Origin of the sequence: Nitrospira sp. SG-bin1, assembly GCA_002083365.1 — a bacterium.
Taxonomy (GTDB): domain Bacteria; phylum Nitrospirota; class Nitrospiria; order Nitrospirales; family Nitrospiraceae; genus Nitrospira_D.
In genome coordinates this window covers 1-57671 of sequence record LVWS01000019.1, presented here as the reverse complement: position 1 = coordinate 57671, position 57671 = coordinate 1, and the positions used below count along the sequence as shown (strand labels likewise).

Genomic DNA, 57671 nt, shown 5'->3' with positions numbered 1-57671 from the left:
TTGGCATCGAAACCATGGTGAGCCATGTGTCTCGGACCGGGTCATAGGCCTCGTTCTGATCGAATGTGCCGCCGGCCCCTTCGCCGCCGAATACGTAGACTTGTCCTTCGACTACAGCAGCCGTGATGCCGCTCCGAGCGGTCGGAAGTTCCGCGACGCGCGTCCAACGATCAGTCGATGGGTCATACCGTTCCATAACAGCGAGGTTCTGCGAATAGTCTCCATTCACCCGTCCGCCAATCGCATAAATCTTTCCGGCGACTGTCGCGGTCGCGAGGTGATCACGAGGGGTCGGTAGAGATGCAGCCGTTGTCCACTCGTTTCGCACGGGATCATACACTTCGACCTGCGCGTTGTTCGTCTTCCGATCATAACCTCCGATGGCGTAAAGTTTTCCATCTTGTTGCGTGACCGACAGTGCGCCGCGTGCCGTCGGCATCGGGGCACGTTCAGTCCAGCTGTCCCTAACTGGATCATAGGCATAGACAGTCGCCACAGGGTTCCAGACACTGAATGCTGATTTGCTGTATCCCCCAATAACATATAATTGCCCACCTACCACACCGATCCCGACATGATGTAGACCAACCGGCAGCGGCGCTTTGGAAGTCCATTGGTCCGTCGCGGGATCATAGACTTCGACGGATCGCGTGGTCGCGAAATTCAACACATTGCCCAAGCCGGGCTTTTCAAACCCGCCGACCACGTAAATCCTGCCATCCAGTGCCGCAGCCGCCACCTCCGTTCGCTTCGTCGGCATCGGAGCTGCTGTACGCCAATTGCCCCGATCTAGGTCCGCTTGCGCTGGATGACTGGAGACCGATAGCGTGAAGAACAAGAGTGCAGCAAAGACCGGAACCAACACAGACATCAGATTTACCAAGCGATAAGTGCGTCCCCTAATTGACGGAGTAAATAGTAGCAGTTTCAGGACCATTCACAAGCTAGGTGGGGCCCGAGCATGTGGGTGACACGTGAATACAGAGAGCAAGTGAGAAAAGGTGAACATCTGAGACAATTATCCGGCGCAGTCAATCAGGATACAGCGATAGAGAGAGGCGCCGGGTCAACCCAGGGAAATTGCCACGGGTGAGGTGAAGATACTCTCCGCCGGCCTCAATTACGAAAAAACGATACAGAGCCTAGGGATCGATAACATAACACTGGTGGGTTGAAGACTCTTTCTGGCGGCGTCAATGAGGGATGAGCCGCCGGTACGCAGGAAGTGCGGTATTAGAGCAAGAGACTGGAGGTATTTATCCGCGAGCGCCAATTCGATAAAACGAAAAAGAGTCCGCAGGTTACACAAAGGAATAGAAAATACTCGGGTGGTGATTATCCGCCCGCGATGAAGAGCGGGCGGCACGCGCAACGAGGTCTGGTGGAGGCGAGGGGAGTTGAACCCCTGTCCGAAGATCGTCAGTGCACTGTGTCTACATGTGTAGCCGACAATTTAAGGTTCGCAGCCATCCACGCCCGTCGGCAGGCTTAGAACAGCCGCTAGCCCAGAAAGATCTCGTCCTCAGCCGCTGAGCACCGGCCTGGGACCAGCCCGCTGCATCGCGCCATTCCACCCCCGCGGGCCTCAGATGGAACGACGTCACAGCTTAATTAAGCTGCGAGTGCCAGTTCTTGATTGGCAGTTGCATTTTCTCGGACTTTTACGAGTTCCCGAGAGCTCGACATGCGACAGTGACCTCAGTATCCCCGTCGAAACCGGTCGCCCCCTTTGTTCAGATTGTTGATAATGAAAGCCGGCTGCGTTCTCACGCTGCTCCGGCTCCCTTTGAGATACTCATGATACCCCACAGGTCAATGGGATGCCACTTATTGAGGATCACCAAATTCTTATCCCCCCTGGCCCATTACTCATCAAGGCTGGGACTGAGGAGATAACGCCCGTAGACGAGTGCGAAGAGGAAATAGGCGCTGCTCCATCCCACGGCCGATAGACCAAGCATCGCATAAGTCAGCCCCGTAGGGATATCCGGGCTCGGAGCAAAGATTCGCAAGAGAGCTCCCATATTGACCAGCAGATAGATGGCTACGGTAGGCCGATCGGCATGCCGTGGTCGTCCTGTGTGCCCGAGACTTGCTCGGGTCATCACCGCCAGTGTCATCGCTCCCATCGCTCCAGTGGTGAGGAGATGCACGGCGTTTTCGGGAGAAAAGCCCATCCCTAGAATCGAGGCTCCCAAGGCCACCAAAAAGAGGCCGACCCATCCATAGCCCACGTGCAGGATGAACACCAACGGTTCGCTCCACGTCCGCCACCCTCCCCAGCGCAGCAAACGAATCACGCTTGCCATGCCAGCCGCGACCAACATGACTCCCGCCCAGTGACTCTTCGGCCAAAGAGTCCAGGCGATGACTCCCACAAGGACAAGACCAATGGCGATACCATCCATGAAAGAAAACATTTCTGGTAACCGAGGCACATTCCTTTCGGCCAAGAACTCGCGGGTGAAGGTGGGCGTGAGGCGCCCGCCGATGACGGTCAACATCATGGTCATCACGGACAAGGCCATTCGCTCCGAAAAATCCGTCGGTCCATCGCGGAGTGCCGAGAGATGAAACAGAAGGTTTGTCACGGCATAGAGGCTCACCAATATGCCGATCGGAGCCCTGTCCCACGTCCGGGAGGCGACAATCTCCCGCCAAACGTACGCGGCCAGCAAGGCCAGAAAAGCTGCGTCGACAACCACGGCGGCGGAGACTCCCAATAAGGGAACTGTCATAAACAGCCGACCCGTCACCCATAGCAGAAAGAACGCCAGTAACGGCGTCCCTCTGAGCGGCATGCGGTCCGTCCAATTGGGCATGGCAGTCAGCAGAAATCCAGCGATCAACGCGGGAAGATATCCGAACAGCATCTCATGGACGTGCCAGTCACGAGGGGAATAGAGAAAGTTCGCTTGCGCCCGCCCCGCGTACAAAGCAATCCATAAAAGAATGGTCAGGCCGGCGAACAGCGCGGCACCCAGAAAAAACGGCCTGAACCCATAGGATAAGAACGCCGGGCCGGTGTAGCGAGGGAAGGTAGGTTCGTCGTCCTCGATCTGTGCGGCAATCGGCTGACGGGCCATGGGAAGCTTGGCTGACATGCTTGGGCGATTGTTGACGGTGAATTGAAGACTTGTCAAATGTGGGGATGTTCTAGGGATCTGGTCGGTACAGGCTGATAACCACCCGGCACGCATCTCGTGCCGGGTGGTTTCAGAATGACTAGATGCAAGACCCAGATGGTGGCGTCGGAGGCGCAGCTTGTTGCCTCATGCCGCTGATGAGAATATTTTTAGCAATCTCTCGACCGAGTGGCACCCCTCCGATCCTATCGGTAGCTTTGAGCATTTTGCTTACGTTCTCTCCACTCGTCCCATCAAAACGCCAGTGCACCCCCAGAAAGATGCGGCTCACCGAATTGTCGTACATCGCTTCCGCCATGCTATCGTACTTGCGGTGGAGATTTGTCCGAACCGAACCATCGTTGTCCGTGGTGCTACCGTTAAGCTCGTCTGAGACAAAGGTAAACCCAATCGAGTCTTCCGTCTTCATATTCGTGTGCCCGTAGAACAACCGCACCATCTCAAATGTTGCTGCTCCAAACGTCGCGTGCCCGCTCGGGTAGGCCGGAAATGGCGGTGTAAAGGCCGGTTTCAATTCATTGGAACGCGGTGCGCCCAGCGGCTTCCAGAAGGGGTCACACGGGGGTGTAATGGTTTTGTTCGGCATTGCGGCAGGACCGGTCGACTTGTCATCTTCTCGGATGCCGACCACGGGGCGCCATAAATCGTAACAATACTTCCAATACCATGCATGAATTCCCGAGTCGCCCATCGCGCAATTGATCAGGGCAAAGAGTCGTGCATTTTGTTCTGTGGTATTGCCTTTTACTTTGGCCACTTCTCGGACGACCTGATTATAGAGTCGCGGAGGTGTGCCGATCTGGCTCGCGCCATCATAGGCCCAATACAAACCGATGGCAGTTTCTTCTGAATTACGTATCGTCGTGTTAAGTTCCTGTGCACCACCCTTCTCGTATACCTCCTTGTAATCGTCACTATATCGCGTGCTGGTCTCCGCAGGCGGTGGGTCGAGCGCCTGCCAGGTAGTCACGGCAAAGGTTGGAGTTTTACCGTAGGCTACTCCAAGATAACCTTGAGTCGGATTACATGGATCTGGGCGGTGACGGAGACGACCAGGGGACGATGCATAGTCCTCATCCTTTGGCATCACCCCACCATCGTTCCTGCGGGTATCGAATACTGCCAGTGCAATACGTCGACCGAAACTGAAGGCCGCGTCATCCGTGCCATTCTTCCCGCTTATTTCCGCAAGTTTTGCTTCGAATGTGGTGCGCATCCGTGAGTAGAGCGTGCATAGCGCAGTGACAGCAGCTCCCGAGACAGCGGCACTCCGCTTGACGGCCGAGTTAGGACCAGGGGGCGGCGATGGCGGACTGATGAGATAGAGTTTCTTTGGTGTAGGCCCCGGCCCTGGAATCGAGCTGACCCCATTGACGCTGAAGAAGGCATCATGCATGGCCAGATGCACGATCGCAAGGGCACGAGAGCTGAGTGTCGGCCCACGCTGATGTTCGGCTTGCATACAATCACAATCTGCCGGGTTTGTAATGCAACAACCATCACTAGGCTTGATCTTCGCGACAGTGTGGTCCAATCGATTCGCTTCCAACGCGACTGCGTTCCAGAACAGTATGGGATCTATGAGATCCATGTAGACACTCCTCTCGCTGGTGGATGTGAAATGGCTTCTCTGACGACTAAGCACTGACCATGCCACGCCTGTATGCTCCATCGTCGGTGACCAGGATTGCCGCAATAAGAATCTCGAAACCGCTGAATTGTATTGTCAGTGTGCGATGCGATTCGCGTTACTTAGTGAGGAGAGGGATTGGTGGATCTAATTAGATCCTTTCGTATCTCGTCAGATACAGGCGTGATTGGAAATTTTCATAAGCGCGAAGTGTAGGAGAAGAATGCCTCGGATCCGTGAATTAAGAATTGCGACCACGACCCATCGCCGCTTTCTACGTACACGGCCCTGCATCGTTTTGTCTTTTACGGCGTATCATCTGAGATACGATTCACAATCCAACTGTTTGGAGCAGGCCCCAATCATCTAATCCCCGCCTGGTTTTCATCATGGCATCATCATTGCCTATAAGAATCGGTCATTACGAGCACGATTTCCGTGCTCGACCATCATCAAGGAGGATTTCTCATGAAGTGCACGAGATGCTGCGGACTCATGGTGGTGACTCATTTACTGGACATGCAGGAAAGTTACGTCCCGATGTGGATGCAGGGGTTGCGTTGCGTGACCTGCGGCAATATCGTGGACCCATTGATCCATTTTCACCGTACGGCTCAGCGTGCTCGCAGAACCAAGCAGTTGGCGTCACGGTTGACAAACCCAGTCATGCGCCCTGTTCAAGCGGCCTAGCTCTATGGTGTGTTCCGCAGCCTGAGCGCCGCGGCTCTGCGGTGTGGACGGTGGCGCCTAGCAAAGACACGCCCTCATCGGCCAATGTATGGGAGTTCCCCCCAAGGCATTCCCGTGAGTTGGCAGGAGAAGCGCCTCTCCGAGTATCGAGTATGATGAGCGACGTTTTCGCGAACTTACCTGGACGAGTCCCCCAACTTCAACGACAAGAGACGAGGTAATATACCTCACCATGAATGGATGCCCGAAGGTTCTACTACCTCGGGAGTCATTCTTATGTCATATCGGTAATCGTAATTCTTATTTTATTATGAGACACCGATGAAACGTTGCCTCCATCGGTGCGGGAGCAGCGAGCGATACCATGACAAGAATAACCATTTCTGAATCCAATTCGATACACAATTTGTATCCAATTCGATTCTTGTCCTCAATTGAATAGGACCAAGCAACGTATGCATAAATCATTGTCGTTCCAGCTCGCACCCGTCGGGGACAGGGAATTTTTCTGAGGCACGTAGTTTGCTCTATCTCCGAACAAGTTCGATGACTGGACAACATAGATACATCGGCATGAAACGGTTTGCATTAAGTTACAGTACCTAATTATTTGGTATTGACTAATTAGAATTATGGTCATTATAAACAACCCGTTTCATGACGATTGGGCGCTCTAGGGATACGCTTCTCTCCCCGCGCGTTCAGCTCAGTTGAAAGCAGTCAACGTTACGTTACACCATTTCATCACTCAAAGGAGGCTTCAATGAAGAGGTATGTTCACTTCGGGGCTGCTCTTTGCCTGGCGGCGGGAGTAGCCGGTTGTACAGGCGACGATCCCGCGCCGCCTGCTGCTGTAACCCCTGCAGCCGCCACGTTCGATGTGACGGACGAAGCGGGTCACTGGTTCGATACCGGCGCTCAAGTTGCAGGGACCCGTTCCCTCGCCATCGTCAAGCCAGGCGACAAAGTGGCATTTCTTCAAACCAAGTCAACGCATGGCCCGAATGGCGCAAATGGTCCGTCTCGTGTCGAGAGTTTCCACACCGTCACGAGCCTGATTTGGCCGGTTGATGCGACCCCCGCCGAGCGTATCGATCAGGATAAAGCGAACAAAGACGACCATGAAGTGACCTTGAATACCCCGGGTCTCTATGTGTTCGTGTGCAAGCTGCATCCCTACATGTTGGCCGGCGTGATCGTGGACGATCCGGCCACGACAAACCCGAACTCAACCCCACCAGGGGGAGCAGCCCTTGACATCGGTGAGAAACTCCATCTCTTTGGGGTCACCCATACGGCTGACGTGAGGCAAGCGGCAGACGCAACCAAGGCCTTCCCCAGCCTCTCAGACCTTGGACTCAGACTGTTGCGTGCGTTCTTTGTTGTTACCAGCCCCACCAACTGGAAGGACTACAGCCAACCGATTGGCACCCCCTATAAACCGGATTATCCAGACGTCAATGTCCGTGTTACGGGAGGTGCTGTCGCGAACCTCAAAACGGCACTCCAAGGGGCATTTGACATCAACGATACCATCCCAGCCCTGAAAACACCCGCTATCGACGGGATCGGCGAAGTGTGGGTGGACACACAGTATGAGGTGAGCCAGACGAAAGGGGCCGCCTATCCCAGCACCACGACCGTGGTCGATGTGGAAGGAACGGACAAATGGAAGGTAAAGCGCAAGATCGCGCTGCCGGCTCAGAAGATGAACAACGCCCATAACCTGTGGGCCAGCCATGATCAGAAGCAGATCTACAACACCGAGTGGCACGGCAAGAGCCTGTACGTCCATAACCAAGCGGATGGGACACTCTTGCAGGAAATCGAGCTCGGCAACGATCCCGCTCACGTCATGACCAGAGTCAATAACGAGCAGGTACACGTGGGACTGAACGGTGGAGATTCGGTCGTCGAATTGAACAAAGCCGCCAATGGGACCCTGAGCATCAACCGCAACATTCTGGTGCAAAATCCAGGGGACAAACAAGCCCAACCGCACGCCCATTGGATGGGCCATGACGGTAATTCAATGGTGACCCCGAACTCCAACACGAATGACTCCACATTCTGGGATTTCATCACCGATAAGATTAAATCCAAACCAGCCACCGGCACCCTGCCGATTGCCTCGGGAATCAACCCGGACTCGACGAAGTATTACGTGTCCAACTACCTGGGCCACAGTATTTCCGTCATCGACATGGCAACCGGGAATAAGATCAACGACATCAATTTGCTCCAAAACTATAATCCACTGACTGGGCCTACCGGTGGACCCATCGGCGGTCTACCGATTCAAACTCCGGTAAGTCCTGACGGCAAGTTCGTGATCACGGGGAATACCTTGACTGGAACGATCACGATCATTGACACAGCCGCAGATGGCGGGAAAGGTGCTCTTGTTGCGAGTGTGGTGTGCGATCCAGGCTGTCACGGCGTGAACTTCGGTGCCAAGAAGGGTGGCGGGTACTATGCCTATGTCACCAGCAAGTTCTCCAACCGGTTGATCGTGTTGGATTACGATGCGGACAACGATGGCATTGTGACGCAAACGGGAGCTGATGCACCGGTCATCGCCGGATGGGTAGTGTTGGCCGACGACGCTGCACCAACGGATGACCCGATCAGCGGAAACAAGGGCATGGGTGGACAGGGCTTGCTCCCTGTTCCCAATGTCTACAATGGGTGGGTGCAGAAGCTACCGTCAGGTGAAGGTGCCAATAGCTTCTGTGGACAATTGACGGCCGCGCAACGGAGTCCATTCGCGGGAACCGTCATCACCCCTTGCACGCCATAGTGGTTTGTTCAGGCCGCCGGAATCATTCCGGCACCTAACATAGCGACCAGCTAAGGCCCGGTGCGGTGGCACTCAACCACTGCGCCGGGCCTTTTCGTTTCATACAGTCATCGCATCAACCGATTCGTCGCCCTGTATCGTTTTATCCGTCAGCGTATCGCTCGGGATACGATCCTCCGCAAGCCTTATCCATCGTGGATGGGTTCCCAAACCCACCGAAGTACGTTCGACATCGCGCTCATCGCCATCGCTCTTGGAGGTCATTACCAGACTCCCTCGTGGCGCCATCGTTGCCTAAGCGCCTATGCCAAGGAGTGAGTTAGTTATACAGGTTGTGATGGCCGAGCGATTACCAAGGAGGAATTCCAATGACCTGTCCTAGATGCAACGGGCTCATGGTGGTGGACCATTTACTGGACATGCAGGAAAGTTACTTGCCGATGTGAATGCAGGCCATGCGATGTCCGACCTGCGGGATATTGTGGATCCCTTGATCCATTATCACCGCACGACCCGGCGTGCTCTCCGGGCCAAGCGACTCGCGTCACGTTTGACGAAACCTGCGCTTCGACGACCAGTTGAAGCAGCTTAGCCCCTGAATCCTACCGTACGACTTAAGCGCTTTGCGCTCCGCAGACGTTTCGCAAGGCGCCGGCGCGCCGTAGGGGAGAACTCGATTGCCGTCACAATCGTGATCCACTAAACCGTCCGGAATACAAGAACAGTCAGGCCGTCACATAGCGAAGCTGCAGCAAGGACGGGAAGTCAGATAATGGCCCTCGCGCAAGATGTACCTAGAAAGCGACTCAAACACCGATTCATCCGAACAATCTCGCCCAGGGGAACATTGATACCAGAGAAGCGATACTCGACTTCGTTCACACTCGCTGCCGCACCGCCTCAAACCCAATCAGAACCTTCGTCAGCCGGAAGAAATGGAGACGAGGACCCGACGCGTTCACTCCGGTCTAGGTAGCCCTATTGGGTCACACCGGGAATGGGTCCATAGACAGTCTGGCACTGACACATCAGTCCGGCGGCAGCCCTTGTTCCAAGTGGACAGCTCCCGTATTGAGTCGTGCAGTACGCCGCGCCCGCATTGGAAAAGGCGGCGGCGTTGGCAGGACCCGAACCGGCTGGATTGGATTGGTCTTTAGGGTTGGCCGCCATGGCCTTCATGACATCAGCCACAGCTTGGAAAGACTCCTCCTTGACCTTATAGGAGGTGCACATATTGTCGATGTCATCGACGCTGAACCCCTTCTCCTTCATGGCGATCATCTCTTGACTGGTGCAGGTTCGCTGCATCTCCACGCACCCAGTTGCATAGATCAAGAATCCGGCGACGACCATCGCCATATGTGAGCGTTTCATAAAGCACCTCCCATGCACACGGAGCCTCCTGCCACACCATCGACCGTTGGCTCTTGGAAAATCGATGGCTCATTCACTTCTGACCGGTTGTTTTTGCAAGGGGTGTGCGCGCATTACGCTATCTAATACCAAGTACATATGAACGGTAAATTGTGAGGAAAGATAATTACTTGCGAGGAACCGCCGCTTTGGCTCAATCGTCCGGACTAGACAAGGCGTTGAGTCGAATGGATTCGAATTGAATCGCTTCTGATTCAGTCGCCAATCGGCAAGACCGTCCTCGGGTAAGATCGCCCTTCCCAGAGTGCTTCCTTCGATTTATCGCTCGGCTTTCTTTCTGTCTATCGAACTTTTGGCGAGCGTAAGCGGATCAGAGAGGAGTCCAAAAGAGATCGGCGGAGAGCTACGGCAAAAAATGGTCAGGCAGCCAGTGAGTCGGTTTGGGCCGTTTCAGTTCGCATCGAATCAAGGTCGTCGAGCCCCGGCATCGTGGGCTGATACGCCGTCACCTTGCGCAGGATCAGGACCCTCAAGTCTGCATCATCGATATGGGCGAGCGCGTCTCGCATTCCTTCGATATCTCCGTCCTGCGCCAGATGCGCGGCGATGCCGATGAGAGGTAACACTCCGGCATTGCCCATCGCCTTGGCAATCTCGATGGCGCCGGACCGATCGCCGGCCTTGACGAAGAGCTGAGGCAGTTCCAAATAGAAATGACTCGCCAAGAGCGACGGATCGGGACATGAGACGATGGTGTCCTTCACGGACTGTACGTTCCCCCGCTCCGATTCGACGAACAGCATCATCTGCCAGGCCTCTCGCGAGTACCGTTTATCAACGATCTCACCTGCGGTTTGTCGCGCCCCAGTCAAATCCCCGACCAACGCTTGCCGGATCGCTTGGTCCTTCAATTGCTCATCCGTCGATGCTTGGGTTTGTATCATGTCGTGGCGCCTCCCGCTTTGGTCAAAGTATCGAATTGGAGAATCCCAGAACTTCTGTATCGAAATGTAGCCGTGATCGGAGATCTTGTCGATCTTTTCACGATAAATCGTCAGTGTCATCCACCATACCTCGGCGTGCAATCGAGACCGACCGTTACCCGTACACATCGAGCGTTTCATTTATCGAGGAGTCTAGTGCCGGCTTGTCTTACCGCCAAGCATGGCATCACTGATAACCTCCTGACCTGCCTTATCTTCATTCCCTCGAGCGCGCTTGTACGTTTTGATGCTTCGAGAATGATCTAGCCGTCAAAATACGATTACGATTGTGGGTTGCGTGGTGTCCTAATCAATGTAAAATTGTCCATCGTCCTGCTTAAGTTTTTTCTGAAAGCTCCCTTGCATTGTAGTTAACCGCAGGAAGGAGGAGTCCTTGATGCATTGATTAAGGGAGAACACGAGATAACTCATTGGCTTTTCTAACACTTTCCACAGGTCACGATCTCGTGTCGTTCATTTCCTCCCTTCACTTGCGCATCTGAAATGTCCAGCTATACTTTCGTGATGCATTCCACCAAATACATCATCGTGCAAGACGGAAACGGTTGGCGCGGCCATCTGGAGGGCTACCCGGAACACGAGACGTATGGGGACTCTTTCGAAGAACTGCAGTTCAAGCTGTGGCAACTGCACCAAGAGCTCATTGCTCAAGAAGCAGAAAGGAACCTCTACCAGTCCCACGGGGGCCAAGAGGATCAATACGGAAATGGAGAGCACGAGCGGTATCATAATTCTACGTCCACGCTCTCCCGTCACACACCCACGAGATCCCGTCCCATGTCCCGTGCCCAGATGAAGCGACGCGCCCGTGTGGAAGAACTCCTCTTCGCGATGATCAGTAATCGTTGAGGGCCTCATCTACTCCACCCCTGGCTGTTTCTTGCCACCCGCCTCGACGTCATGACAGAGCGCCGACATTCATCGCGACGGTCACACTATCCTTTTGGTACGCCACAGCCTTAGGTTTTGTAGATTCTTGACCGATGAAGAATCACATGTTGGAATGATCTCATACACCAGAAGAAGCCCGAACGGCCTTCTAGTGGTTCGTATCCCGATTTCAAACGAGGTACTTTATGCAGAAAATCAAATGCTACTACTTGGATGAAGAAAAGCAGTGGCTGGGTTATCTGCCTAACTTTCCCGAGCATTGGGCACAAGGAGAGACGTTTGAAGCCATGCAACTCAACCTATACCGCCTGAACTTCGACCTCACCCTGATGGAAGCTCTGCGAAAATTTTCTGAACTCAGCCTCCCCTAAGTGGTACCCCTCGCTTGGCAACACGAGACCACAGCAGCGCCCTCCGATTGGCCGCATCATCTGGTCTCGCGCTGAAAGACTCGTCCCTTCATATACTGGCCTTTTTCTCTTTCTCCGATTGCGCTTGGTCATAGGCTTACGTACCCAAGTACCTACCAGACAACCGAACACTTCAAAACCTCTGTAAGATTTTCGTCCGGCAACGGACTCTGAATTGGAAAGAATTGGATGTTCCATCCTCCCTGTTTTCGCCTACTCTAGGTGTTCCAATTGACTGGATAGGCGGAGTGTTGATACACATATTTCAGCTATCCTGACCATTCTGCGAGGCCGAACATGCCCATCGATGAAATCACGAAAAAAGTCAGCGAGCGTTATGCGAAAGCCGTCAGTACCGGCGAAGAGATGTGTTGCCCCACCAGTTACGACATGGGACACCTCAAAACCTTCATTCCCGAAGAAGTTTTGAGAATTTCCTATGGCTGCGGCACGCCGGCCGGCCTCAAGACCGTGCAGGTCGGCGAGACAGTGCTGGATATCGGGTCAGGCGGCGGCATCGATTGTTTTGAGGCCTCCCGGTTAGTGGGACTGACAGGCCATGTGGTCGGCATCGACATGACCGATACGATGTTGGAGATTGCGCGCAAGAACGCGGCTGTCGTAGCAGCGAACCTTGGCTACCCCGTCTCGAATGTGGAATTCCGGAAAGGCTTGGCCGATGCGATGCCGGTCGAGGATGGCACAATCGATCTGATCATTTCGAATTGTGTGATCAACCTGGCCCCGGACAAACGGAAGGTGTTTCGCGAAATGTATCGAGTCGCCAAGCCCGGCGGGCGGTTCACAATCTCCGATATCGTGTCGGATCAAGTCGTGCCGCAGTATCTCATCCATGACACCCAAAAATGGGGAGACTGTCTTTCCGGAGCTTTGACGCTCGCCGACTATATGACTGGCCTGACGACGGCCGGTTTTCTCGGGATCCATCTCGTCAAGTTTTCACCCTGGAGAGTCATCGATGGCATCCATTTCTTTTCAGTGACGTTGACGGGGTACAAACTGCCTCAGACGCCGACCGTCTCCTCGATCCGATACGCCACCTTGCGCGGTCCCTTCAGTCGGCTTGTCGATGAACGAAGCACGACGTACCAGCGCGGCATCCCGCAACCCATCAAGCCGGAGGATGAACTGTTGCTGAGCTACCCACCGTTCGCCGATCACTTTATCCTCACTGCCGACCCGATCCAGCTCGACCAGAATGACGCCCGATGGAGCGCCGTGTTTCCGGCAGAGGCTCCCTGTACCTGGCAGGGCCATTATGCATTATTAGCAGGTCCCTTCATCGAGGCGGCCGATGACGATCACCACGTCTATCGCCGAGGCCAGCCGCTGGAGATTTGCTCAAAGACCGTAGCGGTCCTTGAAGCCGATGGGTACCAGCCGCACTTCGCCATTCTGAACCGAGCGGGAGAACGTGTACGCGGCGAAGCCGTGACGTGCGTTCCCGAGGGAGGCTGCTGTTAGATGACCCTGACCTTGCTAGGCCGGAAGAATTCCCTCGCCTCAGCGGCAGAACAATGTCGCCTCCTCAAGCAGTCGGCCGGTTTCCCACCGTTTGACTGTCGCCTTGACCAAGTCGGTACGTTCCCTCTTCGCGCGACGGGCATCACCGTCTTTCAGATCAATGTGGGAAAACTCTGCAACCAGACTTGCCGGCACTGCCATGTGGATGCCGGTCCGGATCGTTCCGAGACGATGTCGTTCGAAACGGCGGAACAATGTATACATGCCCTCGCCAAGACCGACATTCCGACCGTCGATATCACCGGCGGCGCACCGGAACTCAATCCACATTTTCGCTGGCTGGTCGAACAGTCCCGGACACTCGGCCGACATGTGATGGATCGCTGTAACCTCTCCGTGCTGCTGTTGCCGTCGCAGGCCGATCTGGTCGAATTTTTGGCCCACCATCGAGTTGAAATTATCGCTTCACTCCCGTCGTATCGTGCCAGCCAGACCGACGCGCAGCGGGGCGAGGGAGTCTTTGAGAAATCCCTGGAGGCGCTCCGCCTGCTGAATCGATTCGGTTATGGCCGTTCGAAGACCGGGCTCGCGCTGAACTTGGTTTACAATCCCGTCGGCGCGTTCCTGCCTCCGAAGCAAGAAGCCATTGAAGCCCAATTCAAGAAGGAACTACGCAATAGGTACGGCATTGAGTTCAACCGGCTCTACACGATCACCAACATGCCGATCAGCCGCTTCCTTGAGTTTCTCGTTGAAAGCGGGAACTACGACCAGTACATGACGCGACTCTCCAATGCGTTCAACCCTGCCGCTGTCGCCGGCGTGATGTGCCGTCACACACTTTCGGTCGGATGGGATGGGCGGCTCTACGATTGCGACTTCAATCAAATGTTGGAACTCCCGGTGGACCATGGAGCTCCGTCCCACATCCGGGATTTCGATCCGGTACAGCTTCATCATCGACAGATCGTCACGCGCAACCATTGCTTCGGTTGTACGGCAGGCTCGGGTTCCTCGTGCAGCGGAGTGGTCACTTAACCTCTCGCCATGGAAATCCCCCTTCTCACGTTGTCGCTGGTCCTCGTCCTGGCCTTTGCCAACGGAACGAACGACGTGTCGAAAGCGATCGCCACACTGGTCGGCAGCGGGGTAACCAGCTATCGAGCGGCTATCGCGTGGGGAACCTTTTGGACCATGGTCGGAGCGGCCGCCGCCGCGTTCGTGGCTAGCGCGATGGTCAAGACCTTCAGCAGCGGCTTTATCGAGCCAGGCCTGGCCATCCCATCCGCCCTGGCCCCTTCCATCCTGAGCGGCACCGTCCTGTGGGTGCTTTTCGCGTCGAGAACCGGTCTTCCGGTCTCCACCACCCATGCGTTGACTGGCTCGCTCATGGGAGCCGGATTGATGGCGTTTGGAACCGAGGGCTTGATCTGGGACACGGTCTCGAAAAAGATCGCGCTTCCCCTGTTACTCAGCCCCTTCCTGTCGTTCGCTGTGTCGTGCTCCGTTCATCCGCTTCTACGAAGGATCGCGAACCGATGGGAAGGCCTTTGTGTGTGCGTCATGCCGAGCCATCGGGCACTCGTCACGATCGACGGAAATGGTTACACCCGTACGTTGTTTCAAGCCGGAGGTATCGGCGTGCCCGTGGCGTCGGTGCCATCGCAATGTGACCGCGCAGGCTTGTCCGGCCCAAGACTCGGTCTGGATTCCATCCACTGGCTGTCGAGCGGACTCACATCTCTGGCTCGCGGCACCAACGATGCACCGAAGATTGCCGCGATGCTTCTGCTCGGAAGCACTTTGGCTGCGTGGCCTAGTCCAGCCCTGCGGATACTCGCATTTGCCGGTGTGGCGATCGCCATGGGGGCCGGCAGCTACTGGGGTGGACACCGCGTCACCGAAGTGCTTGCCGAACGGGTCATCAAGATGAATCATGTGGAAGGATTATCCGCCAACCTGACGACGTCATCGCTGGTATTGCTTTCTGGATCGCTCGGCTTACCCGTCTCCACCACACACGTCAGCGGCTCAGCGATCATTGGCATCGGTCTGTTGAAAGGGACCGCCGCCGTACGATGGGGTACCGTGCGGGATATGATCTTCGCCTGGGTGGTCACGATTCCTATGGCCGCCATATTCGCATTCCTGGCATTCCTGGCTTTCACCTAGAGCCTGATAGATCTTGTTCCTACGTCAACACTCTGCTAAGGTGTCGATCCGTCTTCTACTGTCATTGGATATTTACCGTCGCGAATGGTCTGGGACCCAAAAGATCCGTGGGGCAAGAAGCCTGACCCGCTTGAAGAAGCCTTCAAGCAGGCCCAATCACAATTCAAAGACATCTTCCCTCCCGGCGGATTGAAAAGCCTGTTACCTTCGGGCGGCATGTGGAATCTCCTCATCGCCGCTTTGTTGATCTTTCTGGTCTGGCACAGTGTGTTTATCGTCGCCCCGGATGAAGAGGGAGTCGTGAAACGGTTCGGGGTTCCGGTCCGCGCTGTAGAACCAGGTCCTCACTTCAAGATTCCCATCGTTGAAACTGTTCTCCAGCCCAAGGTCGCAAAACTCTATCGGGTGGAAGTCGGTTTCCGCACCAATCAGCAAGGTCGCCAGCAGATGGTGCCCCAGGAAGCCTTGATGCTGACCGGTGATATGAACATCCTGGCGATCGAATTTATCGTCCAATACAAGATCAAGGAAGCTCGAAACTTCCTTTTCAACGTGGCGGATATCCATGAGACCATCGGCAAGGCAGCAGAAGCCTCCATGCGCGAGGTTGTCGGCAAGAGTAGGATCGACGAAGCCCTGACCACCGGAAAAGCGGTGATTCAGCAAGACACCCTGACGCTGCTTCAAACGATCCTCGACCAGTATCAATCAGGTGTGCAGATCGCTGCGGTGCAACTCCAAGACGTCGACCCCCCGGAAGCCGTCGCCGCCGCGTTCAAAGACGTGACGAACGCCAAAGAAGATCGGGAAAAACTGATCAACCAAGCGCAGGGCTACCGAAACGACATCATCCCGAGAGCGAAAGGTGAGGCAGCCGAACTGGTCAACCGGGCAAGGGGATTTGCGCAGGCACGAGTCAATCGCGCGCAAGGTGAGGCCAATCGATTCCTCGCCACTTTGAAAGAGTACAACCAAGCGAAAGACGTGATCAGCAAGCGGATCTATATCGAGACTTTGGAAGAAATCCTCCCAAATATGGAAAAGATCATCATCGACGGGAAAGGCGGAGATCGTGTGCTCCCATATCTTCCCTTGGACCGCCTCTCCAAGCCGACATCCACGACCGGGGCCAAAACCGTCCCCCAATCGGAAATTGAAGAGACTCGACCAGAACCATCCCCATCGTTCAAGTCGAGGGGGGCCCGACCATGACGAAACAGGGATTGGTGATCACACTCCTTGCCGTGATCGTTGCGTTGTTCGTGCTCGGAGCCTCTCCGCTTTTCGTCGTGGACGTAATTCAGACGGCCATCGTCGTGCAGCTCGGCAAGCCCGTTCGCAACATCACCGAACCAGGTCTGTATGTGAAAGTGCCGTTTGTCCAAGAAGTGACTTACTTCGAAAAACGTTTGTTGGATTACGACTCGAACGCGCAAGACGTCATTACCTCGGACAAAAAGACCCTGTTGCTGGATAACTTCGCGAAATGGCGCATTGTGGACCCGTTGAAGGTATACCAGAACTTTCAGAGTCAACGGGGCGCTCTCCAACGACTGCACGATATCATCTATTCTGAACTCCGGGTCGAGTTGGGTCGGCACGAGTTACTCGAGATCGTCTCAAGTACAAGAGCTGACATCATGAAGGTGGTCACCGAACGAGCGAACGAGAAGGCCTCGGCGTACGGCATCGAAATTCAGGATGTCCGAATCAAGCGTGCCGATTTGCCGGAACAGAATGAGAAAGCCGTCTTTGCGCGCATGCAAGCCGAACGGGAGCGACAGGCCAAACAATATCGCGCGGAAGGAGCTGAAGAAGCTCAAAAAATTCGGTCCGAAGCCGAAAAGGACCGGGAAATCATCCTGGCTCAAGCCTACAAAGAGTCTGAAGAACTTCGAGGCAGCGGAGATGCCAAAGCATTTCGGATCTACGCCGATGCTTACCGGCAGGATCAAAAGTTTTTCGAATTTACCCGTTCGATGGAAGCCTATAAGAGTGCCTTCAAAGACGGCTCGACGTTGGTGATGAGCCCGGATTCGGAATTCTTCCGCTATTTGAAGCAACGTTGATTCTTCAAGAAAGCCCAACGATTTTCCCGCTAGTGCGATCCAGACCGATGCGCTCACCGGCTGGCTTCTTAGGCAATCCCGGCATGAGCTGAATTCCTGAACAGACAGCTGTTACAAATCCGGCTCCGGCGAGAATTCGCAACTCTCGGATAGGTACCATAAAGCCGGTTGGTCTCCCCTTCAGGGAAGGATCATGTGACAACGAGAGCGGAGTTTTAGCCATGCAGACCGGTAAGCTGCCGTACCCCAGCGCCTCTGCCTTGTCGATTTGGCGTTCAGCCTCCGGTTCGAACGTGACTCCTGCCGCTCCATACATACGGGTAGCAATGGTTTCGATCTTTTTTTTGATCGGCCAAGACACTTCATATAGATAGTTGAAATGAGCCGGTCTCTCGGATGCCCTGAGGACTGCCCTAGCCAGCTGCTCGGCTCCTCTACCCCCGTCGGACCAGTGTGTTGATACAGCCGCGTCCGCCGCTCCCATTTTAAGTGACTGCTCTCGAACCCAGTCCAATTCATCTTGAGGATCGTCTTTGAAGGCGTTTACTGCAACCACCACCGGTACACCGTGCGCCAGCACATTGGCCACATGCTGTTCCAGATTTGCGATGCCTTTTGATAAAGCGTCTCGATTCGGTCCTGTCAAACTGGCAGGTAGCGATACACCCGCCTTGGCAACACCACCACCGCCATGGAGTTTCAGCGCCCGTAACGTTGCAACCACAACCGCCACCGTCGGGGAGAATCCTGAAGCACGACATTTAATGTTGAAAAACTTCTCCGCTCCCAGGTCGCTACCAAAACCTGCCTCGGTGACGACAAAGTCGGCACAGCGCAGGGCGATCGCATCGGATATGATCGAGCAATTGCCATGGGCGATGTTGCCAAAAGGGCCGGTATGAACAAAAGCAGGCGTCCCTTCGAGCGTTTGGACCAGATTTGGCATCAGGGCATCCTTGAGCAAGACGGCCATGGATCCCACACAGCCCAGCTTTTCAGCCAGGACTGGCGCACCTGATTGGGTCAACCCCACGACGATGCGACTAAGCCGGTTTAAGAGATCTCGCTGATCCTTTGCCAACGCCAGTACCGCCATGACTTCCGACGCCTCGGTAATGACAAATTGTCCTTTGCGACCACCTGTGCCTTCCCCCAGTACGACCGTCCGAAGCGCTCGATCATTGACATTTAATGTCCTCGGCCATGTAATCTGTTCGGTATCGATCGACAGGGAGTTTCCATGGAACAAATGGTTGTCCAGGAATGCTGAAAGCAAATTATGACTTGCCGCGACCGCGTGAGCATCCCCGGTCAGATGCAGATTAATATCTTCCATGGGAATGACTTGAGCATGTCCCCCGCCAGTCCCTCCGCCCTTTACCCCAAACACTGGCCCGAGCGAGGGTTGCCTTAGGGTAAGCGCAGCTCGATGTCCTAATCGAGAGAGGCCCATGGCCAGCCCTATTGACGTTGTCGTCTTTCCTTCTCCCAAGGGGGTGGGGTTGATCGCCGTAACAAGAACATATCGTCCCATCGGCGATGTTTTTAGACGCTCCAGTACCTGAATCGATATTTTTGCCTTATCCGATCCATAGCCGGTAAACTCTTCGGGAAGGATTCCAAGTTGTGAACTAATTTCGTGAATGGGTCGAGGAGTCACAGACTGAGCGATTTCGAGGTCGGTCATATGAATATCATTCTGATGTCACTAGATCACTACAGCTGCGGTACGGCTAGGCGATTGGCAAAGAAGAAGCCGCAGCAAGTGCTCGGAGCAGGTTGAGAAAAATCAAACTGTTGCGGGTCGCACAAACAGGTAGGTGGAACATCACGTATGATCTAATCTCGCCCTACTCCAAGATGTATTTGATCGGGTCCAGGGCTTGGCCATTCACTTTTACCATATAGTGTAGGTGCGGGCCGGTGGACAAGCCAGAACTCCCGACAAGCGCTATGACGTCGCCACGCTCGACCCTCTGGCCTTCCTTCACCAAAGCCTTCGCCAGGTGTCCGTAAAGGGTCTCGACCCCGAATCCATGATCGACACGGACCATGTTCCCAAGCTTCGGATCGTACCCTATTGACGTAATCCTTCCTTGGGCAGGAGCACGCACAGGAGTGTTGGGGGCAGCTCCGATATCCAACCCATCATGCCAGGCTGGCTTCTCCGTAAAAGGAGAAACACGGGGACCGAACCCGGATGTGATCCACCCTTTCACCGGCCAAATGGAGGGTGTCGAGGCCCATCGAGCCGAGCGCTGTTCGGCTGCCTGTGACAATTCTTCAAGAATGCGTTCTTGCGCTGTCGTTTGCTTTGAAAGCCATTCCAAGCCTTCTTTTACAGAAGCAATGGCTTGGAGGTTATCGGGAGAAGGCTCGAGGCCGACAGCATCATTGCGTTCTTGCTGGCTGTCGAACCCTAGCCTTGAGGCACCAGATGAGAGGCCCTGTTGATTGCCGCCCGGTATTGCGCCTCCTTCTTCGGGAATCGGCATCTCCTCTCCGCCTCTCCCATTTGCCATATCACCCGTCTTAGGTACCTCAATACCCAGCATGACTCTAAGCCTTTGATTGACCTCACTCATCGCGCCAAGGCGCTTCTTCAGATCATCAATGGCGGATGAGAAAGCGGCAGTCTGCTCTCGGGCACTCATGGCTTCGGCACGGAAAGCTGCCAGCTCCCATACCTCTCCAGTTCTGATGACATAATGAGAAACCACAAGAAGATCGGCAAGAACAACCACGCCCAAACATACTAATAATCGCCTGAGGAGTCTCTTCGAAAAGCTAAAGCGGATTGGCTTTGCAGTGGATCCTCTGAAAACCACCACGGTATAGGCATCGCCGTCTTGCATATTTGTCTGACCCATAACATTTTTCTCCCGTACCTAAGTGTATCAGGTAGGCTTTGAAGTCGACCCGCAACTTACCGATTTCGTCCCTTACTGGTCAACTCCCACGATAGTCTTTCGATAAGCCAGTTTCAACCACATCATCTAGGGCGTCTCTCGGTGCACCCACTCAAGATACGGTGGGAATCCATGGGTCACAGGAATTGCTATTATTTCTGGAACTTTATACGAATGGATCTTTCGTATGGCTTCTTGGATGGAGTCGAATTTGTCGGAAGTCGTCTTTATCAGCAGAAGTGCTTCCTGATCGTTCATCATCTTTCCTCCCCACCAGTACGTTGACCGTACGCTGGGTATCTCGGAAGCACAAGCAGCGAGACGAGACCGTACTACTTGGTCTGCAATCTTGGCCGCTTCCTCTTGGTTTGCAGTTGTAACCATGACAACTATGACACGGATCGGTTCAGCTCCCATAAGGCCGACAGAATACCCAACCGCCTTTCCACAATCAACCTGATCACTTTAACAGCTTAAGGGCGCGACTAGCTCCTTGTTCCATGAGTTGAGAGTCAGCAACATTCATGCCTTATCAACAAAGACAAGTAATGCAAATTTTTATAATTTTCAAATACTTATAATTTCAATGCACTTCCGGACCGTTTTGGATTAGCCGTTACATGGCAAACATGGTTGTCCTGGCAATTTTCGGATACCGGTGTTCAAAACTGACCTTTCCGAGCACACCGTTATCGGCCCAGATGTTGTCAAAGACCGCCCTGTTGCTTCCCCATCTTTACTAATTGTGAGAAGTACTGAACGAACGTCTTCATTCCCCCGGAGGCCTGCCCCCAATCATAATATTCGTTGGGAGCATGGTAGCCATGCTCTGGCAAGCTCAGGCCTATGAAGAGGATTGGGACCTTCCAGGCTTTCTGCATCGTGACCACCGCACCAATCGACCCACCTTCTCTCACAAACGCGGGGGCCTTGCCAAACCCTTCCATCACGGCACGCTTCACACAGTCCACATATGGCCCCACGAAGTGGCCTCTAAACGGATGGAGCATCCCCTCTCTCTTCACTTTCACATCAGGATTCACCTTCATCACATGCTTCTTCAACAGAGCAAACACTCTCTCAGGTGCCTGGCCCGGGACAAGCCGCATGCTGACCTTGAGCTCGGCATGACCAGGCACAACCGTTTTGACACCTGGTCCCTGGTATCCTCCACTAAGGCCATGGATCTCAAACGTCGGGGATGCCCAAATCCTGCGCATGACTTCTGCTGGGTCCTGTACTCGAAGCGATCGAAACCCGTACGCATGCCTAAAACGACCCACTTGAAAGCCTGATCTAAGGAAATTCTTAATTTCATTGGCGGTGGGCTGTATCACATCATCATAGAACCCCGGAATCTTTATCCTTCCAGTCCGCGCATCAAGGCAGGTATTCGCCACCTCCATCAGCTCAGCCAGTGGATTGCGAGCGGCGCCCCCAGTCACACCTGAATGCGCATCTTTTTCACCTGTCCGTAGGATCAGACGTGCGCAAAGCAGGCCGCGCAAACCATAGGGCACTGCAGGCCGTCCTTTGGCAATCCAGATTGTATCCGACACAACCACGGAATCTGGTCGCGGAATCGCCAGGTGTTTCTTGAGGCCTTCGGCAAAATGCGGGCTCCCGATTTCCTCTTCAAGTTCCCACAAGAATTGGATGTTTATCGGCCAACCTTGCTCGATCGCATATCGAGCCGCAAACATCGCCGTCAGAGCGGGGCCCTTGTCATCAGTCGTTCCTCGCCCCCGGTAGATCCCTCGTTCATTTTGAAAGGCAAACGGGGGCTGTTTCCATTCCGGCTCCTGCGCCGGCTGAACATCCAGATGGTTATAGATCGTAACTGTGGGGTACGTGGGCCCTGCTATCCATCCACCGGAGATGATAGGGTACCCACCAGTCTCCACCACATGAACCTTGGCCTTCATGTCGGCCAAGTACTCCTTCGCAAGTTCAGCCATGCGCCGCATATCACCCGTACGGGATGAATCCATACTGATCGATGGTATCTCCACCATCTGTCCCAAGATATCCTCAAACTTTCCCCGTGACTCCTTGACGAAGGTACTCAGTTGCCGCTCATTCACCATACAAATGATCCTCCTTGACCAAAGACGGGGAGATTATAGCGAGCATGTCTTGCAAGAGAAAGCAGCCTCTGATCCAAAGCGAAGAATGGTGGTAAGATGCTCTTCATCCACATGCTCACTTCAGCTCGAATCGTCGCTCCTCTTCTCGTCGTTTTGCTCACACTTATAGGAGCGAACACACCGATACGGGTATCGGCAGAAGAACCCACCAGCATTCAACAGATACTCGAAGAGCCGCGGGTTTATCATCTTCGGCATGTCACTTTGCGAGGCATCGTCCGCGATGTGCAATCACTCGCTCCCTACACAATTCCCAATGGTGACAACTGTTACGGCGCATATTTATTCCGTCTTGAGAATGATGAGTCGACCATCCCCGTCGCCGTGTTGGGTATTTGTGGTAGACCAATTGTCCGCGACCCAGAAGTCGAAGATGGAAATCATGTCGAAGTCAGTGCCACGATTCAGGCACCGAGTCACGGTGGGCACTACCTTAGTTTTAACGGATTGAAAGCGGTGACCGAACAAGAACGTGTTGTGCAAGCAGTGGCCGATCGCATTCTTCCGATTGAGGAGTAGGTTTCCATTCCGCCATAGACTCACCATCTCCGTAATGAAGTGGGAACTGGGGAATTGGCTCATATCGCAATGGCCATGTCCATTATTTTTGTCACGCAAAAGTAGGAAAACCCTCGAATGCCAAAATTTAGAACCCTCTGGTCACTGCTATTTCTTTTGGTAACGGGGTGCGCGAGCAGCCAAGGATTCGATCGGGCGGCAATGAGCGAAGTCCTTCATGTCGAGTCAAACTCAACCCCAGAAGGTCAATCCCTGGCGATCCAACGCGTTCATCTTTCCACACCCCTTCGGCTCGGTGTCTTTTTCGCAAGTCACAATTTTCCAAACAGTCCGTCCATCCGAAAGATGGAATGGCTAACCGGGGATAGAGATCAACTGCTCCGCGAGCTAGCACCGCTACAGGACGAGCATGTCCTCCAGGATACATTTGTGCTGATAGATGCCACTCTGCGAAGTGAGGATATCCTCGGAATCCGTCAGGCTGGTGCTCGACATGGAGCCGATATGGTCTTGATCGTCAACGGAGTTGCTGCGGTTGATCGGTACAACAACCGCTTTGCTTGGTTGTATCCGACCTTACTCGGCGCCTATCTCGCCCCCGGTACCGAAAGCAATGCGCTCGTCATGGTCACCGGCCACTTACGGGCTGTACACTCTGAATGGCACGCCCGTATGCAGACAGTTGAAGGAGCATCGAAGCTGGTCGGGTCAGCCGTCCTAGTCGAAGATGGCGCCGCTCTGCAGGAGGCAAAAAAACGCGCGCTTCAAACACTTGGCACGCGCATTGTCGACCAGCTCCAGCACTGGATGCAGAAGCTCCCATCTCCTGTCCCACACTCACGGGGAATCGAAGCTGATAAGAACTCCCAGCAAGAGTAGATGCTGCCCTTGCGCAAGACCTAGGACACCGGGACGGATCGTCCCGTTCTTGAAAAACCCGCCTCCCACCCCAGTTGAGTCATCATAACGATGTTCTACTCGCACCACCGCGTTGGTCCACTTGTACGGGAATTTGTACTCGACAGTAGACGTGATGGCTTTCACGAACTGCTCGGCTCCTGTCCAGCGCCCGTTCCGATCCCAATAGAACTCGGGGCGCAATGCCACCGACCAAGGACCAGTAATATGCCATCTCATAATCACATTGCCTCCCATCACAAAGGTTCGTGGGCAACCGGGCTGCCCGGCAATGCTTTCGGTCCCAATATCGAAGGACGCCGCGACTACTACGTCCTCCCCTCGCCACTCCAGGATGTGATTCCCATACAGCCGCCAAAACTCCAAAGAAGTATCCGTTTGTTCTGGTCCTGCGTAGAAAGTTTGTGTCAACGTGAGCCGTGGCATCGCCTTCCAGGCCCATCTCACCCCATAGCTTGGGACGTCATTCGGGTGCGCCAGATGATAGTAGCTATTCACGACGAAGGCGGCGGCTATGAAATCGTCGCTCACGGAATATTGCGCGTTCACTCCGAACATCATGTAGGGTGTATTGTCCGCAATCCATGATCTCGTATAGTTGGCATTGTCTTTTGCATAGAGGGATTCGTAGCCCATCAGACTGTTGAACAGGCCGGCGATGATGGTCAACCCTGTACCGATCGGTGCAAAGTACGACACGTTCGCGCGATGGATGTGCCTGAGCACATCCGAGCCGTCGACTCGTCTTTCACCCGCCAAAAACGCGAACTCTTCCGAATCCCGTCCCCCTTGAAAGCCGAGTTCCATCCCCAAGCGTGAGGACTCTGTTGCATTCTTGCGCACATAGGCCAACCCCATGTTTGGTGAAAGCTCATTATGATGGGATGCCGTAGCACGGCTGCGCCATAGATGGTTGTCGGGAAAGTTGAAATTCCCGATGTATGCGACATCCACATACGCACCGTAGTGCCAATCTCGGGTAGATGTCACTGGCTCCGGGGAAGCGACATAGGATCGGATACCGGGATCTTGACCGAACGTGGCTGAAGCAAGGACCGACGTCATGAAGAAACAGCACCACAATAGAGCGCTCACACGTGACATGATGTGCCGCCCCTCTAGTTACTTCACGACCATATGCTGTCCTTCGACCTACGTGCAGTCTCCGTTCGGTCGGACATCGTATGGGAGTTAGCACGGCCGTGCAAGGAGGGTTGTCATCGGGAAAGCCGGCGATAGTGCCGCAATAGGATGGTTCCTCCCCAGAGAAAAGAGCCGAGCATGAGAAGAATACCGACGCTGTAGATAAAGTGAGCCAGCCGGTGATCCCATTCCAGCAAATCCAGCATCGTCAGAATATTGTTCCAGTCGTGTCCATCGGTTTCTTTCCCGGTCACTCCGCCGATGAGCATGAGGTCGAGGGCGCGCGCATCGTTGATGTACGGGGCGATATCCATCAGGCTCTCCGCCGTCCACCACAAGGCCACCGAGGCGCCGAACGGATCACGAGTCTTCACAAGGAACGTCCCGAGGCAAATCATCGGCATGAGAATCTGGCCGAGCGTTCCTCCGAGGATTGTCATGAAGCGCCCAAACGGCATGAAGATGACATGTCCGGCTTCATGAAAGGGCAGATTGATGAGATGGAGAAACGACTCGCCGGTATAGTTCGTTTCAAGCGGCGTGGTGATAAACATCCACCCCCACCAAACCATGGCCACAAACACGGCTGCCCGACCATAGAACGTCATCGAATCGGTCGTGGCGTCAGATACAAGTAGCCATTGCTTGGCTGACAGGAACCATTCAGACTGTACAGGTATTGGTTTGGTTACTGAACAGCGCGACTTCGCCGTAAGTGGTTTGTATTTAGCAAAGATTATCCCGCATCGGGCACACTCTTCCTCACCATCAGACCGTTGCGCCTGGCATTTGGGACAGTGTGCCGCGTGTGTGTCGGCCGTGAACATTTTTCTACTCTAGGGTCGTACGTACAATCGGACAAGAAAATCAGAAGAACGATACAGGTGAGGAGAAGCGACTGGAAGCGTCTAGTGGAAGGAGAACGGCACCGGTGCAAAGGTCACGACAAACACGGCCAAAGCAATCCAGCCGACAATCGTCCGGTTGCGACCCAACGGCACGTGAGGATCGATGACAGGGGGATGGCCGACCCCCCACAGTCCCGCCATGAAGGCCCACAGAAACCAGCCCGCCCAGCCGACGAATCCCAAGATCAACAAAATTGGGAGAGAGGCGAGCGCCATCGTCCGCTGTCGCCTGCCCCACAGGGCATAGGCAACATGGCCGCCATCGAGCTGGCCGATAGGAAGGAGATTGAGAGAAGTCACAAAGAGTCCGAACCAGGCCGCAAAACCGATCGGGTGCAGCACGACATCAGCCTCCGGCGGTAACGGCCCGATTACTAGCCACGACATAACCTGTAGCAGTAGAGGCTCGCCCAGGTGTAATCCATACGTCACCGTTCGATCCACGACCGTCGACAGATTGAGCCCGACGATCAGCGCGACAACCGCAACGACGAAACCCGCCAAGGGGCCGGCGACACCGATATCGAACAAGGCCCGACGACTCAGGATCGGACCCCGCATGCGTATGATGGCGCCGAACGTCCCGATGAAATGAGGCGGACCTGGGATAAACAGCGGCAAGGAGGCGGGCACCCGATGAATCTTCGACAACACATAATGCCCGAACTCGTGCGTGGTGAGGATAAAGAGCAGGGCACCGGCGAAGGGAATGCCTTGCCAGAGTGCCTCAGGAGAGGCCAGCAGAAAATTTAACGGGCCGCGCACCGGGCCATTGTAAACCTGGTAGGCCCCCGCCCACAGGGTGGTAAACACCGTGAAGAAAAAGAGAACAATCGGCAAGGCCCATTTGGAAAACAATGACGGCTCGATGTCGTCGCTCTCGGTCTGATCCATGGACGGTGGAGCCGGCTCTGCCGGGACCTCAACGGCGAGACCGCCACTGAGTTCTCGATGTTCATTCCGCCCGAACCCATCCATGAATCTGGCCTATATGATCGTCGCGAACGGATTGTGATCGAGTTCTTCTTCAACGGTCGTGGCGGGACCATGCCCGGGGAAAAGCCGATAGTCCGGCGAAAGAGCCAGCACACTGTGAGTGACTGAGTTCAGATGGGTTGCATACAACTCCTTGGGATTGGATCGACCGATCGATCCGGCAAAGAGCGTGTCGCCGACGAAACACACCGGCAGCTGCGGGTCATCTACACGATAACAGATACCGCCCGGTGTATGTCCCGGCGTGGTCACACAGTGAATGGTACGACGTCCGACCTTGATCGACAAGCCGTCTGTCGGCGCAACCAGCACGTCGGGCCGTGGCTGCCAACTCAGCAGGCTGATATCTTCAGGTCCCAGGTACACCGGGACTTCGTGATGGTTGAGAATCTGTTCAATCCCCTCGGCATGGTCCGCATGGCCATGTGTCAAACAAATGCCGAGGAGCCGCAACCCACGTCGCCGAAGCCGGTCCAGCATGGCTGGGGCATTGTACCCCGTATCCACCAGTAGCGCCTCATTCCCGTCAATGAGGATATACCCCTGTACGCCGTACCCATTAATGGAACCTTGCACCATCTCCACCCACGGTGGCATCCGCTGCGCTACGGGTTCCCACTTATCGACGGCGATTTGTTCAAGCGGCGCAGCCCGCAGACCCAAAGCTGTTGCCAGGGCGCGCACCTCTGCCCGGTCTCGCGGGGGATCACCACGTTCCAGCGCCGTAATATCGCCTCCGGGCAATCCCGTCGTCCGGGCGACATCGCCGACGGACAATCCTCGTCCGGTCCGCGCTTTTTTGAGGATGTCTGAAAAGTCGTCTTCTAACGGCATGACGCCTTACAGCACAAAAGAATTCCCGAGGAGAGAAGTATCTTTACATTGCGATTACTTCATGATTACGTCCCATCATCCTTCGGGACTCAGCTTGATTTCTTTCACGTCTCCAAATATCGCGAGGGCCTTCGGCAACGCCTCTCCTGATCCGACGGCAACAATTTTCAATCGATCCGGGCGCAAATGCTTTTTGGCCGCCGCCAAGACGTCTTCCTTGGTCAGGCCCACGACCTTGGCACGGAGTTGTTGCAGAAAATCCTTCGGCAATCCATCGTACTCCAACTCAACCAATCGGCTCACGATCGCCGACGGGCTGGAGAAGGAAAATACGAACGAATTCACATACGCTTCCTTCGCTTCCGCCAGTTCTGCATCGGTCACCGGCTCGGCGCGCATTCGTTCGATATTCGCCACAAACCGCTCGATCACTTCCTGCGTGGAAATCAACTTGGTTTCCGCTCGCATCAGCCACACCCCTTGATCATGCATCCCCGTGTTGAGGCGGCTACCGACGGAATAGGCCAGTCCGCGTTTCGTTCGCACATCGTTGAACAGGCGGCTGCGAAACGAACTCCCACCTAAAATATCGTTCGCGATGGCCAAGGCGACGTAGTCGGGATCATTCTCCTTGATCGAGAGATGCCCCACCCGAAGATGGGTCTGCGAGGTATCTTTGCCGACGAACTGGACAACCGGTCTGGTGAGCTCCGTCTGCGGTACGTCGGGAATTCTCAGCTCCGGCACGGTACCCTTTTGCCAATCTCCGAATACCTTGCGCAGAGAGGCCACCATCTCCTCTCGGTTGAAGTCACCGGTCACACCGAGAATCGTCCCGTTCGGGTGAATCGTGGTGCGATGGAACGCGACGAGATCATCCCTGGTGATGCGCTTGACTGAATCCAGCGAGCTTTCGCGCGCGCTTGGATGAGCCGCCCCATAGAGCATCTTGGCAAATTCCCGGCTGACGATGGAGCCGGGGTTGTCCTGACGGCGACGGATTCCCTCAATGGCTTGCAGCCTGGCCAACTCGAGGCGAGCAGGATCGAACGCGGGGGTCCGAATGAGACCGGCGAAGATCTCCAACCCCCGATTCACATCCTTCCTCAGGACATCGAGCGATGCCGACCCTGATTGTCGTCCGATCCCAATACTCACATCGGCCGCGAATTGCTCCAGTTCGGCATCCACTTGTTCTGCGGACAGACCGCCACCGCCACCGGTTCGCATCACCGCCCCGGTCATGGCCGCCAAACCGATTTTATCGGTTGGATCAAGCCAACTCCCGGTTCGCATCGTCGCCGTGATCGTCACCAACGGTAACTCGTGGTCTTCCAGCAGATAGAGGACCATCCCGTTGTCCAACACAACCCGTTCCGGATCCGGTGGGGAAAATTCCACCGGCTTGAACGCCATGGTTCGAGGATCGCCCAGCATCAGATCAGCCGAATAAGTTGTCATCACGGATGCCAGGAGGATCGCCAGCGTGCCGAGCACAGTCCTGACCTGGCTGACGCTCCTCCATCCCCATCTGTATCTCTTCGTCGGTCTCATGGCTTCACCTCGCCGGCTGGAATCGCTGCAACGGTTTTATCCGCGCCTTTCTTCACCAAGACCGCGACCGTACGATTCGACTTGGTAAAATACTGCGTCGCCACTCGCTGGATATCTTCAACCGTCACCGCGGCAACCTTATCTCGAGACCTCAAGATATAGCGCCAATCTCCGGCCACCGCTTGATACAAGGACAGCTGAGAGGCCAGCCCGCTGTTCGACCTGAGACCCCGCACTAAGTCCGCATCCAGGTTGTTGAGCACCTTTTCGAGCTCTGCGGACGAGACCGGTTCCTGCTTCAACCGCTCGAGCTCCTCATAGATGGCCGCTTCGACCTCAGCGGTGGTATGGGGAGCCAACGGCGTCGCCGTCACTATGAAGAGATTCGGCGCGCGCACCCCAGGATGATTCGCGTCCGATCCAATTGAGGCGGCCAGCCGTTTCTCACGAACTAACTTTTGATGCAAACGAGAAGTGAGTCCGTCGCTGAGCACCGCATCGATGACGTCGAATACATCATCATCCGGATGCCCCAAACCCGGCTTGTGGTATCCGATCACGATAGCCGGTTCCGCATCGAACTCCACTTCCACTCGTCGCTCCCCACGCTGTTCCGGCTCAACCGTCACCAGAGGCGGTGGCGGCGATGCGGCTGGAATCTTCCCAAACGTCTGTTCGATCAACGCAATCGTTTCTTGTGGATGAATATCGCCTACGAGGGCGATCGTGGCTTGATCCGGACCATAGTGGGTCTTGAAGAAGGCTTCCGCCGCAGCCGGTGTTAAGGACAGAATATCGGACCCCCATCCAATGGTTGGGATCCCATAACCATGGGCACGAAACGCCGCGGATGTGAACGTCTCAAACAAGAGCCCATTGGGACTATCGTCGTTCCGTAGACGCCGTTCTTCCATCACGACGCCGCGCTCTTTATAGAACTCACGCAACACGGGATTCGCCATCCGATCTGACTCGATGGCCGCCCACAAGGGCAGTCGATTGGACGGCAGACTGATCATGTAGCGCGTCACATCTTTACCCGTCGATGCATTGAGCCCCACACCACCGTGTCGCTGGTACAACAGAGCCATTTCATTCCCGACGACGTACTGTGCGGCCTGATTCTGTAGCGCTACGAAACGGTTCTGGAGTGATTCCATCATGATTCGCTCGTCAGCCGTTGCACCAGCCCCTTTGACGGTCAGGTCTCGCTGACGTTGGTCGAGCTCGGTCCCAACCCGCGCAAGTTCGTCCAATATCGGCTTCTCTGTCTCATAGTTAGTCGTGCCGACCAACCGTGTGCCTTTAAAGGCCATATGCTCATAGAGATGGGCGAGCCCCGTTTGGCCCACCTGTTCATTGATGCCGCCCACTGCGAAAGTGATGTTGATGGAGACGACCGGCGTCTGATGCCGTTCGACCATGAGCACGGTCAAGCCGTTTGCCAGCCGATGTTCGATCACCCGCTCCGCGATATTCGGCGTGGCAGCGTGGAGAAGGTCAAGGCTGAAGGCAAGGATCAGAGTGAGGCTCAAATAAAAAATCATGAGCCTGTCTGGTTTGTGAACACCATCCTTTCTCGGCCTCGTCCTTAACCGTGACCTCTGTTTCATAGGAAAATCTCCATGAGTTGTTCCGGCTTTTCAATGAACCAATCGGGCTGACAGGCTTCCATCTTCGCTCGATTTCCCATCCCATATCCGACGGCACAGACCCGGATGCCGGCGTTATGCCCTCCATTGATGTCGTTCGTACTGTCCCCGACGAGAACCGTCCGTTCTTTCGGCACGCCCATTTTCTCCATGATGTGCAACAACATGCCGGGTTCCGGCTTAAGACCAAAGCCGTTGTCCCCGCCGATCATATAGCGGAAATGCTGCGCCCCCAAGCCATTCAGAATCACGCGCGTATATTCGATGGACTTGTTGGTTGCAATCGCTTTGTTCTTGTGGGCGAAATGTTGCAGCATCGGTTCGATGCCGGGGTAAAAGACGGTCCGATCCAAACAATGTTCGAGATAATGGCCGCGAAAGACGTTCAACGCTTCTTCGAACCTGGTCTGATTGTTTTCCCCGACGGCAAGACGCAGCAATCGTTTGACGCCGTCGCCGACAAAACCAAAAATCTCTTCAATGGGGCGTTCGGGCAATCCCAGTTTGACCAGTGTGAAATTGACAGAGTGTGCGATATCCCACTTCGATTCGATGAGTGTCCCGTCCAAATCAAAAATGATGAGATCCACCGATCTTTTAACCATTACTCAACCTTTCGCAAGGAGTCAATGAGCATACCAAGCACGCTGCGTTGTGCGTCATCTGGTTCCCGGGCTTCCGCCTCTCGTGCGAAACTCACCATCCGTTTCAGTCCGACGTGCGGAGGGATGACCGGCGAAACGATGCGCCAAAAGCTTCCCACAACTTTCACATGAAAACGAACCTCTTCCGTCGTTTCCTCGGGCACGAAGGTCGCGGTTTCCAGATAAACCGCCCCCCGCACATGAAAGGTAACCGGAATGATCACTTCAAGATTGTTGAGAATCTCCCATTGCCGATAGTCCTCCGGAACGGTTGTCTCTTGGACGACGACGATACGGCCCCATGCCGGTTCTTCTCTCCAGTCAATGTAGGGAACCACGGTGTCGAACGACGGAGCGTCCAAACGAGCCCCTTTCCGATCCAAAAGAACATACCGCTTCACGACTTCCACCGGAGACCGTCTCATCGAACCGCTCGGATTCAGTTGTGCGTTCGAGGGGACGGTCGAAGCGAGGACAGTCAGCGCGATGCCGTAATGAACCAGGCGCGTAAGTAACGGAGTCACATGTCCGACCGGATGGATTTCACACATAGCCTCCAGATTCCCGCGATGCCTCAGTGAAGATACGTCCTGAACCGGCACTCGTCGGGTCTGGACTTTAGCCGCTCTATTCTAGCAAACCGCATGAGAGACATCCAGGTAACGAGGTGATCGCTCGTGCATTGTTTGACCTTTCTAAAAAGAGGATGCTACGGTCGCACCGCAGTTCAACGTCTTGCCAAGGATGAAGCGCCGGTGCTCACCCCTCGACGGAGATGGATTACGCTTGTCGGTTTTCTTCTCAATCTGCTATGCGCATTCGGCCTTGCGTCCCCGATCCTGATCGCTGCCGACCTCGGCGACGGTCCGCGGAATGCGAACCCTATTCTCAGCTCACCCGATCAAACCGAGCGATGGCCTTCGCTCGCGACAGCGCCTCGGAAAGCATATGATCTGCTTCATCGGCTCCAAGAACGAGACGGGATACCGCTCCCTGGCTACATCGGAGGACGTGACTTCCAAAACAGAGAACGACGTCTTCCACGAGGCTCCTATCGAGAGTATGATGTCAATCCCAAGATACGAGGGCGTGGTCGGGATGCCGAACGCATTATCATCGAGCAGCGGACCGGGAAAGCTTATTACACCGGCGATCATTACCGGACGTTTGTCCCGCTTAACTAGCTCACGCACATGCCACTCGAACACGATTTGCTATGACTAAAAAGTCTAGCTTGCAGACTCATCTGAGCAGCCCCACACCTCCATGGTCTGCTCTTCTCATCGTCCCTCGAGGAACCGCCGCCTCGGCGTTGATAAAGACGCCACCGGGATTCGCCATGCGTACCATTCAGGGCAAACGCTGTCGGACTCCATCCGGTCTATTTGGCGAATTTGCACGGGCACTCGCCTTCCCGGATTACTTCGGACATAACTGGGACGCTCTTGAAGAATGTCTGGCCGATTTGGAGTGGCTTCCAGGCAAAGGGTACATTTTGCTCATTACCGACACCGAAGCCGTGCTTCCTGATGATGAAGAAGAGTACGAAACACTGCTGGAAGTCCTCGACGACGCCGGTGAAGCCTGGAGCAAGGGGCACACCACCGGCGGCCAGCGTGCTCCATTCCATGTCGTGTTTGTCATCACCCAGCCGAATAAATCGAAGCGGAAGCACTGGGATCTGAAAGAATTCTCCGCGACTGATCCGGAGACACTGAAGGCTAAACCACGCACGAAACCGTCAGCCAAACACTCTAGAAAATAAAACCATCTACGGCGAAAATGACACGCCACATCCTTCAAGAAAAGTTAGAGGCGATTCTTGGTGGATAGACCTTTCAGACCCGAATATAACCGCACGACTGATCGTATCACCAGCGAAATGCAAGGGGTACGATCCTGCGTGTCGCCCCTGGACGTTGTATGAGTTCCACCTAGGCTTCCTCGACAAGCGACCCACCGCGCTCGCACTGCCTGCTCATGCTCCATACAGATACTATGCGTCTCACGGCGATCTTCAAGCGGAGGTTTTTCTCCGACAAGTCCGAGTCGACCTTCTCTACGACACCATGAACAGATGACCTGCATATTCGCCTCTCCACTGATTACCGATTTGCAGCAAGAATCGGGCCTCCTCCCCAGAGTGAGATGAAAACAAAACAGAATTCTGACCTTCGGGCAAACTCCACGTCCGTTCGGAGTATCTGTATCGATAGAACGGTATATCTTTCGACATTTTTTGCCTCTGACGATGTCCTCTAGATCGAACGCCATAAGACAAGGCATTGGTTGACCGGATCTCACGCTGCGTGATAGGGTGCGCACCCGTTATGAAGACATCCCGGTCCGCCAAACTCTTCTCCGAGGCACAGCAACTCATTCCCGGCGGCGTGAACAGTCCTGTTCGGGCCTTCCGTTCGGTCGGTGGGCAACCGCGATTCATCGCGCGAGCCAAAGGGCCTCGGCTCTACGATGTCGACCGCAACGTCTATATCGACTATGTGTTGTCTTGGGGGCCGATGATTTTAGGCCATGCCCCTTCAGCAGTGATCGCCGCAATCAAGAGTGCAGCTGGACGAGGCACCAGTTACGGAGCGCCGACCGAGGCAGAGGTCGTGCTGGCTCGAGAAATACGGAACGCTTTCCCGTCCATGGAAAAGGTCAGGCTTGTCAGCTCCGGGACCGAAGCCGTCATGAGCGCCATCCGAGTCGCACGTGGGTTCACCAAGCGGACCGGTGTCATGAAGTTCGAAGGCTGCTACCATGGACACGGTGATTACCTGCTGGCCAAAGCCGGGTCAGGACTGGCAACGCTAGGTATTCCGGATTCACCTGGAGTACCGGATGACTTCGCCAAACATACTCTGACCGCTTCCTATAACGATATCCGCACAGTCCAGCAATTAATCAAGGTCAACCGGGATCAACTAGCCTGCATCATCGTGGAACCGATCGCAGGAAATATGGGAGTCGTGCCGCCTGCTCCTGAGTTTCTGTCGGCACTGCGGCAGCTGGCCACCGAACACAATATTCTCTTGATTTTCGACGAGGTGATCTCAGGATTTCGCGTTGATTATGGAGGGGCGCAGTCACTCTATGGCATCACACCGGACCTTACGGTGCTGGGAAAGATCATCGGTGGTGGACTGCCGGTCGGTGCCTACGGTGGCCGGAAAGAGATCATGGATCTTATCGCACCGGTTGGGCCGGTGTATCAGGCCGGCACACTGTCCGGTAATCCGTTGGCCGTTTCCGCAGGATTGGCAACACTCAAACAGTTGCGGGTGAAGGGAGTTTACAAAAAACTCGAGGAGCGGTCAGCGATTCTTGCTAAAGGAATCGGCGAGGCTGCGAAGAAGGCCGGAATTCCCGTGACCCAAACGCGAGTCGGATCGATGCTCACGACCTTCTTTACCCCTGGTCCTGTTGTGGATTGGAACACGGCGAAACAGTGCGACACGAAGCGGTACGGCCAATTTTTTCACCACATGTTGGAACAGGGTATCTATCTCGCTCCATCCCAATTCGAAGCCGCCTTCCTATCTACGGCCCATGGCTCACAGGACCTCGAAAAGACCATCCGAGCTGCTCACATCGCCTTCAAAAAACTCTAAAGAAGCGTTTAAGGTATCGATATCTGTATCCTGTAAGATACGAATGGTATCGGTTAAGATACAGGGACAGCCATGGAGGGTGTCGCGTTTCACGGATGTGCGTACATTCGTGAACCAATTCAACGGATTGTCCAGTGAGGCCGCCACGAGCGAAAGGCTGAGCTAAACTCACAGGACGTTGAAGCCTTGAGAGATGCGAGCACAACGTTGACGGACGCTTCCCCTTTGTGTCCTATTCGTCGTCCTCGTCTTCTGCTTCGAGGGCCTCCTGCCGCTTCTGCTCTTCCATCGCGTTATGAAGCAGCATGCGTATAAACATTGAATAGAGCGACCCTTTTTCCAATGTTCCACCAGGCGGAATCGCGATTTTACCTTCTTTGATCATACGATCCATCCACGCCTTTTGATCCGGGGCAATCAAGACAGGAATTTCAACCAGCCCCACACGTCCCATCATATCCATAACCACTAACCCTCCATTTCTTATCCCTCTACGAAGCTTTGGAGAACACTACGGCCGTTCACTTTATGACAAACCGCAAGCCATTCCAGCATGCCGTTTTGGGCATTGTCAATTAAGCGAAACCTGGCACGACACCTGCGTAGGCGACAGGCCATGAACCGTTATCCAATACACCTAATAACTTGGTTGACCATAGGTTGGATGTGGCTCGTCTCGTTACCACTCGGCGCCTCAGGGGAACCACTGCAGAAATCCAACCTTGGATCCACTCTAAACCAACAGTGTGATCTCTGCTGGTATCCGACGCCAAATGAACAAGACTCTGGTCGCCTGCCCTCATACACGCAACGTCGCCCCCGGCGCCCGCCGGACAGCCGACCTCAGCGTTATCCTAAAGGACGGTATAAGTTGGGTCCTGCCCATAAACCATCCCGGCTCTCCACACTTCGAGCCCGGTCGAGGCACGAGATGAAGTTACTGAGTACGTTACAAGTGCAGGCAGTAGATGGTGATACGATCCGTGTTGGAGGTGAGCGCATCAGATTGCACGGGATCGACACGCCCGAACTGAGTGAGTTCGAAGGCCCGGCGGCGAAGCGGCGGCTGGAGGAGTTATTGCGCAGTGGATCGATCCGGATCGTGCCCCACGGCCGGGACGTATACAATCGGCTCGTGGCCGACGTGTTCGTCGGCGAACAGAATGTCGCTGACATTCTTCGGAGTGAAGGATTTTCGAAAGCAGGATAGCCCGGTATGGGCATAGTTCAATTGTTCACTCGTTTGCGAGTTCGCGGTAAGACCGAGCCTCTCGTCCAGGAGCACTCAGATGAAATCCATCATTCGCGGCAGGGAGATTTCACGCGTTGAAGTCACCAACATCTCCAAACATGGACTCTGGCTACTTACCAGCGACAGCGAGCTTTTTATGTCGTTTAAAACGTTTCCCCAATTCCTGGACACTTCCGTATCAAAGATCATGAACGTTGAACTGCTTCATTCCGGCCATCTGCATTGGCCGGATCTCAATATCGATGTTGCGGTAGCATCCGTACGATGCTTTCCACTTGCGTCCAATACACATCGCCCAATCACACGTTCTGGCCGATAAGCATACAGAAGACAGAGCCCACTCCCATCAACTCACACTTCATTGCATCTCGATTCGCCATAACCGGCACGGCCACGGCAACATGGCCGGGACAGCCGGTTCATCAGATGGAATATTGGAAAATCGGCTTCGCCCCGATCGCTTGAGCCAGAACACCGCGCTGTTTCAATTCGTCGAGGATGCGAGCGGTCGCTGCGTCGAAATCCGTAGGGCCGCTGAGCACGACATCGGTATTCTGGGGAGGCTCTTCTGCAGTTTTGCTCATGTGCACGGCGATGACTGGAACCGGATGCACCAGGGTTCTGATCGCTTGCGAGGCCTCGCGATAAGCAGGCCCGAACGGGTTGGTGGTGGAGACGACGATTAGGCCGGTATCGGTAAGAAGGCGCGCGACCTCGCCATACCGCCTCGCCATTTCGGTCGTCTGTCCCCGCTCTTCTTCGCTGAGATCAGCATCGAGACCCCGACGCAGGTTTTCCCCGTCCAACAAGTACGCATGGCGCCCGTCCGCCACGAGGCGTGCCTCAAGTTTTCGCGCCAAGAAGGATTTGCCGGTGTGTCGTCCGCCGGTAATCAGAACGACTGCCGCTCGATGGCCGTACTGTTGAGCCCGGTCCTCGACCGTGACTTCACCCTTGATCCAGGCGAAGTCACGCCGCCGGGCTTCTTCACGGAGAAACTCTTGGTCGTCATGAACCAGTTCGGTGATGATGCCGCCGCCGGCGATATCGTATTCATCCACCAGGACAAAGCGGCCTGTGGCTTCGAACGATGCTGAGAGATCGAACGCGACCGGGACTTTCGTGCGCAAGGTCAATTCAGCCACTTGGTTCTTACTGACGGTATTGCTGCCCTGTTGCTGAGCCAAATCCATCGTATCGATGATCCGATGGATCGAAGCGATCTCGCAGTCGACTTCTTTGGTGGCTACCCGCAGGAGATATTTGCGGCCTTTCTCCAATGGTCTCTTCCCGAGCCAAAACAGATTGGCACGGAAAGCGGTCGACACCAGCGGGAGATGGTCCTGATGCGAGGCGATCTCTCCACGCTCGACAAAGATCTGCTCGTCCAGTGTTAGCCCGATCGATTGTCCGGCTTGACCGTCGGTCGGTTGCGGCTCGATGTTGAAGGCCTCGACCGTTCGAATATTGGCCCGCTTATTGGAGGGCGAAAAGACCAAATGGTCGCCCACTTTGAGACGCCCAGCGGCGATACGCCCCGTGATGATTCGACGTGCATCGAACTTGTAGACATCCTGCACCGGCAATCGCAGCGGCTGCTCCGATCGAGCCGTTTCCTTGTGGAACGCACCGAGTGTTTCCAGGACCGTGGGGCCGCTGTACCACGACATGTGCTCGCTGCGGTTGGCAATGTTGTCGCCAAGTTTGGCGCTGACCGGAATGAACTGCGACGGCACGGCTTTGAACTGCCCGAGAAATTCTCGATATTCTTTTTCGATCCCGTCGAATACATCCTGGCGGTAGCCGACCAGATCCATCTTGTTGACCACCACGGCAAACTGGCGGACGCCCAGTAGGGATAGCAGATACCCGTGCTTTTTCGATTGTTCTTTGACTCCCTCCAGCGCATCGATGAGGAGGAGCGCGGCTTCAGCTCGTGCAGCGCCTGAAATCATATTTTTGAGGAACTCTTTGTGCCCCGGCGCATCGATGATGATGTATTGACGGCCCTTCCACATGAAAAACGTGCGGGCCGTATCGATCGTGATTCCCTGTTCTTGCTCTTCAAGAAAGGCATCAAAGAGAAAAGCATATTCGAATTCCTTCCCCTGCTGCTTGCAAATGGCCTGCACCTTTTCCAACTTCCCGTCGGGAAGCGAACCGGTGTCGGCATAGAGGCGGCCCAGCAATGTGGACTTGCCGTGATCCACATGCCCGACAATCACGATATTGAGATTTTCTGAGGGCTTCGTTGATTGCGTCGTCATGATTCCTGAAACTCCTTCACCGATGCGCAAAATGATCGTTCAGCAAGGGGCCGCAGGGAGCGAGGGTCCGGATGCGTACGTCGTGAGTACGTTGACGGAGCCGATCGACCGGGAATAACGCTGACGATCACTTTCAGCATCGGGTTTCACATGTAGCCGTCTTTTCGCAGCAATTCCATACCGCGGCCTTCGTCCTGTGCTCGGCCTGATCGCTCGGCCACGGTGGTGTGGCGCAACTCTTCGATGATGTCGTCCACGGTCTTGGCCGTCGATTTGATCGGCGTGGTGCAGGGTGCACAACCCAGACTTCGGTAGCGTGTCCCGTCTCCCTTATCAAGATACAAATCAATGAAGGGAATATTCTCAAGCTTGATGTATTCCCAGATATTGATCTCAGTCCAGTCCAGGAGCGGATGGATACGGATATGCGTCCCCGGCGGGAACGTGGTTTTATACTGATCCCACAACTCCGGCGGTTGATCGCGAAAATCCCAATCGCCGTGTTTGTCTCGCGGGGAAAAATAGCGTTCTTTGGCCCTCGTTCCCTCTTCGTCGGCGCGGACGCCAAGGATAACACCGGTGTAGCCCTTGCTCTCCAACAGTTGCTTGAGGCCGTTCGTCTTCAATGCCGTGCAACAGACTACTCGGCCCATCGTATGATTCATTCCCGCCGCCAAGGCTTCCTTGTTTTGACCGACCACCAAATTTAATCGCCACTCCCGCGCAAGCCGATCGCGGTACTCGATCATTGCCGGAATCTTGTAACTGGTATCGACATGGAGAAGCGGAAACGGCACATGCCCGAAGAAGGCCTTGCGGGCCAGCCACAGAAGCACGGTGGAATCCTTCCCCATCGACCAGAGCATGGCAAGATTGTCGAAATGCTTATAGGCCTCTCTCAGAATATAGACGCTTTGATCTTCAAGTTGCCGAAGGTGTTTCATGGCTCCTTGTCCCTCTGCTGTTCATCCTAGGCCGCAACCGGCTTTCGTACCAATTCGTCAAGCTTGCGCGATGCCGCTCCTCCCTCAAGCGTCGCACGCACAGCGGGATAGCAGGCAGATAACGACGCCCCTTTGCCCACCGCGTAGAGCAACATCGCGGCATTCATGAGGACCCACTCTTTGGGTCCGCCCTGCACCTGATTCTGAAGAATCCTTCGGAGCAGATCCGCCTCCTTATCACGCTGAGCAGTAGGAAACCCCGCCATTTCTCGCGAGGGAACAAACGCCAGGCCGAAATCTTTCGGAGCCACGCCCAGCGGCGTGATGCGTTCATCCCGCAATTCCAGCACTCTGGTCACCATCGACGCGGACAGCTCAGGATCGCCTTCGACACCCCGAATCACCAATGCACGTGGACACCCTAGGATGCGCAAGGCTTCGGCGGTCTTCTCAAAATGCGGAGGGTGAGACAAACCGACCACCTGCACCGCGGCCCGAGCCGGGTTGAGTAATCGAGCAATCGGATGGAAGACGTTCCGGACGCCGAGCTCCTGACGCATTTCCAAAAATCGATAGATCGGCGGATGGTACAGTCCGATATCCAGGTAGGCAAAACCTTTCCCGTTCAGTTCTTCAGTGACCTGTTTTGGATCGGCATCAATGGGGATGCCCATGGCTTTCAGCACTCCTGCATTGCCTGGCCGTCCAGGAATGCCATCGTAGCCGTGCATCAAGACCGCAGCCCCAGATGCCGCGGCAACGATGGAGGCTGCAATGATCGCGTGAAACGTGTCTTGCTTTCCGGCATAGGTCGGCACATCCGCCAGGGCCAGGGTCCGTGCGACTGTCAGAGGAGGCACATAGTGTCGAGCGGCGGCCGTCAAGGCGGCCAATTCCGTCACCGACTCTGTCTTGAACCGCATGGCAATGAGAAAGGCGCCGACTTGCGCCGGCGTGGCCTCACCTTCAATCAACGCTTTCATGGCCTGTTTACACTCGTCCCACGTGAGGTCCTTCGAAGCCTTTGGGCCCTGGGCAATCTTGGCGAGGATGTCCTGAATCGGCATGTTACGACTTGTGTAGACCGCACTCGGTTTTGGCAAAATTCTTCCAACGGCCAGCCCGAGGATCATCGCCCGGTGCGACTGGGGCGGTGCAGAAGGTGCACCCGATACTGGGATAATCTTGATCGTGCAGCGGGTTGTACGGCACTTCGTAGAGCTTGATGTAGGCCCACACATCCGCCCATGTCCATCGCGCAAGCGGGTTGACTTTGACCAGGTTAAATTTTTGATCCCACTCAATCAACCCGGCATTCGCGCGGCTTGGGGCTTGATCGCGTCTGATTCCGGTGATCCATGCCTCATACCCTCGCAACACGCGAGTCAACGGTTCAACCTTCCGTAATTGGCAACACTGATCCGGATTGCTGGTCCATAGCGCATCACCGTAGTCTTCCGCCTGTTTTTCCGGACTTAGTAAGGATTTGACTTGGATAACCTGCGTCGATTTGAGACCATACCGTTCGATGACGTGATCTCTCGTCGCATAGGTCTCCGGGAACAAAAAATCGGTATCGAGATAGAACAACGGCACCGAGGGATTGATGCGATGCACCATATCGACAAGCACGACATCCTCCGCTCCAAAGCTGCAGGCCAGAACGATCCGCTCATATCGTTCGATGGTGGCTGCCAGCACATCTTGCGGCGGCTTCGTCTCGAGCGAAGCGCTCCATGCCTGGAGCTCTGCCATGGGTCCACATTGGTCATTGACTGTCATAGCGAATCAGATCCTACCCTTCGACTTTCTCGACTAGTATCCGATAATGTGACGCTTCCGGTTCCAGCGCCTCCTGGATCAATACTTTATGGCCGTCATTCTTGAGACTCATGGGCACATTCTTAATCGGTTCCCCCGCATCCAACCACACTTCCAACTGTTCGCCTGCATCCATCATTTCCAGCTTCAACTTGGTCTTCACATAATTCATTGGACAGGCCACGCCACGGAGATCGTAGACCGGAGCGCCGGTCGGAACAGGAGCAGTTGGCTTCGTTTCGACTAGTGCAGGTGCCACCAGAGGCCTCTCTTCTTTCACAGCTGAGAGCTTAAGGTCTTTCCCCATGTGATCCGTTGCCGTACGGCATGCATCGACAAAGCCTTTGGCGAATGCGATCTTTTCCCGGGCCGATTCAGCCGACGTTTCTTTGGGACCCAAGTCGCCCACCTTTTTATTGAGGTCTCGATAGATGGGCGGCACAACTCCCTTTTGGGCGATCCTGCCGTCAAACTCAGTGAATGTTTCGGCGTCGGTCGATGGTTCCAGTCCTTCGGTGACCAACAGGGCCTTGGCCGCCGCCAGCACGGCTCGATAGGACTTATTCACCGACACAGCATACTGATGTTTTTCAATAAGCAGCCTCGCTTGGTAGAGTTCTTGATCGGCTTCAAGGATGCCGTTTTCAATCATCTCCAGCGCGCCACCGGCGCACTCTCCTGGACCAAGATCCTCCAGGATAAATTCTTCTTCCCCTTCCCAGTCGTAATAAAACGTGGAATCCTCTTGGTAGGACGGCACGATCGTGTAAGGGATCAACTCGTCCTTCAGCTTGCTTTTCCCGACACGGGCGATGAACGTCGATAGATTCTCGTTCGTGTGGCGGTCACGACGGTACACGTCAATCAAATGCGCAATCGCCGCCGGGACCGCTTTCGCCGGCAACTTCACGGTCATCTGGCCGATCTTGGCCGTCCCATTCACCGAGCCACCGAGATGCAATTCATAGTGTGGCGCCACATGGTCCCCGATTCGTTTGCCGACTCCATGCAGCCCGATCGTGGAAATGTGGTGCTGAGCGCACGAATTATGGCAGCCGCTGATTTTTACGCTCACATCCTGAAGGTCTTCTGGAACACGACCTGCCGGAAATACCTCGGCCAGCGCGCGCGCAAGACCCTTGGACGACGTGATTCCCAGACCGCAGGTATCTGTGCCGGGACAAGCGATAATGTCTTCGACAAGCTCGGCCCCTGGATCAGCTAATCCATGAGACGCCAAATCCTCGTAGAGGTGTCGGGTCTGATCGGCAGGAACCCAACGAATCACCATGTTCTGATTGATGGTTGTGCGGAGATTGCCGTTCGAATAACGCTCCGCCAGGTCGGCGACGAACAGCATCTGTTCAGCCGTAATGTCTCCCATGAACAGCTTGATGGCGGCCGTGACATACCCATCCTGCTTCTGCTTCACCACGTTGGTTCGGTTCCACATCTCAAACGGTGTTTCAGTGCTTACAGCATGGATCCCCTGACCGTTACCATTCCCGTTTCCGTTCACGGCGCCATTTCTCGTCGGCATGATGAGAGAGGGAGGTTCGTCCTGATGCTGCAGCAGAGCCAAGGACCCGTTCTTGGGAAGCGCATGCCCCATGGCAACGTAGGCTGCTTCCCAGCGACGTTTGAATTCTTCAAAACCCAGCTTGTCGATGACGAATTTCATGCGGGCCTTGTTGCGGTTTTTTCGGTTCCCGAGGGTATCGAAGACCTTAATGACGGCCTCGATACTGGGTATCAGCTCCTCCATCGGGGTGAACTCACGGAGGAGTTGTGCGACCCGTGGAGCCGAGCCCAAGCCTCCGCCTGCCACCATTCGAAAGCCGATCACTCCGTCGGCTCGTTTGACGGCCAACAACCCAATATCATGGATGGGTGTCAGGGCACAGTCATGCTTGCAGCCGGAAAACGCGATCTTGAATTTCCGCGGCAAACTTTGGTTCAAGGGATTCCGCAACAAATGATAGGCGACGGTCTTCGCATAGGGCGTCACATCGAATACTTCACCCTGACAGACGCCGGCCAGGTGACAGGCCGTCACATTTCTCACGGTATTGGCGCAGGCCTCTCGAGTGGTGAGTCCGACTTCGGCCAATCCCCGCATGATGGTCGGCACATCCTTCAGCTCGACAAAGTGCATCTGAATGTCTTGTCTCGTCGTGACGTGTCCGACCCCGGTCGCATAGCGGTCGGCGAGTTCGGCCAGGCGGCGAAGCTGATTCGCTGTAATGCCGCCGAAGGGAATCTTGACCCGAACCATCTGGACGCCAGATTGACGTTGGCCGTAAATGCCATATTGAAGGCGGAATGGTTTGAAGAGATCGGTGGAAATTTCTCCGGCCGATGTTCGCAGGGCTTCAGTCTCGAAGGTTTCTATTTCTTCCAAGATCGTGGAGGGAATCGGCTTCGTCTCAATCTTCGGGATGGTGAACGATTGGATCTGATTCATATCTGTCTCCTTGTCCACTGGCGGGAAGAAGTCTTCTTTATCGTCAGATGTGGTACATCGGGGTACGCTGGGCATCGATCGTCCGTAGACGCATCGCCAGGTGTTCGACTGTAATGTTTTCGAGCACTTTTCGTTCCGCCTGTTGTACCTGTTCCCAGACATCACCTAGCAGCAAGTCCGGCTTGGTTGCATGACGATCGCGTGTGCGCTGACCGACAAATGGCCGATGAAAGACCGGGCCTTCCAACGCCTCGAATATATCGGCGACCGAAAGAGCCGCCGGTTCTTGCGTAAGGAGGTACCCTCCTTGAGCGCCTCGTTGACTTTCTACTAAGCCGGCCTTTTTCATTGCATGGAGAACTTGTTCAAGGAAACGGACGGGAATCCCATGACGCCGCGCGATAGAACGCGCTTGAATCGGGGCTTCTTGTGCATGTACCGCAAGGTCGACTGCTACCATAATCCCGTATGTGGCACGCTTCGATACCTTCATTCTTTATTATTCCGGTAGGAATTCACTTCATGTATACCCTTTCACTCTGCGATCTGTCAAGACACGGGAAACTTCATCGGTAGTGATGCGTATATATACTAATAATGTACTGTCGAAAATCGTAGGTCGAGACAAACAGAAGCTCTTTACTTTGCGAGCGATTTCCTTCCGACAAAGCCGTACGGGAAGCCAATCGGAACCGCCGGTGCGTCCAGAAAATCTGATTGACATCCCCTACGCCCTAGGCAATAATCCGCCCTCCTCTTCGGGTGGTGCCTTCATGTCTGTGTTGTCAGCTTCATTTACTATTCTATTATTCACCAATGACACGGCCGTACAAGCTCTGGTGAGGCAGGTATTCAAGGACGCTACCGTTACGATCGCTCGCGACCATTCGGCCTTTCTGAGGGAATTACCCAGACATCGTTTCGACGCCGTTGTGATGGAGTCGCCAAGCGGACAGGACCAGAATGATTCGCTTACGGATCACCTTGATTCCTCTCGCACCCTTTGCATCAAGGGGTCGAAGGCGGTCCTGAAAAAGGCGCTGAAAACGATTCACCTTATGAATCAGCCGAGTAACTCGCAGCAGCCGAAAACTCGCGACACCTCTCTGGAGAGCTATCTGGAAGTCAAAATGGGGGAATTCGTGAAGGGGATGAGAAACGGATCCGCTAAGAATCTTCACCCGATTCTGATCTCTGCCGTGGAACGTCCTCTCATCACCTCAGCGTTGCGCGAGACAGGGGGCAATCAAATACAAGCTGCGGAACTTCTCGGACTCAATCGGAACACGTTGCGGAAAAAAATCGTGAATCTTCACATCCCGTTGAAGCAGACGAAATCGAAGGCAAGTCATAGTGCCTGAACATGATTTTTATAGGTGCGCTGTTGGGTTCGCTCCCATAACCATCTCTCAAAACCCATGAAGGAGGGACACCATGACAAAGGAAGAGTTAATCGCAAAGATGGCCGCTTCAGCAGGGATCACAAAGGTAGCGGCCGGAACCGCTCTTGAAGCATTCACCGGAGCCGTGACTTCCTCGCTAAAAAAAGGACACCGTGTCTCCCTCGTCAATTTTGGCACCTTCACGATTTCAAAGAGAAAAGCACGAATGGGAAGAAATCCACGGACAGGTGAATCACTCCGTATTCCCGCGACCAAGGTCCCAAAGTTTTCAGCCGGGAAAGAGCTTCGCTCCGCCGTCAGGTAACCCTCTAAGGGTGTCTGACCCAAAGCTCTTAGAAACACGTCGCGCATTCCTCCACTAGATTGAAAAGGAATGCGGCCTTCTCTTTCGCTTTCTTGACAGTGTCAACAAGGCTATATTAGCATGCCTCCTTTGTCGATAGGCGCGTAGCTCAGGGGGAGAGCGCTACCTTGACACGGTAGAGGTCGACGGTTCAAGACCGTCCGCGCCTACCATCAGCTGGGGGTTGGTTTGCCTCGCGGAGGAGGCTCCGTCCTGTGTTGTCTCTTGTACCGCGATCATGATCTGGAAGTTATGAAAGTATCGGTAAGAGACGGTCCAAGCGCTGATATTCAGCCGGGAAAGTCGGTAGGTGCGGCTCTGTCTGAATTGGGACTCGAGGGCCGTGACATTCTGGCGGCCAAGATCGACGGTGCAGTAGTTGATCTGTCGCGACCTGTCAGTGCAAGCTCGGTAGTCGAACCGCTGCGATTCGACAGCGCAGAGGGACGTGAAGTGTACCGCCACAGCAGTACTCATGTCATGGCCCAAGCCGTCAAAGAACTCTTCCCATCGGCGCAGCTGACCATCGGCCCTGCCCTGGAAGACAGTTTCTACTATGACTTTGCCTTCGAACGCCCATTTACGCCCGATGACCTGAAAAGAATCGAAGAGCGCGCCGCCGATATCATACGACGTAACCTGACGATCACGAGGCGGGAGTTTTCCAAGCAGGACGCGATAGACTTTTTCAGAGCCCGTGGAGAACACTACAAAGTCGAGCTCATTCAAGGTTTCCCCGACGGAGAACCAATCACCGCATACACACAAGGCGACTTCGTCGACCTCTGTCGTGGCCCTCATCTTCCTAGCACTGGCTCCATTGGGGCCATAAAATTGCTCAACACGGCCGGGGCGTATTGGCGTGGCGATGAACGCAATCCGATGTTACAGCGGATCTACGGGACGTCTTTCCCTACCAAAACGGAAGTAGATGCCTACCTGGCCCGCCTGGAAGAAATTAAGCGACGCGACCATCGAAAAGTCGGGAAAGAGCTGGATCTCATCAGTATTCAGGATGAGATCGGACCGGGGCTGGTACTCTGGCATCCAAAAGGGGCAGCCGTCCGCCTGTTGATTGAAAACTTTTGGCGGGAACAACATATTCGGGACGGATATCAATTGGTCTACTCCCCTCATACTGCACGTCTTGATCTCTGGAAGACGAGCGGGCACCTCGATTACTACAGGGAAAACATGTTCCCATCGATGAAGCTGGAAGGCAGTGAGTACCAGCTGAAACCGATGAATTGCCCATACCATATCATGATCTATCAGTCTCATCTGCGGAGCTATCGGGACCTCCCCATCCGTTACGGGGAACTCGGAACCGTGTACCGCTATGAACGAACGGGAGTCCTGCACGGACTCATGCGTGTGCGTGGATTCACACAAGACGATGCACATCTCTTCTGCCGGCCGGATCAGATGGAACACGAAGTCAGCCGGGTGCTGGACTTTACATTCTTCGTATTGCAGACATTCGGATTCGCGGAGTTTGAGGTATTTTTGTCCACACGACCCAAAGAATCCGTGGGTGGTGATGAACATTGGGCCTTGGCCACCAGCGCATTGGAAGCGGCGCTGAAGAGTCGCAATATTTCCTTTCATCTTGATCCCGGCGGAGGGGCATTTTACGGGCCGAAGATCGACATTAAGATCAAGGATGCGTTGGGCCGTTCGTGGCAATGCTCCACGGTCCAGGTGGATTTCAACAATCCAGAGCGGTTTGACCTGAGTTACATCGGAGAAGACGGCAAAGCCCATCGTCCGATCATGATCCATCGCGCCTTGATGGGATCCATCGAGCGTTTTTTCGGCATTCTGATCGAGCATTACGGGGGCGCGTTCCCCACCTGGCTCGCTCCGGTGCAGGCGGTGGTCATGAACATCACCGATCATCAGCAAGACTACGCCGCAGCCGTGGCGGCACAGTTACGGGCGGCCGGCTTCCGAGCCGAAGCGGACCTTCGAAATGAAAAAATCGGCTTCAAGATTCGTGAAGCGGAAAAGTCGAAAGTTCCGTTCATGTTGGTGGCGGGGAATCGAGAAATGCAAGATGGAACCCTTTCGGTACGTGGCCGAAGCGGGTCCAATGTAGGCAATAAGACCGTTGCTGAGGTGTTGGACCTTCTGAAAGCAGAAGTCACACACACACAGCGAGAGCTTCAACACACACATTAAAAAAGAGGTGGCCTATCGTTCCCAAATTGCGTGTGAATCGTGAGATCCGAGTCCGAGAAGTTCGCGTCATTGGTCCGGAGGGAGAACAACTCGGCATCCTTCCGACGCCCGATGCTTTTCGTCAGGCTCAAGAAAGCGGCTATGACTTGGTTGAAGTCGCCCCCAACTCCGTCCCTCCCGTCTGCAGGATTATGGACTACGGGAAGTATAAGTATGAGTTGAGCAAAAAAGATCATCAAAGTCGGCGTCATCAAAAGTCCACGCAAGTGAAGGAAATCAAGTTGCGCCCGCGGACCGATAAGCATGATCTTGAAATTAAAGTCCGACAGATGAAAGCGTTCTTAGAGGAGGGTAACAAGACCAAGGTCACCCTCACCTATCGTGGACGGGAAATGGCCAACCAAGAGATGGGACGCGCGGTGATGAATTCCGTCATTGAACAGTTGGCCCAAGCCGGCACCATTGAGTATGCTCCTCGTATGGAGGGACGGAGCTTGATCATGATCGTCGCTCCGAAACATTGACACGCAGCTCGCTGATCGCTCAACCAAAGGAATCTTTTCATGAAAATGAAGACGCATAAAGGGACGAGTAAGCGTTTTACAAAGACCGGGAGTGGTAAAATCGTTCGCCGCAAGGCGGGCAAGCGGCACATACTGACCAGCAAACGGCACGACCGGAAGCGCCGCCTGAGCGGAACAGCAGTGGTGGATTCCACGGTAGTGTCTACATTGGATCGACTTCTGCCGTATACATAGACGGTGATCGTTTAGTGTTGTGAATTTCAGGACCCAAAAGGAGTAATGAATCATGCCTCGCGCAAAGGGTGGACCAAAAACGAGAGCTCGGCGAAAGAAGCGGATTAAGCTGGCGTCAGGTCAGTACGGCGGGAAAAGCCGCCTCTTTCGGTCAGCGACGGAAAGCGTTGATAAGGGATTGACTTACGCATACACGGGTCGCAAGAACCGAAAGCGGGACTTCCGGCAACTCTGGATTGCTCGTATTAGTGCAGCTGTCCGGACTCAGGGTATAACCTACGGCCGGTTCATCAATGCCCTCAAGAAGGCCAATGTTGCCCTCGATCGCAAGGTCCTTTCGGACATGGCGATCAAAGACACTGCGGGGTTTGCGCAGCTCGTAGGACTTGCTAAGCAACATCTCACGCCTGCGACAGCCTAACTCGCAAAGCGTCTGTAACGCATCCGACCAAAGGGGACGCGACACCGTGTCGTGTCCCCTTTGGTTATTTTGTGACGAAGTCGGCACTCACTCCGCAGACTGAACCAGCTTCGATAGATTCACATCGAACGCGACGACCGGCATGGCAATCTGCCACCGTTCGAGGACTTCCGGATGGACTTCACCGATGATGCCGACAGGCTTACCCTCGACGAGAATGCGACCGACGCGGCCTTCGAGAAACGATGGATGCTGAACTGATTCCAAGCTGTATTCCTTCCCGAGGTAGTAAAACAGCACATCGAGACAAGAATGGATTTCTGAAAAATGGGTGGCGGCGTGAGAAATCACAACGCCCAAGACGGTTTCCGTTCGGGATCCCATTTCGTGGGTATCATCGGGAATCGCTACGTCCCCGGCTTCGAAAAGCCGATGGGGATAGAACGCGCGGCTCGACGCTGCCTCAATACGCAGCAATGACGGGAGCATCCATTGTCGGAGGCAGGAGAAGCTCAATGACATGACATTGTCCACCTCGACCGTCCGTCCCCAGTCCGTGCCGTCAAGCCGCATCAAACCCGAATAGTGCTCCGGGGAACCGAGAATGTTGGAGATAATTTCCTGAAAGCCCAGCCCCACCATCAATTCTCGGGATCGATCGGACATCTGTTCAATCTCGGATACCCCCCCGACTGTAAACTGCGCTGGCATAACCGGGGTAAACTCGGCATACCCACGACTCATGGCAACGTCTTCAACCACGTCCATCGTATGCATCAGATCCTGCCGATATGGCGGAAGTTTCGCCTTCACAGATCCTTTTTCCGCCGACACGTCGTATCCATAAGTCTCAAGCGCTTGTTTGACGACGGTCTCATCCAGATCCTGACCGAGTGCCTGGGCTATCGCTTTCATCCGAATGGTTTTGAGCTTTCCAAGATCTTGCGGTGTCTTGACCCGTTTGCCTAATTTCGTGCTTGTTGGATACTGGATGTCCACCGGCTCGATGTTTGCGCCACGGTCTGCCAAATTCGCCGCGAAGATGTTCAGCGAAATCATCACCATGGAAAGGTCCGTCCCGGTCACTTCAACGAAGAGCTCATCGTCACCCACCCGTACTTCTCCGATTTCCCGGCTATTAATAATCGGTGGAAACGACAACGGCTGGTCCTTCGCATCTCGGAGAATAGGGAGGAGACTCTTAACGGTCAGGATTGATCCATACTGCAACCCCTTTGGGTGAACCATGAGAATTTCCGACAGAGTCATCGCCGTTTCCATCCCCAAAGGGGTAAACCGCACATCATCAGGTTTCACCAGCTCATAGGTTATAGGAAAAACAATGTTCCGCAGCTGATAGATTCCGATGGAGACGGTCTTGCGCTTGCGTCCGAAGATGTCGGCCAACTTTTCCTGCGTTTGAATCAACTGCGCCAACCCCTTCTCGGTCACCCGATATCCCTTGGCAGTACAGGCCGCCACATAAGGGCGCACTTGCTCCATACCCGGCTTCACGACGAGAAGATGCGGCGACTTCGTCTTGTTGGTGAAGAAAGAATAGGGTTTCAGCCGGCCTTGCCGTTTGATGCGAATTTGTCTGGCAATCCCTTCGCAACACCAGAGATCTGGACGATTACTATCTTGGAGCTCAATGCGCAACTCGCCGGTTTCTGGGTTGTGCCCCTTCAGCTCGCCCTTCACGAGCATAAGCCACTCCTCCAACTGAGCGATCGACACGCTACCGTCGGCACGACGATCCTCCGCGAGAAGTGCCTCGAAATCATCCTTGAAGATGGTGATGGTAGGCATGAGCGGTTAGAATAGTCCTCTGGTGGTGCGGATCAATTCCAGGTTGTCGGTGAAGAGCTCGCGAATGTCATGGATACCCAACGCCACCATGGCCATGCGATCAAGCCCCAACCCCCAGGCGATGACGGGCACCGTGACGCCGAGCGGCAATGTGACTTCCGGACGAAAGAGACCGGCGCCGCCAAGCTCCATCCATCCCAAGCGGGGATGCCGCACATGCAACTCGACCGACGGTTCGGTAAACGGGAAATAGGCCGGTAAGAACTTCACTTCTTTCGCCTGTGCCACCTCCCGGGCGAACAAGTTCAGGAGCCCCAACAGCGTCCTGAAATTGATGTCTTCTCCCAGCACGATGCCCTCGACCTGGAAAAAATCCGTTGCGTGGGTGGCATCGACTTGGTCATAGCGAAAACACCGGGCGATTGAAAAGTACTTCCCCGGAATATTGGGTGAGGCGGCAAGCGTACGAGCCGACACCGCCGTACCCTGACTCCGCAACACCAACCGTTTGGCCCGATGCACATCGAACGAATAGCCCCACCCCGTGGAACCGGTTTCCGCGCCGTTCTCGTGCACCTTGGCGACACGCGACAAGAACGGCTCGTCCACGGCGGTGGTATGACGGGGTTCCTTGACAAAATAGACGTCATGGATGTCCCGGGCCGGATGGAACTGCGGCATGAACAGGGCATCCATGTCCCAGAACTCCGTTTCGACCAGCGCTCCCCGCATCTCTTGAAAGCCCATGCTCACTAGCTTGGCTTTGACCGTGTCGAGAAATTCCCGATACGGATGTTTCTTTCCGGTTCCGATACGAGGCGGACGCAGACTGATCGTGTACTTTCGAAATCGCTTCTGGCGCCAACTCCCGTCCTTCAACAAGTCAGGAGTCACTTGTGATACTTCCTCGGCAATTCCTTGTTTGAGCAGCTGCGCCACGGCACCAGCCCCCTCGGCCGACAAGGCAAAGGATCGGGTTACCCGATCGTCAATCCGGAACGGCTCCTTGGCATTGCCCCGTTTTACCGCATAGTCTTCGATAATCTGCCGATGAGTTTCAGCAAAGCTCTTCAGCTCTTTCGAAGAGCCATATATTTCTCCCAGGAGGGTTCGAAGTGCCTCGGCTGTCGGACTTGGACGACCTGTTGTCTCGATACACCCACCCTGAATGATCAGGATCGCCCCTTCTTTTTTGAGTCGTCCTACAGCTTTACTGACATCGGAAGGCTCCAGTCCTCCTTGCGACTGAAGATCGGGAATGGTCAGCCTTCTCCCCGTTCCGGTCGCTTCCCGCGCAGCCGCCAAGACTCGTTCGAGGGGTGAAGCTGTCTGATGATACTCTTCCCCGATTTTCGTCAGCGAGACGATAGGAGTGACCGTTTCCGTCTGCACCGTGACGAGCGACTTGGCCAACAGCCATTCCACCGCCATGCTCAATTGGGATGGCTCCAGCTCGGCTGCGCTCGCCAACTGTTCGCTGTCCAGAGCAGTTCCCGGGGGACGAAGTCCCAAAGCCATGAGTACTTTGATTTCGAGAGGGTGCAGACTGTCGATGAGTGCGGAGATATCCACCCAATCCGCCTATTGATGGACTGCAGCGCGTGACGCCGGCAAGGCGGCCGTCTCTCCGGCTGCCCGTATGGCTGCAATGGTGGCCGTATAGTCACCTTGGCAGAAAATGGCAGATCCTGCGACGAGAACCCTCGCCCCGGCCGCCACGATCTCGCGAGCGTTCTCCGCCTTGACGCCGCCGTCCACTTCAAGCAGTGCGTGGCTGTTGATGTGATCGAGGATCCGCCGCGCCTCGGCGATCTTCTTGAGGACCGATGGGATGAAGGTCTGCCCACCGAACCCAGGATTGACCGACATGATCAAGACCAGATCGACATCGCCTAAGATTTCTTGGAGCGATGTGAGTGGAGTGGCGGGATTCAGTGTGACTCCAGCCTTCACTCCCCGTTCCTTAATCGACTGAATCGTCCGGTGAAGGTGAGGACACGCTTCCACATGGACCGTGAGATAGTCGGCGCCGGCATCCACAAACTCGGGGATGAACGCATCGGCATTGGTGATCATCAAATGAACGTCGAGCGGCAACTTGGTGACTTTCTTCAGGCTTTCGACAATGGGCGGCCCCACCGTGAGGTTCGGCACGAAATGCCCGTCCATCACGTCGACATGGATGAGGTCGGCACCGGCCCGTTCCACGGCGGCCACTTCTTCAGCCAATCGCGCGAAGTCCGCTGAAAGAATCGAGGGTGCAATATGAATTGGGTGACCCATTACCTCTTCTTTCGTAGACGGGCGGCATAAAAGCCGTCCATCCCGTATTCGTTACCCATGGTGGAGAGCGCGCCGGAGATGGTCACAAAGGGGAGAGCGGTGATGGGAAGCCACGGCGCCACAGATTCCCGCATCCATCCAGAATTGGCCTCGCAAAAACGGGTGATCACCTCTTCCGTCTCTTCCGTTTCTGTCGAACAGGTACTATAGACCAGCACCCCACCGGGTCGCAAGCAGGAAGCCACCGATGCGAGAATGTCAGCTTGAAGTTTCTGGTGTCTGGAGAAGATTGAACTGTCCTTCCGCCACTTCGCTTCAGGGTGTCGGCGCAGCACGCCCATCCCGCTACAAGGCGCATCCACCAGGATACGATCGAACGGCGGCAGCCCGCTCTGGAGGTTCACCTGGCTTGGAATCAGACCAGACCATTCGGCCGGCAGTCTCACATCACCGACGATCGGCACGACGCTCTGAATGCCTAGTCGTTGGCAATTCTGGCGGAGCAGATCCAATCGAGAGGCTTTGCGATCAACGGCATAGATGGTTCCGCGATCACCCATGAGTTCGGCAAGGTGCGTCGTCTTGCCACCTGGAGCGGCGCAGGCATCTAAAATACTCTCACCCGGTTGCGGGTCTAGAATCGGAGGAATGAGCTGAGCCGCTTCATCTTCCACGTAGAAGTCGCCCGCCTGGAACCCTGGCAACGACGTCACATCCTGACCTTTTTCCAACGCCACGCCTACAGGACTGACAGCCGTCGGATGAGCCGCCACATCTGCTTGTCCTAGCCGAGCCAAGAACTCTTCCCTGGTGAGTCGATTCGAGTTCACTCGAAGGATGACGTTCGGAATCGTGCTACTTGCTCGACAGGCCGACTCCGCTTGTTCAAGCCCCAGTCGGTCGATCCACCGCTCTGTCAACCATACTGGGATTCCATACCGCACTGACAACGATTGAGCCGGATGGGTTGCGGGGTCCGGGAGAGGCGGCACCGGCAGACGGATAAGGTTGCGTAGAACTCCATTCACCAAGCCACTCCAGTCGCGGCCGAGTTTTTTGGCGTGCGACTTCGTCAACCGGACGGTCTCGTTCACCGCCGCGGAAGCAGGAATTCGATCCAGGAACAGCAGCTGATAGGCTCCAAGCCGCAGTAACATTTGAACGACGACAGGCAATCTGAGGAGCGGTTTGTCCAGGACTGACCCAAGTCTCCAATCGATCATCTCCTGTCGCCGCAGAACCCCGTACACCAGTTCCATAGCCAGCGAACGGTCACGATGCTGGGAAATCGACTTGATATGTTGTTCAATCAGCTCCTCAAGGGCATCATCAGCTCGTTGGTAGGAGAGGAGAGTCGAGAGAGCAACAGAGCGGGAAGACAGCCCCATGGCATCTGGGCTCAACGTTCTTTGGGAGGTCATAGCCGAGGGCAAGAAACAATTATTGCTCTGAAGAGCAGGGTTATGCAGACGGTGACCCCAAGTGCATACCAGCCGTGACGCGGTGCCCAGTCAAGAATTGGGGCACTGTCATACGTTTCGAATTGGCCGCCTGGATCTCACGGATGTCGACAAGTCCCTCGCCTGTTGCCACCACGATGGATTGTTTGTTCACCATGACGATTGTGCCCGGCTTATCGGTTGTCATACCCGCGTGAGGAATCGCCTTCCAGATGTTCCACCGTTCGGCGCCGAAAAATGTATAGGCCCCCGGCCAAGGAGAAAGCCCTCGCACTCGATTGACAAGTGCCGGCGCATTCATCGTCCAATCAATCAGACCATCTTCCTTTTTCAAAAGCGGCGCCAAGGTCGCCTGCCCATCGTCTTGTTTCTTCGGTATCAGCGTTCCGGCTTTCAGCTGTGTGATCGTGTCGACAAGCAACGGCCCTCCCAACTCCGCCAGACGAGGTGCCAACGTCCCAGCCGTATCGTCGGGCAGGATCGTCAATTTCGCTTGGAGCAGCATGGGACCTGTATCCATCCCTTCGTCCATCAACATCGTGGTAATGCCCGTTTCGGTTTCGCCGTTGATGACGGCCCACTGGACAGGAGCGGCACCCCGATATTTCGGCAGCAGCGAGCCATGCACATTTACACAACCCATCGGGGGAAGTTGAAGGATCGGTGTATGCAGAATACGTCCATAGGCCGCGACGGCAATCAGATCCGGCTGCCAGGCTGACAGGGCTTGCAAAAATTCCGGTGTCCGAATCTTAAGCGGCTGCAGGACAGGAATACCAGCACGCTCTGCGACGAGTTTCACAGGCGGAGCGACGAGCTGATGCCCCCTGCCCTTGGGGCGATCCGGTTGCGACACCACTCCGACCACGTGATCATCGGATCGAAGGAGTGCTTCGAGCGACGGGACAGCAAATTCTGGAGTGCCCATGAAAACGATCCGCATGCCTTCGCTTTAACATCGTAGTAAGAAGAATGCAATCAGGCCCACGTCTTAACTTGACTTGATCTTCAACGCTTTGTTAGCATCCGGACGCGGGGTGGAGCAGCCTGGTAGCTCGTTGGGCTCATAACCCAAAGGTCAGAGGTTCAAATCCTCTCCCCGCAACCACATCTTCTTCCTCTCTTCATCACATCAATCCTCATCTATAATTGATCGTCGAATCTCCTTCTACTAACTCATAACTCGTTCTCGCGCTGTCGGCTCCACTACTTCCTGTTTTTTACCGTGAGCGAACGGCATGGGAAGCTTTGTCAGTCGCCTCGGGCCCCCTCAAACACCCTCTAGGGGGTCCTCTCGCCTCTATCGGTCGATTGATATGGCCTGATTATCTCCCAACAATTTCTGTTTTATGAACAGTGGCCACGCTTTGAATACGTACATATTCGGAATACTAAAGTAGCGCTATCCAAATCCAAAGCACTATTGTCGGTTGAACCCAGATGGCGGAAGGTAACCCCTGTGACGCAGGGGTAAGTGCTTGTTACGGCCGGCGAAGAAAACGCCTCTACCGTGTCAGTAGACATTGTTTTGGATTCAGGATATCCGCGAGGTTTTACCATGGAACCAGACTTCCATCATCGACCGCTACCGGAGAACGGCATTATAACCGGCGCAGATAAGCTGCCGTGGAATCCTTTGTCGGTCGATCCAGCGGCAAGCCGATTTTCGAGCTATGCCGCCTTCCAGGGTCAGGCGGTTATGCGCCCGCTCGCTCCTGACGCGCTCATCGATCCCGACCTTATTGAAGCGCATACCCAATTGCGGCAAAAGGTCTTGGGCCAGTTCTATCCTTGCGTTGGGGCGATTTCTGCGTTCAGTCGAAATAGCTATCGCTTCGGGTTATACCCGCACCTCGCTTGCGATAGCGCGGTACGTGGTGTTTGTCATGATCTCTATGACTTCTGCCATGAGTTTCCCGTCGTGGATGACCACTTCATTACCTTCATCGCTATGTTCCGCGGGCCGGATACCCAGACGGAAGAGCATTTCGAAGATTTGCTGTGGAAACAGCTTCAAGCCATGCACACTCTTGATTCCGATTTCTTTAGCTGGGACAAGAACGTCGACTCCGACCCGCAGAGCCATCACTTCTCATTCAGCATCGGCGGGCGAGCAATGTATGTCATCGGCATGCATCCCCAATCCTCACGTCTGGCACGAACGACCCCTTATCCCATCATGGTATTCAACCTTCATGAGCAATTCACTCGCCTTCGCGCACGTGGAAAATTTGAAACAATGAAACAGACGGTTCGGACGCGGGAGCTGGCCTTCCAGGGCTCGATAAACCCAATGCTAGCTAGCTTTGGGGAAAACTCGGAGGCACGTCAATATTCTGGGCGGGCCGTTCTAGAGACCTGGGGCTGTCCCTTTCATGCTCGTAAGAATGAGCCAATATGATTATGCCGATGACACAAGCACTTGCCCACCGGTGCGGCCAGACTGCTTTCCCTAAACCAATATCCAGAACGCAGAGAAATTGCTTTTAGCGAAGCGGCCTCCCCCGCCATGCTTCATTAGACAGTAGACCTCCCATCTCTAGGCACGTTTTTAAGTACGAGCGAGGACGGTACATAACAAAACACAGAAGCCGGCCCAGACATCCGGGCCGGCCCCTTTTACCGCTACCTATTTAGTCTCGAACGCGCGAAAGCTTGAACTATTACTTAGTACCCGGCCTTGGCGTTGGGGTTCACCTGGCTGGGGAACGGATCCAGGATACTCTTCGGCGCGTTGTTCCAGATCACGTCCGCCA

Annotated in this window: 51 protein-coding genes, 2 tRNA genes, 1 other RNA gene and 2 pseudogenes (1 of these 56 running past the window's edge); 26 read left to right on the top strand and 30 right to left on the bottom strand. The window is 54.8% G+C overall.

What is annotated here, in order from left to right:
- From A4E19_16765 to A4E19_16750, 4 genes are all read right to left on the bottom strand, one after another.
- Positions 1–871, bottom strand: partial view of a galactose oxidase gene (locus A4E19_16765; protein ID OQW35223.1) — the 5' portion only. 137 nt of this gene lie to the left of the window's left edge; only the first 871 of its 1008 coding nucleotides appear in the window; its start codon is at positions 869–871; its stop codon lies beyond the left edge, outside the window.
- Positions 872–1379: 508 nt separating this feature from the next.
- Positions 1380–1728: a transfer-messenger RNA gene (gene ssrA, locus A4E19_16760) on the bottom strand.
- Positions 1729–1865: 137 nt separating this feature from the next.
- The gene (locus tag A4E19_16755) at positions 1866–3104 is read right to left on the bottom strand and encodes a hypothetical protein (GenBank protein OQW35222.1); all 1239 of its coding nucleotides are present in this window, start codon (positions 3102–3104) and stop codon (positions 1866–1868) included.
- A gap of 121 nt (positions 3105–3225) precedes the next feature.
- Entirely contained in the window at positions 3226–4737 is a 1512-nt protein-coding gene (locus A4E19_16750; GenBank protein ID OQW35221.1) for a hypothetical protein, read from the bottom strand.
- Between the two features lie 507 nt (positions 4738–5244).
- On the opposite strand from A4E19_16750, the gene A4E19_16745 reads away from it, so the two are divergent.
- From A4E19_16745 to A4E19_16735, 3 genes are all read left to right on the top strand, one after another.
- Positions 5245–5466: a hypothetical protein gene (locus A4E19_16745; protein ID OQW35220.1), complete on the top strand. Its 222-nt coding sequence runs from the start codon at positions 5245–5247 to the stop codon at positions 5464–5466.
- Positions 5467–6229: 763 nt separating this feature from the next.
- Positions 6230–8266: a hypothetical protein gene (locus tag A4E19_16740; protein ID OQW35219.1), complete on the top strand. Its 2037-nt coding sequence runs from the start codon at positions 6230–6232 to the stop codon at positions 8264–8266.
- A 382-nt stretch (positions 8267–8648) separates the two neighbouring features.
- The gene (locus A4E19_16735; protein ID OQW35218.1) at positions 8649–8858 is read left to right on the top strand and encodes a hypothetical protein; all 210 of its coding nucleotides are present in this window, start codon (positions 8649–8651) and stop codon (positions 8856–8858) included.
- 386 nt (positions 8859–9244) lie between these two features.
- On the opposite strand, the gene A4E19_16730 is transcribed toward A4E19_16735, so the two are convergent.
- Together A4E19_16730 and A4E19_16725 are read right to left on the bottom strand one after the other, a co-directional pair.
- Positions 9245–9640, bottom strand: coding sequence for a hypothetical protein (locus A4E19_16730; GenBank protein OQW35217.1), 396 nt, complete (start codon positions 9638–9640; stop codon positions 9245–9247).
- 419 nt (positions 9641–10059) lie between these two features.
- Entirely contained in the window at positions 10060–10752 is a 693-nt protein-coding gene (locus A4E19_16725) for a hypothetical protein (protein ID OQW35216.1), read from the bottom strand.
- 375 nt (positions 10753–11127) lie between these two features.
- Between A4E19_16725 and A4E19_16720 the strand changes: the two genes are divergently transcribed.
- From A4E19_16720 to A4E19_16690, 7 genes and pseudogenes are all read left to right on the top strand, one after another.
- A complete protein-coding gene (locus A4E19_16720; protein OQW35215.1) occupies positions 11128–11493 on the top strand; it encodes a hypothetical protein in 366 nt (121 codons plus the stop codon).
- A 227-nt stretch (positions 11494–11720) separates the two neighbouring features.
- Complete coding sequence (locus A4E19_16715) at positions 11721–11906, top strand: hypothetical protein (protein OQW35214.1); 186 nt, start codon at positions 11721–11723, stop codon at positions 11904–11906.
- Between the two features lie 336 nt (positions 11907–12242).
- Positions 12243–13430 carry a hypothetical protein gene (locus tag A4E19_16710; GenBank protein OQW35213.1) on the top strand — a complete coding sequence of 396 codons (1188 nt, stop codon included), beginning with the start codon at positions 12243–12245 and terminating at the stop codon, positions 13428–13430.
- Positions 13431–14468, top strand: a complete 1038-nt coding sequence (locus tag A4E19_16705; GenBank protein ID OQW35212.1) for a radical SAM protein — start codon at positions 13431–13433, stop codon at positions 14466–14468.
- Between the two features lie 9 nt (positions 14469–14477).
- Complete coding sequence (locus A4E19_16700) at positions 14478–15602, top strand: hypothetical protein (GenBank protein OQW35211.1); 1125 nt, start codon at positions 14478–14480, stop codon at positions 15600–15602.
- A gap of 84 nt (positions 15603–15686) precedes the next feature.
- Positions 15687–16715: pseudogene (locus A4E19_16695) on the top strand (HflK protein).
- Positions 16716–16810: 95 nt separating this feature from the next.
- The gene (locus A4E19_16690) at positions 16811–17671 is read left to right on the top strand and encodes a protease modulator HflC (GenBank protein ID OQW35210.1); all 861 of its coding nucleotides are present in this window, start codon (positions 16811–16813) and stop codon (positions 17669–17671) included.
- Positions 17672–17675: 4 nt separating this feature from the next.
- Here the strand turns inward: A4E19_16690 and A4E19_16685 are convergent, their stop codons facing one another.
- The 4 genes from A4E19_16685 to A4E19_16670 all read right to left on the bottom strand — a co-directional run bounded on the left by A4E19_16685 (position 17676) and on the right by A4E19_16670 (position 22667).
- A complete protein-coding gene (locus tag A4E19_16685; protein OQW35209.1) occupies positions 17676–19358 on the bottom strand; it encodes a formate--tetrahydrofolate ligase in 1683 nt (560 codons plus the stop codon).
- 163 nt (positions 19359–19521) lie between these two features.
- The gene (locus A4E19_16680; protein OQW35208.1) at positions 19522–20541 is read right to left on the bottom strand and encodes a hypothetical protein; all 1020 of its coding nucleotides are present in this window, start codon (positions 20539–20541) and stop codon (positions 19522–19524) included.
- A 126-nt stretch (positions 20542–20667) separates the two neighbouring features.
- Complete coding sequence (locus A4E19_16675) at positions 20668–20997, bottom strand: hypothetical protein (GenBank protein OQW35207.1); 330 nt, start codon at positions 20995–20997, stop codon at positions 20668–20670.
- Positions 20998–21287: 290 nt separating this feature from the next.
- Positions 21288–22667, bottom strand: a complete 1380-nt coding sequence (locus A4E19_16670; protein OQW35206.1) for a peptidase — start codon at positions 22665–22667, stop codon at positions 21288–21290.
- 96 nt (positions 22668–22763) lie between these two features.
- On the opposite strand from A4E19_16670, the gene A4E19_16665 reads away from it, so the two are divergent.
- Together A4E19_16665 and A4E19_16660 are read left to right on the top strand one after the other, a co-directional pair.
- Complete coding sequence (locus tag A4E19_16665) at positions 22764–23246, top strand: hypothetical protein (GenBank protein ID OQW35205.1); 483 nt, start codon at positions 22764–22766, stop codon at positions 23244–23246.
- A 117-nt stretch (positions 23247–23363) separates the two neighbouring features.
- Positions 23364–24125, top strand: coding sequence for a hypothetical protein (locus A4E19_16660; protein OQW35204.1), 762 nt, complete (start codon positions 23364–23366; stop codon positions 24123–24125).
- Here the strand turns inward: A4E19_16660 and A4E19_16655 are convergent.
- The 8 genes and pseudogenes from A4E19_16655 to A4E19_16620 all read right to left on the bottom strand — a co-directional run bounded on the left by A4E19_16655 (position 24084) and on the right by A4E19_16620 (position 32446).
- Complete coding sequence (locus A4E19_16655) at positions 24084–25022, bottom strand: hypothetical protein (protein ID OQW35203.1); 939 nt, start codon at positions 25020–25022, stop codon at positions 24084–24086. The two genes, A4E19_16660 and A4E19_16655, sit on opposite strands and share 42 nt — an antisense overlap.
- A 359-nt stretch (positions 25023–25381) precedes the next feature.
- A complete protein-coding gene (locus tag A4E19_16650; protein ID OQW35202.1) occupies positions 25382–25915 on the bottom strand; it encodes a hypothetical protein in 534 nt (177 codons plus the stop codon).
- Between the two features lie 300 nt (positions 25916–26215).
- A pseudogene (locus A4E19_16645) lies at positions 26216–27121 on the bottom strand (peptidase M50).
- 81 nt (positions 27122–27202) lie between these two features.
- Complete coding sequence (locus A4E19_16640; protein ID OQW35201.1) at positions 27203–28045, bottom strand: hypothetical protein; 843 nt, start codon at positions 28043–28045, stop codon at positions 27203–27205.
- A gap of 75 nt (positions 28046–28120) precedes the next feature.
- Positions 28121–29542: a hypothetical protein gene (locus tag A4E19_16635; protein ID OQW35200.1), complete on the bottom strand. Its 1422-nt coding sequence runs from the start codon at positions 29540–29542 to the stop codon at positions 28121–28123.
- A 53-nt stretch (positions 29543–29595) separates the two neighbouring features.
- Complete coding sequence (locus A4E19_16630) at positions 29596–31146, bottom strand: peptidase M16 (GenBank protein OQW35199.1); 1551 nt, start codon at positions 31144–31146, stop codon at positions 29596–29598.
- Between the two features lie 62 nt (positions 31147–31208).
- Positions 31209–31856 (bottom strand): hypothetical protein, encoded by a 648-nt coding sequence (locus A4E19_16625; GenBank protein ID OQW35198.1) that lies wholly within the window; start codon positions 31854–31856, stop codon positions 31209–31211.
- The gene (locus A4E19_16620) at positions 31856–32446 is read right to left on the bottom strand and encodes a hypothetical protein (protein OQW35197.1); all 591 of its coding nucleotides are present in this window, start codon (positions 32444–32446) and stop codon (positions 31856–31858) included. Before A4E19_16620 ends, A4E19_16625 begins: the two co-directional genes overlap by 1 nt.
- A gap of 126 nt (positions 32447–32572) precedes the next feature.
- Between A4E19_16620 and A4E19_16615 the strand changes: the two genes are divergently transcribed.
- The 3 genes from A4E19_16615 to A4E19_16605 all read left to right on the top strand — a co-directional run bounded on the left by A4E19_16615 (position 32573) and on the right by A4E19_16605 (position 35509).
- Positions 32573–33079: a hypothetical protein gene (locus A4E19_16615; protein OQW35196.1), complete on the top strand. Its 507-nt coding sequence runs from the start codon at positions 32573–32575 to the stop codon at positions 33077–33079.
- A 155-nt stretch (positions 33080–33234) separates the two neighbouring features.
- Positions 33235–33660, top strand: coding sequence for a hypothetical protein (locus A4E19_16610; protein ID OQW35195.1), 426 nt, complete (start codon positions 33235–33237; stop codon positions 33658–33660).
- Positions 33661–34225: 565 nt separating this feature from the next.
- Positions 34226–35509 (top strand): glutamate-1-semialdehyde aminotransferase, encoded by a 1284-nt coding sequence (locus A4E19_16605; protein OQW35194.1) that lies wholly within the window; start codon positions 34226–34228, stop codon positions 35507–35509.
- A gap of 232 nt (positions 35510–35741) precedes the next feature.
- Here A4E19_16605 and A4E19_16600 read toward each other — a convergent pair whose 3' ends face one another.
- On the bottom strand, positions 35742–35972 hold the full coding sequence (locus tag A4E19_16600) for a hypothetical protein (protein ID OQW35193.1): 231 nt from the start codon (positions 35970–35972) through the stop codon (positions 35742–35744).
- Positions 35973–36440: 468 nt separating this feature from the next.
- On the opposite strand from A4E19_16600, the gene A4E19_16595 reads away from it, so the two are divergent.
- Both A4E19_16595 and A4E19_16590 read left to right on the top strand, forming a co-directional pair.
- Positions 36441–36719, top strand: coding sequence for a hypothetical protein (locus tag A4E19_16595; GenBank protein OQW35192.1), 279 nt, complete (start codon positions 36441–36443; stop codon positions 36717–36719).
- Positions 36720–36798: 79 nt separating this feature from the next.
- Positions 36799–37080 (top strand): hypothetical protein, encoded by a 282-nt coding sequence (locus tag A4E19_16590; GenBank protein ID OQW35191.1) that lies wholly within the window; start codon positions 36799–36801, stop codon positions 37078–37080.
- A gap of 103 nt (positions 37081–37183) precedes the next feature.
- Here A4E19_16590 and A4E19_16585 read toward each other — a convergent pair whose 3' ends face one another.
- The 6 genes from A4E19_16585 to A4E19_16560 all read right to left on the bottom strand — a co-directional run bounded on the left by A4E19_16585 (position 37184) and on the right by A4E19_16560 (position 44717).
- On the bottom strand, positions 37184–39028 hold the full coding sequence (locus tag A4E19_16585; GenBank protein ID OQW35190.1) for an adenylyl-sulfate kinase: 1845 nt from the start codon (positions 39026–39028) through the stop codon (positions 37184–37186).
- Between the two features lie 146 nt (positions 39029–39174).
- Positions 39175–39972 carry a sulfate adenylyltransferase gene (locus A4E19_16580; protein OQW35189.1) on the bottom strand — a complete coding sequence of 266 codons (798 nt, stop codon included), beginning with the start codon at positions 39970–39972 and terminating at the stop codon, positions 39175–39177.
- Positions 39973–39998: 26 nt separating this feature from the next.
- Positions 39999–41039 (bottom strand): hypothetical protein, encoded by a 1041-nt coding sequence (locus A4E19_16575; GenBank protein ID OQW35188.1) that lies wholly within the window; start codon positions 41037–41039, stop codon positions 39999–40001.
- 1 nt (position 41040) lies between these two features.
- Complete coding sequence (locus A4E19_16570; protein ID OQW35187.1) at positions 41041–41754, bottom strand: phosphoadenosine phosphosulfate reductase; 714 nt, start codon at positions 41752–41754, stop codon at positions 41041–41043.
- A 13-nt stretch (positions 41755–41767) separates the two neighbouring features.
- Positions 41768–44257, bottom strand: coding sequence for a hypothetical protein (locus A4E19_16565; GenBank protein OQW35186.1), 2490 nt, complete (start codon positions 44255–44257; stop codon positions 41768–41770).
- Between the two features lie 43 nt (positions 44258–44300).
- Positions 44301–44717 carry a hypothetical protein gene (locus A4E19_16560; GenBank protein ID OQW35185.1) on the bottom strand — a complete coding sequence of 139 codons (417 nt, stop codon included), beginning with the start codon at positions 44715–44717 and terminating at the stop codon, positions 44301–44303.
- Between the two features lie 475 nt (positions 44718–45192).
- On the opposite strand from A4E19_16560, the gene A4E19_16555 reads away from it, so the two are divergent.
- From A4E19_16555 to A4E19_16525, 7 genes are all read left to right on the top strand, one after another.
- Positions 45193–45618, top strand: coding sequence for a hypothetical protein (locus A4E19_16555; GenBank protein ID OQW35184.1), 426 nt, complete (start codon positions 45193–45195; stop codon positions 45616–45618).
- A gap of 73 nt (positions 45619–45691) precedes the next feature.
- On the top strand, positions 45692–45964 hold the full coding sequence (locus A4E19_16550) for a DNA-binding protein HU (GenBank protein OQW35183.1): 273 nt from the start codon (positions 45692–45694) through the stop codon (positions 45962–45964).
- A gap of 137 nt (positions 45965–46101) precedes the next feature.
- Positions 46102–46176: transfer RNA gene (locus A4E19_16545), tRNA-Val, on the top strand.
- 79 nt (positions 46177–46255) lie between these two features.
- Positions 46256–48184 (top strand): threonine--tRNA ligase, encoded by a 1929-nt coding sequence (locus A4E19_16540; protein ID OQW35182.1) that lies wholly within the window; start codon positions 46256–46258, stop codon positions 48182–48184.
- A 14-nt stretch (positions 48185–48198) separates the two neighbouring features.
- Entirely contained in the window at positions 48199–48708 is a 510-nt protein-coding gene (locus tag A4E19_16535) for a translation initiation factor IF-3 (GenBank protein ID OQW35181.1), read from the top strand.
- A gap of 39 nt (positions 48709–48747) precedes the next feature.
- Complete coding sequence (locus tag A4E19_16530; GenBank protein ID OQW35180.1) at positions 48748–48942, top strand: 50S ribosomal protein L35; 195 nt, start codon at positions 48748–48750, stop codon at positions 48940–48942.
- Positions 48943–48994: 52 nt separating this feature from the next.
- Positions 48995–49363, top strand: coding sequence for a 50S ribosomal protein L20 (locus tag A4E19_16525; protein OQW35179.1), 369 nt, complete (start codon positions 48995–48997; stop codon positions 49361–49363).
- A gap of 87 nt (positions 49364–49450) precedes the next feature.
- Here A4E19_16525 and A4E19_16520 read toward each other — a convergent pair whose 3' ends face one another.
- From A4E19_16520 to A4E19_16500, 5 genes are all read right to left on the bottom strand, one after another.
- Positions 49451–51172, bottom strand: a complete 1722-nt coding sequence (locus tag A4E19_16520; GenBank protein ID OQW35178.1) for a hypothetical protein — start codon at positions 51170–51172, stop codon at positions 49451–49453.
- Between the two features lie 6 nt (positions 51173–51178).
- Positions 51179–52744, bottom strand: coding sequence for a hypothetical protein (locus A4E19_16515; protein OQW35177.1), 1566 nt, complete (start codon positions 52742–52744; stop codon positions 51179–51181).
- A gap of 9 nt (positions 52745–52753) precedes the next feature.
- Entirely contained in the window at positions 52754–53455 is a 702-nt protein-coding gene (locus tag A4E19_16510) for a ribulose-phosphate 3-epimerase (protein OQW35176.1), read from the bottom strand.
- Positions 53455–54843 (bottom strand): hypothetical protein, encoded by a 1389-nt coding sequence (locus A4E19_16505; protein OQW35175.1) that lies wholly within the window; start codon positions 54841–54843, stop codon positions 53455–53457. The genes A4E19_16510 and A4E19_16505 overlap by 1 nt, the downstream gene beginning before the upstream one ends.
- 73 nt (positions 54844–54916) lie before the next feature.
- Entirely contained in the window at positions 54917–55858 is a 942-nt protein-coding gene (locus A4E19_16500; protein ID OQW35174.1) for a methionyl-tRNA formyltransferase, read from the bottom strand.
- A gap of 88 nt (positions 55859–55946) precedes the next feature.
- Here A4E19_16500 and A4E19_16495 point away from each other — a divergent pair.
- A tRNA-Met gene (locus tag A4E19_16495) sits at positions 55947–56023 on the top strand.
- A gap of 450 nt (positions 56024–56473) precedes the next feature.
- Positions 56474–57316 (top strand): hypothetical protein, encoded by an 843-nt coding sequence (locus tag A4E19_16490; GenBank protein ID OQW35173.1) that lies wholly within the window; start codon positions 56474–56476, stop codon positions 57314–57316.
- Positions 57317–57671 lie beyond the last annotated feature (355 nt).

Bases quoted from the DNA above. Each gene is read 5' to 3' on its own strand.
- A4E19_16660 (OQW35204.1), top strand. From the start codon at position 23,364: ATGCCAAAATTTAGAACCCTCTGGTCACTGCTATTTCTTTTGGTAACG.
- A4E19_16595 (OQW35192.1), top strand. From the start codon at position 36,441: ATGAAGTTACTGAGTACGTTACAAGTGCAGGCAGTAGATGGTGATACG.
- A4E19_16490 (OQW35173.1), top strand. From the start codon at position 56,474: ATGGAACCAGACTTCCATCATCGACCGCTACCGGAGAACGGCATTATA.
- A4E19_16655 (OQW35203.1), bottom strand. From the start codon at position 25,022: ATGGGGTTGGCCTATGTGCGCAAGAATGCAACAGAGTCCTCACGCTTG.
- A4E19_16560 (OQW35185.1), bottom strand. From the start codon at position 44,717: ATGGTAGCAGTCGACCTTGCGGTACATGCACAAGAAGCCCCGATTCAA.
- A4E19_16685 (OQW35209.1), bottom strand. From the start codon at position 19,358: ATGACCGACCTCGAAATCGCTCAGTCTGTGACTCCTCGACCCATTCAC.
- A4E19_16570 (OQW35187.1), bottom strand. From the start codon at position 41,754: ATGACAGTCAATGACCAATGTGGACCCATGGCAGAGCTCCAGGCATGG.
- A4E19_16710 (OQW35213.1), top strand. From the start codon at position 12,243: ATGCCCATCGATGAAATCACGAAAAAAGTCAGCGAGCGTTATGCGAAA.
- A4E19_16730 (OQW35217.1), bottom strand. From the start codon at position 9,640: ATGAAACGCTCACATATGGCGATGGTCGTCGCCGGATTCTTGATCTAT.
- A4E19_16625 (OQW35198.1), bottom strand. From the start codon at position 31,856: ATGGTTAAAAGATCGGTGGATCTCATCATTTTTGATTTGGACGGGACA.
- A4E19_16725 (OQW35216.1), bottom strand. From the start codon at position 10,752: ATGTGTACGGGTAACGGTCGGTCTCGATTGCACGCCGAGGTATGGTGG.
- A4E19_16750 (OQW35221.1), bottom strand. From the start codon at position 4,737: ATGGATCTCATAGATCCCATACTGTTCTGGAACGCAGTCGCGTTGGAA.
- A4E19_16680 (OQW35208.1), bottom strand. From the start codon at position 20,541: ATGGGTCAGACAAATATGCAAGACGGCGATGCCTATACCGTGGTGGTT.
- A4E19_16610 (OQW35195.1), top strand. From the start codon at position 33,235: ATGCGTACCATTCAGGGCAAACGCTGTCGGACTCCATCCGGTCTATTT.
- A4E19_16650 (OQW35202.1), bottom strand. From the start codon at position 25,915: ATGACGTTCTATGGTCGGGCAGCCGTGTTTGTGGCCATGGTTTGGTGG.
- A4E19_16670 (OQW35206.1), bottom strand. From the start codon at position 22,667: ATGGTGAATGAGCGGCAACTGAGTACCTTCGTCAAGGAGTCACGGGGA.
- A4E19_16665 (OQW35205.1), top strand. From the start codon at position 22,764: ATGCTCTTCATCCACATGCTCACTTCAGCTCGAATCGTCGCTCCTCTT.
- A4E19_16540 (OQW35182.1), top strand. From the start codon at position 46,256: ATGAAAGTATCGGTAAGAGACGGTCCAAGCGCTGATATTCAGCCGGGA.
- A4E19_16530 (OQW35180.1), top strand. From the start codon at position 48,748: ATGAAAATGAAGACGCATAAAGGGACGAGTAAGCGTTTTACAAAGACC.
- A4E19_16505 (OQW35175.1), bottom strand. From the start codon at position 54,843: ATGGGGCTGTCTTCCCGCTCTGTTGCTCTCTCGACTCTCCTCTCCTAC.
- A4E19_16520 (OQW35178.1), bottom strand. From the start codon at position 51,172: ATGCCTACCATCACCATCTTCAAGGATGATTTCGAGGCACTTCTCGCG.
- A4E19_16675 (OQW35207.1), bottom strand. From the start codon at position 20,997: ATGGGAGCTGAACCGATCCGTGTCATAGTTGTCATGGTTACAACTGCA.
- A4E19_16740 (OQW35219.1), top strand. From the start codon at position 6,230: ATGAAGAGGTATGTTCACTTCGGGGCTGCTCTTTGCCTGGCGGCGGGA.
- A4E19_16550 (OQW35183.1), top strand. From the start codon at position 45,692: ATGACAAAGGAAGAGTTAATCGCAAAGATGGCCGCTTCAGCAGGGATC.
- A4E19_16690 (OQW35210.1), top strand. From the start codon at position 16,811: ATGACGAAACAGGGATTGGTGATCACACTCCTTGCCGTGATCGTTGCG.
- A4E19_16600 (OQW35193.1), bottom strand. From the start codon at position 35,972: ATGGATATGATGGGACGTGTGGGGCTGGTTGAAATTCCTGTCTTGATT.
- A4E19_16745 (OQW35220.1), top strand. From the start codon at position 5,245: ATGAAGTGCACGAGATGCTGCGGACTCATGGTGGTGACTCATTTACTG.
- A4E19_16605 (OQW35194.1), top strand. From the start codon at position 34,226: ATGAAGACATCCCGGTCCGCCAAACTCTTCTCCGAGGCACAGCAACTC.
- A4E19_16700 (OQW35211.1), top strand. From the start codon at position 14,478: ATGGAAATCCCCCTTCTCACGTTGTCGCTGGTCCTCGTCCTGGCCTTT.
- A4E19_16500 (OQW35174.1), bottom strand. From the start codon at position 55,858: ATGCGGATCGTTTTCATGGGCACTCCAGAATTTGCTGTCCCGTCGCTC.
- A4E19_16575 (OQW35188.1), bottom strand. From the start codon at position 41,039: ATGCCGATTCAGGACATCCTCGCCAAGATTGCCCAGGGCCCAAAGGCT.
- A4E19_16720 (OQW35215.1), top strand. From the start codon at position 11,128: ATGTCCAGCTATACTTTCGTGATGCATTCCACCAAATACATCATCGTG.
- A4E19_16755 (OQW35222.1), bottom strand. From the start codon at position 3,104: ATGTCAGCCAAGCTTCCCATGGCCCGTCAGCCGATTGCCGCACAGATC.
- A4E19_16715 (OQW35214.1), top strand. From the start codon at position 11,721: ATGCAGAAAATCAAATGCTACTACTTGGATGAAGAAAAGCAGTGGCTG.
- A4E19_16640 (OQW35201.1), bottom strand. From the start codon at position 28,045: ATGCCGTTAGAAGACGACTTTTCAGACATCCTCAAAAAAGCGCGGACC.
- A4E19_16510 (OQW35176.1), bottom strand. From the start codon at position 53,455: ATGGGTCACCCAATTCATATTGCACCCTCGATTCTTTCAGCGGACTTC.
- A4E19_16525 (OQW35179.1), top strand. From the start codon at position 48,995: ATGCCTCGCGCAAAGGGTGGACCAAAAACGAGAGCTCGGCGAAAGAAG.
- A4E19_16555 (OQW35184.1), top strand. From the start codon at position 45,193: ATGGAGTCGCCAAGCGGACAGGACCAGAATGATTCGCTTACGGATCAC.
- A4E19_16705 (OQW35212.1), top strand. From the start codon at position 13,431: ATGACCCTGACCTTGCTAGGCCGGAAGAATTCCCTCGCCTCAGCGGCA.
- A4E19_16580 (OQW35189.1), bottom strand. From the start codon at position 39,972: ATGAAACACCTTCGGCAACTTGAAGATCAAAGCGTCTATATTCTGAGA.
- A4E19_16585 (OQW35190.1), bottom strand. From the start codon at position 39,028: ATGACGACGCAATCAACGAAGCCCTCAGAAAATCTCAATATCGTGATT.
- A4E19_16735 (OQW35218.1), top strand. From the start codon at position 8,649: ATGCAACGGGCTCATGGTGGTGGACCATTTACTGGACATGCAGGAAAG.
- A4E19_16565 (OQW35186.1), bottom strand. From the start codon at position 44,257: ATGAATCAGATCCAATCGTTCACCATCCCGAAGATTGAGACGAAGCCG.
- A4E19_16630 (OQW35199.1), bottom strand. From the start codon at position 31,146: ATGATTTTTTATTTGAGCCTCACTCTGATCCTTGCCTTCAGCCTTGAC.
- A4E19_16620 (OQW35197.1), bottom strand. From the start codon at position 32,446: ATGTGTGAAATCCATCCGGTCGGACATGTGACTCCGTTACTTACGCGC.
- A4E19_16590 (OQW35191.1), top strand. From the start codon at position 36,799: ATGAAATCCATCATTCGCGGCAGGGAGATTTCACGCGTTGAAGTCACC.